57 protein-coding genes and 1 pseudogene (2 of these 58 running past the window's edge) are annotated in these 54,885 nt (G+C 68.5%); 32 read left to right on the plus strand and 26 right to left on the minus strand.

The window, feature by feature from the left end:
• From MRBLWH13_RS12180 to MRBLWH13_RS12195, 4 genes are all read right to left on the minus strand, one after another.
• A protein-coding gene (locus MRBLWH13_RS12180) for a hypothetical protein (RefSeq protein WP_341955272.1) crosses the window boundary here: on the minus strand, positions 1-186 show its 5' portion. 177 nt of this gene lie to the left of the window's left edge; 186 of the gene's 363 nt are visible here — the first part of the coding sequence; its start codon is at positions 184-186; its stop codon lies beyond the left edge, outside the window.
• A gap of 90 nt (positions 187-276) precedes the next feature.
• Positions 277-1,089, minus strand: a complete 813-nt coding sequence (locus MRBLWH13_RS12185) for a DUF1206 domain-containing protein (RefSeq protein WP_341955273.1) — start codon at positions 1,087-1,089, stop codon at positions 277-279.
• The gene (locus tag MRBLWH13_RS12190) at positions 1,086-1,769 is read right to left on the minus strand and encodes a phosphatase PAP2 family protein (RefSeq protein WP_341955274.1); all 684 of its coding nucleotides are present in this window, start codon (positions 1,767-1,769) and stop codon (positions 1,086-1,088) included. The genes MRBLWH13_RS12185 and MRBLWH13_RS12190 overlap by 4 nt, the downstream gene beginning before the upstream one ends.
• A gap of 7 nt (positions 1,770-1,776) precedes the next feature.
• On the minus strand, positions 1,777-2,037 hold the full coding sequence (locus tag MRBLWH13_RS12195; RefSeq protein ID WP_341955275.1) for a DUF6458 family protein: 261 nt from the start codon (positions 2,035-2,037) through the stop codon (positions 1,777-1,779).
• A 117-nt stretch (positions 2,038-2,154) separates the two neighbouring features.
• On the opposite strand from MRBLWH13_RS12195, the gene MRBLWH13_RS12200 reads away from it, so the two are divergent.
• From MRBLWH13_RS12200 to MRBLWH13_RS12210, 3 genes are read left to right on the plus strand one after another with little or no spacing between them, the layout of a single operon-like run.
• Positions 2,155-2,817 (plus strand): helix-turn-helix domain-containing protein, encoded by a 663-nt coding sequence (locus MRBLWH13_RS12200; RefSeq protein WP_341955276.1) that lies wholly within the window; start codon positions 2,155-2,157, stop codon positions 2,815-2,817.
• Between the two features lie 50 nt (positions 2,818-2,867).
• Positions 2,868-4,064, plus strand: a complete 1,197-nt coding sequence (gene dinB, locus MRBLWH13_RS12205) for a DNA polymerase IV (protein WP_341955277.1) — start codon at positions 2,868-2,870, stop codon at positions 4,062-4,064.
• A 60-nt stretch (positions 4,065-4,124) separates the two neighbouring features.
• The gene (locus tag MRBLWH13_RS12210; protein ID WP_341955278.1) at positions 4,125-4,406 is read left to right on the plus strand and encodes a hypothetical protein; all 282 of its coding nucleotides are present in this window, start codon (positions 4,125-4,127) and stop codon (positions 4,404-4,406) included.
• Positions 4,407-4,435: 29 nt separating this feature from the next.
• Here the strand turns inward: MRBLWH13_RS12210 and MRBLWH13_RS12215 are convergent, their stop codons facing one another.
• A complete protein-coding gene (locus tag MRBLWH13_RS12215) occupies positions 4,436-4,729 on the minus strand; it encodes a hypothetical protein (protein WP_056313178.1) in 294 nt (97 codons plus the stop codon).
• A gap of 117 nt (positions 4,730-4,846) precedes the next feature.
• Between MRBLWH13_RS12215 and MRBLWH13_RS12220 the strand changes: the two genes are divergently transcribed.
• The 3 genes from MRBLWH13_RS12220 (at position 4,847) to MRBLWH13_RS12230 (ending at position 6,563) form a co-directional block, all read left to right on the plus strand.
• Positions 4,847-5,602 carry a class I SAM-dependent methyltransferase gene (locus tag MRBLWH13_RS12220; RefSeq protein ID WP_341955279.1) on the plus strand — a complete coding sequence of 252 codons (756 nt, stop codon included), beginning with the start codon at positions 4,847-4,849 and terminating at the stop codon, positions 5,600-5,602.
• 121 nt (positions 5,603-5,723) lie between these two features.
• Positions 5,724-5,927, plus strand: coding sequence for a hypothetical protein (locus MRBLWH13_RS12225; RefSeq protein ID WP_056313699.1), 204 nt, complete (start codon positions 5,724-5,726; stop codon positions 5,925-5,927).
• 12 nt (positions 5,928-5,939) lie between these two features.
• Positions 5,940-6,563 (plus strand): cyclodeaminase/cyclohydrolase family protein, encoded by a 624-nt coding sequence (locus MRBLWH13_RS12230; RefSeq protein ID WP_341955280.1) that lies wholly within the window; start codon positions 5,940-5,942, stop codon positions 6,561-6,563.
• 24 nt (positions 6,564-6,587) lie between these two features.
• Here the strand turns inward: MRBLWH13_RS12230 and MRBLWH13_RS12235 are convergent, their stop codons facing one another.
• The 3 genes from MRBLWH13_RS12235 to MRBLWH13_RS12245 form a co-directional block, all read right to left on the minus strand.
• A complete protein-coding gene (locus MRBLWH13_RS12235) occupies positions 6,588-6,914 on the minus strand; it encodes a hypothetical protein (protein WP_341955281.1) in 327 nt (108 codons plus the stop codon).
• Between the two features lie 72 nt (positions 6,915-6,986).
• On the minus strand, positions 6,987-8,024 hold the full coding sequence (locus MRBLWH13_RS12240) for a methionine synthase (protein ID WP_341955282.1): 1,038 nt from the start codon (positions 8,022-8,024) through the stop codon (positions 6,987-6,989).
• 37 nt (positions 8,025-8,061) lie between these two features.
• Positions 8,062-9,090, minus strand: coding sequence for a DUF1852 domain-containing protein (locus MRBLWH13_RS12245; protein WP_341955283.1), 1,029 nt, complete (start codon positions 9,088-9,090; stop codon positions 8,062-8,064).
• Between the two features lie 123 nt (positions 9,091-9,213).
• On the opposite strand from MRBLWH13_RS12245, the gene MRBLWH13_RS12250 reads away from it, so the two are divergent.
• Positions 9,214-10,155, plus strand: coding sequence for a LysR family transcriptional regulator (locus MRBLWH13_RS12250; protein ID WP_341955284.1), 942 nt, complete (start codon positions 9,214-9,216; stop codon positions 10,153-10,155).
• A gap of 110 nt (positions 10,156-10,265) precedes the next feature.
• The gene (locus MRBLWH13_RS12255; protein WP_341955285.1) at positions 10,266-10,646 is read left to right on the plus strand and encodes a hypothetical protein; all 381 of its coding nucleotides are present in this window, start codon (positions 10,266-10,268) and stop codon (positions 10,644-10,646) included.
• Between the two features lie 62 nt (positions 10,647-10,708).
• On the opposite strand, the gene ykgO is transcribed toward MRBLWH13_RS12255, so the two are convergent.
• A complete protein-coding gene (gene ykgO, locus MRBLWH13_RS12260; protein ID WP_036311902.1) occupies positions 10,709-10,831 on the minus strand; it encodes a type B 50S ribosomal protein L36 in 123 nt (40 codons plus the stop codon).
• A gap of 83 nt (positions 10,832-10,914) precedes the next feature.
• Between ykgO and MRBLWH13_RS12265 the strand changes: the two genes are divergently transcribed.
• A complete protein-coding gene (locus MRBLWH13_RS12265; RefSeq protein WP_341955286.1) occupies positions 10,915-11,940 on the plus strand; it encodes a GTP-binding protein in 1,026 nt (341 codons plus the stop codon).
• Positions 11,941-11,958: 18 nt separating this feature from the next.
• Here MRBLWH13_RS12265 and aztA read toward each other — a convergent pair whose 3' ends face one another.
• Positions 11,959-12,612, minus strand: a complete 654-nt coding sequence (aztA, locus tag MRBLWH13_RS12270) for a zinc ABC transporter ATP-binding protein AztA (protein ID WP_341955287.1) — start codon at positions 12,610-12,612, stop codon at positions 11,959-11,961.
• A gap of 76 nt (positions 12,613-12,688) precedes the next feature.
• On the opposite strand from aztA, the gene aztB reads away from it, so the two are divergent.
• Genes aztB through aztD form a run of 4 tightly spaced genes read left to right on the plus strand, consistent with a single transcriptional unit; the run spans position 12,689 to position 16,947 of the window.
• Entirely contained in the window at positions 12,689-13,519 is an 831-nt protein-coding gene (gene aztB, locus MRBLWH13_RS12275) for a zinc ABC transporter permease AztB (RefSeq protein WP_341958303.1), read from the plus strand.
• Positions 13,520-13,554: 35 nt separating this feature from the next.
• Positions 13,555-14,796, plus strand: coding sequence for an ABC transporter (locus MRBLWH13_RS12280; protein WP_341955288.1), 1,242 nt, complete (start codon positions 13,555-13,557; stop codon positions 14,794-14,796).
• A 1-nt stretch (position 14,797) separates the two neighbouring features.
• The gene (aztC, locus tag MRBLWH13_RS12285) at positions 14,798-15,709 is read left to right on the plus strand and encodes a zinc ABC transporter substrate-binding protein AztC (RefSeq protein ID WP_341955289.1); all 912 of its coding nucleotides are present in this window, start codon (positions 14,798-14,800) and stop codon (positions 15,707-15,709) included.
• Positions 15,710-15,738: 29 nt separating this feature from the next.
• Positions 15,739-16,947, plus strand: a complete 1,209-nt coding sequence (gene aztD / locus MRBLWH13_RS12290; protein WP_341955290.1) for a zinc metallochaperone AztD — start codon at positions 15,739-15,741, stop codon at positions 16,945-16,947.
• A 106-nt stretch (positions 16,948-17,053) separates the two neighbouring features.
• On the opposite strand, the gene MRBLWH13_RS12295 is transcribed toward aztD, so the two are convergent.
• A complete protein-coding gene (locus tag MRBLWH13_RS12295; RefSeq protein WP_341955291.1) occupies positions 17,054-17,512 on the minus strand; it encodes a BLUF domain-containing protein in 459 nt (152 codons plus the stop codon).
• Positions 17,509-17,754 (minus strand): hypothetical protein, encoded by a 246-nt coding sequence (locus MRBLWH13_RS12300; protein WP_341955292.1) that lies wholly within the window; start codon positions 17,752-17,754, stop codon positions 17,509-17,511. Before MRBLWH13_RS12300 ends, MRBLWH13_RS12295 begins: the two co-directional genes overlap by 4 nt.
• 130 nt (positions 17,755-17,884) lie before the next feature.
• Between MRBLWH13_RS12300 and MRBLWH13_RS12305 the strand changes: the two genes are divergently transcribed.
• The 10 genes and pseudogenes from MRBLWH13_RS12305 to MRBLWH13_RS12350 all read left to right on the plus strand — a co-directional run bounded on the left by MRBLWH13_RS12305 (position 17,885) and on the right by MRBLWH13_RS12350 (position 28,526).
• On the plus strand, positions 17,885-18,388 hold the full coding sequence (locus MRBLWH13_RS12305) for a hypothetical protein (protein ID WP_341955293.1): 504 nt from the start codon (positions 17,885-17,887) through the stop codon (positions 18,386-18,388).
• A 42-nt stretch (positions 18,389-18,430) separates the two neighbouring features.
• Positions 18,431-18,796, plus strand: a complete 366-nt coding sequence (locus tag MRBLWH13_RS12310) for a cupin domain-containing protein (protein ID WP_341955294.1) — start codon at positions 18,431-18,433, stop codon at positions 18,794-18,796.
• 38 nt (positions 18,797-18,834) lie between these two features.
• Positions 18,835-18,917, plus strand: a pseudogene (locus tag MRBLWH13_RS12315) (NIPSNAP family protein); the annotation flags it as partial.
• Positions 18,918-19,022: 105 nt separating this feature from the next.
• Positions 19,023-19,151, plus strand: coding sequence for a hypothetical protein (locus MRBLWH13_RS12320; RefSeq protein ID WP_341958305.1), 129 nt, complete (start codon positions 19,023-19,025; stop codon positions 19,149-19,151).
• A gap of 252 nt (positions 19,152-19,403) precedes the next feature.
• On the plus strand, positions 19,404-20,771 hold the full coding sequence (locus MRBLWH13_RS12325) for a D-alanyl-D-alanine carboxypeptidase (RefSeq protein WP_341955295.1): 1,368 nt from the start codon (positions 19,404-19,406) through the stop codon (positions 20,769-20,771).
• Between the two features lie 152 nt (positions 20,772-20,923).
• Positions 20,924-22,138, plus strand: a complete 1,215-nt coding sequence (locus tag MRBLWH13_RS12330; protein ID WP_341955296.1) for an ROK family transcriptional regulator — start codon at positions 20,924-20,926, stop codon at positions 22,136-22,138.
• Between the two features lie 144 nt (positions 22,139-22,282).
• Positions 22,283-23,635, plus strand: a complete 1,353-nt coding sequence (locus tag MRBLWH13_RS12335; protein WP_341955297.1) for an extracellular solute-binding protein — start codon at positions 22,283-22,285, stop codon at positions 23,633-23,635.
• A gap of 46 nt (positions 23,636-23,681) precedes the next feature.
• A complete protein-coding gene (locus tag MRBLWH13_RS12340) occupies positions 23,682-24,575 on the plus strand; it encodes a sugar ABC transporter permease (RefSeq protein WP_341958307.1) in 894 nt (297 codons plus the stop codon).
• Positions 24,575-25,462, plus strand: coding sequence for a carbohydrate ABC transporter permease (locus MRBLWH13_RS12345; RefSeq protein WP_341955298.1), 888 nt, complete (start codon positions 24,575-24,577; stop codon positions 25,460-25,462). The genes MRBLWH13_RS12340 and MRBLWH13_RS12345 overlap by 1 nt, the downstream gene beginning before the upstream one ends.
• Before the next feature lie 40 nt (positions 25,463-25,502).
• Positions 25,503-28,526, plus strand: coding sequence for a glycoside hydrolase family 38 C-terminal domain-containing protein (locus tag MRBLWH13_RS12350; protein WP_341955299.1), 3,024 nt, complete (start codon positions 25,503-25,505; stop codon positions 28,524-28,526).
• Between the two features lie 97 nt (positions 28,527-28,623).
• Here the strand turns inward: MRBLWH13_RS12350 and MRBLWH13_RS12355 are convergent, their stop codons facing one another.
• Genes MRBLWH13_RS12355 through MRBLWH13_RS12375 form a run of 5 tightly spaced genes read right to left on the minus strand, consistent with a single transcriptional unit; the run spans position 28,624 to position 33,313 of the window.
• Positions 28,624-29,256: a TetR/AcrR family transcriptional regulator gene (locus MRBLWH13_RS12355; RefSeq protein WP_341955300.1), complete on the minus strand. Its 633-nt coding sequence runs from the start codon at positions 29,254-29,256 to the stop codon at positions 28,624-28,626.
• Between the two features lie 29 nt (positions 29,257-29,285).
• The gene (locus MRBLWH13_RS12360) at positions 29,286-30,290 is read right to left on the minus strand and encodes a glycoside hydrolase family 130 protein (protein ID WP_341955301.1); all 1,005 of its coding nucleotides are present in this window, start codon (positions 30,288-30,290) and stop codon (positions 29,286-29,288) included.
• A 14-nt stretch (positions 30,291-30,304) separates the two neighbouring features.
• Positions 30,305-31,147 (minus strand): carbohydrate ABC transporter permease, encoded by an 843-nt coding sequence (locus MRBLWH13_RS12365; RefSeq protein ID WP_341955302.1) that lies wholly within the window; start codon positions 31,145-31,147, stop codon positions 30,305-30,307.
• Entirely contained in the window at positions 31,144-32,040 is an 897-nt protein-coding gene (locus tag MRBLWH13_RS12370; RefSeq protein ID WP_341955303.1) for a sugar ABC transporter permease, read from the minus strand. The genes MRBLWH13_RS12365 and MRBLWH13_RS12370 overlap by 4 nt, the downstream gene beginning before the upstream one ends.
• A 4-nt stretch (positions 32,041-32,044) precedes the next feature.
• Positions 32,045-33,313 carry an extracellular solute-binding protein gene (locus MRBLWH13_RS12375; RefSeq protein WP_341955304.1) on the minus strand — a complete coding sequence of 423 codons (1,269 nt, stop codon included), beginning with the start codon at positions 33,311-33,313 and terminating at the stop codon, positions 32,045-32,047.
• Positions 33,314-33,523: 210 nt separating this feature from the next.
• On the opposite strand from MRBLWH13_RS12375, the gene MRBLWH13_RS12380 reads away from it, so the two are divergent.
• The 7 genes from MRBLWH13_RS12380 (at position 33,524) to MRBLWH13_RS12410 (ending at position 44,250) form a co-directional block, all read left to right on the plus strand.
• A complete protein-coding gene (locus MRBLWH13_RS12380) occupies positions 33,524-34,717 on the plus strand; it encodes a lipid-transfer protein (protein ID WP_341955305.1) in 1,194 nt (397 codons plus the stop codon).
• A complete protein-coding gene (locus tag MRBLWH13_RS12385) occupies positions 34,714-35,538 on the plus strand; it encodes an SDR family oxidoreductase (protein WP_341955306.1) in 825 nt (274 codons plus the stop codon). The genes MRBLWH13_RS12380 and MRBLWH13_RS12385 overlap by 4 nt, the downstream gene beginning before the upstream one ends.
• Positions 35,539-35,562: 24 nt before the next feature.
• On the plus strand, positions 35,563-36,870 hold the full coding sequence (locus MRBLWH13_RS12390) for an MFS transporter (protein WP_341955307.1): 1,308 nt from the start codon (positions 35,563-35,565) through the stop codon (positions 36,868-36,870).
• Complete coding sequence (locus tag MRBLWH13_RS12395) at positions 36,843-39,359, plus strand: hypothetical protein (RefSeq protein ID WP_341955308.1); 2,517 nt, start codon at positions 36,843-36,845, stop codon at positions 39,357-39,359. The genes MRBLWH13_RS12390 and MRBLWH13_RS12395 overlap by 28 nt, the downstream gene beginning before the upstream one ends.
• Positions 39,356-40,810: a carboxylesterase family protein gene (locus tag MRBLWH13_RS12400; protein ID WP_341955309.1), complete on the plus strand. Its 1,455-nt coding sequence runs from the start codon at positions 39,356-39,358 to the stop codon at positions 40,808-40,810. The genes MRBLWH13_RS12395 and MRBLWH13_RS12400 overlap by 4 nt, the downstream gene beginning before the upstream one ends.
• Positions 40,807-42,273, plus strand: a complete 1,467-nt coding sequence (locus MRBLWH13_RS12405) for an AMP-binding protein (RefSeq protein ID WP_341955310.1) — start codon at positions 40,807-40,809, stop codon at positions 42,271-42,273. The genes MRBLWH13_RS12400 and MRBLWH13_RS12405 overlap by 4 nt, the downstream gene beginning before the upstream one ends.
• 114 nt (positions 42,274-42,387) lie before the next feature.
• Positions 42,388-44,250: a carboxylesterase family protein gene (locus MRBLWH13_RS12410; protein ID WP_341955311.1), complete on the plus strand. Its 1,863-nt coding sequence runs from the start codon at positions 42,388-42,390 to the stop codon at positions 44,248-44,250.
• Between the two features lie 18 nt (positions 44,251-44,268).
• On the opposite strand, the gene MRBLWH13_RS12415 is transcribed toward MRBLWH13_RS12410, so the two are convergent.
• Positions 44,269-45,183: an SDR family NAD(P)-dependent oxidoreductase gene (locus MRBLWH13_RS12415; protein WP_341955312.1), complete on the minus strand. Its 915-nt coding sequence runs from the start codon at positions 45,181-45,183 to the stop codon at positions 44,269-44,271.
• Positions 45,184-45,276: 93 nt separating this feature from the next.
• Between MRBLWH13_RS12415 and MRBLWH13_RS12420 the strand changes: the two genes are divergently transcribed.
• Positions 45,277-45,732, plus strand: a complete 456-nt coding sequence (locus MRBLWH13_RS12420) for a MarR family transcriptional regulator (RefSeq protein ID WP_341955313.1) — start codon at positions 45,277-45,279, stop codon at positions 45,730-45,732.
• Positions 45,733-45,755: 23 nt separating this feature from the next.
• Here MRBLWH13_RS12420 and MRBLWH13_RS12425 read toward each other — a convergent pair whose 3' ends face one another.
• The 5 genes from MRBLWH13_RS12425 to MRBLWH13_RS12445 are packed head-to-tail and all read right to left on the minus strand — an operon-like array spanning position 45,756 to position 51,246.
• Complete coding sequence (locus MRBLWH13_RS12425; RefSeq protein ID WP_341955314.1) at positions 45,756-47,579, minus strand: HAMP domain-containing sensor histidine kinase; 1,824 nt, start codon at positions 47,577-47,579, stop codon at positions 45,756-45,758.
• Between the two features lie 59 nt (positions 47,580-47,638).
• Entirely contained in the window at positions 47,639-48,826 is a 1,188-nt protein-coding gene (locus tag MRBLWH13_RS12430) for an ABC transporter permease (RefSeq protein ID WP_341955315.1), read from the minus strand.
• Positions 48,819-49,598: an ABC transporter ATP-binding protein gene (locus MRBLWH13_RS12435; protein ID WP_341955316.1), complete on the minus strand. Its 780-nt coding sequence runs from the start codon at positions 49,596-49,598 to the stop codon at positions 48,819-48,821. Before MRBLWH13_RS12435 ends, MRBLWH13_RS12430 begins: the two co-directional genes overlap by 8 nt.
• Positions 49,595-50,635 (minus strand): HlyD family efflux transporter periplasmic adaptor subunit, encoded by a 1,041-nt coding sequence (locus MRBLWH13_RS12440; protein ID WP_341955317.1) that lies wholly within the window; start codon positions 50,633-50,635, stop codon positions 49,595-49,597. Before MRBLWH13_RS12440 ends, MRBLWH13_RS12435 begins: the two co-directional genes overlap by 4 nt.
• Entirely contained in the window at positions 50,632-51,246 is a 615-nt protein-coding gene (locus MRBLWH13_RS12445) for a hypothetical protein (RefSeq protein WP_341955318.1), read from the minus strand. The genes MRBLWH13_RS12440 and MRBLWH13_RS12445 overlap by 4 nt, the downstream gene beginning before the upstream one ends.
• Before the next feature lie 115 nt (positions 51,247-51,361).
• On the opposite strand from MRBLWH13_RS12445, the gene MRBLWH13_RS12450 reads away from it, so the two are divergent.
• Positions 51,362-52,045 (plus strand): response regulator transcription factor, encoded by a 684-nt coding sequence (locus tag MRBLWH13_RS12450; protein WP_341955319.1) that lies wholly within the window; start codon positions 51,362-51,364, stop codon positions 52,043-52,045.
• On the opposite strand, the gene MRBLWH13_RS12455 is transcribed toward MRBLWH13_RS12450, so the two are convergent.
• The 3 genes in view from MRBLWH13_RS12455 to MRBLWH13_RS12465 are tightly spaced (at most 17 nt apart) and all read right to left on the minus strand, a layout consistent with a single transcriptional unit that may run on beyond the window.
• The gene (locus tag MRBLWH13_RS12455; RefSeq protein WP_341955320.1) at positions 52,024-53,313 is read right to left on the minus strand and encodes a four-carbon acid sugar kinase family protein; all 1,290 of its coding nucleotides are present in this window, start codon (positions 53,311-53,313) and stop codon (positions 52,024-52,026) included. The two genes, MRBLWH13_RS12450 and MRBLWH13_RS12455, sit on opposite strands and share 22 nt — an antisense overlap.
• A 17-nt stretch (positions 53,314-53,330) precedes the next feature.
• Complete coding sequence (locus tag MRBLWH13_RS12460) at positions 53,331-54,299, minus strand: 4-hydroxythreonine-4-phosphate dehydrogenase PdxA (protein ID WP_341955321.1); 969 nt, start codon at positions 54,297-54,299, stop codon at positions 53,331-53,333.
• Positions 54,296-54,885: the end of a beta-L-arabinofuranosidase domain-containing protein gene (locus MRBLWH13_RS12465; RefSeq protein WP_341955322.1), read on the minus strand. 1,294 nt of this gene lie beyond the right edge of the window; only the last 590 of its 1,884 coding nucleotides appear in the window; its start codon lies off the right edge, out of view; it ends in the stop codon at positions 54,296-54,298. Before MRBLWH13_RS12465 ends, MRBLWH13_RS12460 begins: the two co-directional genes overlap by 4 nt.

Genomic DNA, 54,885 nt, shown 5'->3' on the forward strand with positions numbered 1-54,885 from the left:
GACCAGGAGATCGTTTCCGACGCCGACGACGAGCTCGGCGCAGTCGTCGCGGCCGTTCAGGATGATGGGGATCTCGACCGCGTCCGACTCGCCCTCGCTGGCGATGGCCGCCGCGAGTCTGACGAGCGAGTCCGCGACATCGTCGGTGGTGACCAGTTGCTGACCTGCGTACGAGACGATCTTCATGAGTCGATCATCACCCGATCCGAGGGAATCCGAATCGGGGTTGCACCGGGTGCCCGTCGTTCGATAGTGCGCAGAGTCGGGCCGGGAGGATCACATGCGGGCGTAGCGCGCGCGAGCGAAGCAGAACAGACCGTAGAGCACGAGCCCCGCACCGACGACCCACAGGATGACGGCGCCGAAGGGCAGTCCTGCCAGAGTGCGGAGAGCAGAGTCGAGGCCGCCCGCCGTCTCGGGGTCGTGCGTGAGCGCGGCGATGACGAACAGGGCGCCCGCGACTCCGACGGCGATGCCCTTGGCTATGTAGCCGGCCACACCGAACGCGACGATGCCCGAGCGCGCCGCTCCCCCGGGCGCCGAGAGGTTCTTCATGAACGCCTGAGTGATGCCGCGCACGATGAAGGCGATGCCGATCGCGGCGACGATCAGGCCCACGAGCACCAGCAGCGCGACGCCTGCGGGCGCCGCCAGCAGCCTGGCGCTGAACGACTGCGACGACTCGGATGACTGCGACTGCCCGCCGAGCGCATAGACGAGGGCGGTGGCACCGATCGCGAGGTATGCGGCGGCGGTGCCGAGGAACTTGACCCGATGCCCCCACTTCTTCTTCGAGTCGGGGTCGCGCTCGATCACGGCCTCCGCGATCTGCCAGATCGCGAGCGCCAGCAGCCCGAGCACGATGATCCAGAGCAGGAAGACGCCCGCGGGCGACTGCCGGATCTGCTCCATGGCCCCGCCCTGATCGGCGTTCTCGCCGCCCCCGCCGGTCGCGATCGAGATCGCGATGCCGCCGATGAGCAGATGCAGGATGCCGAGCACGACGTAGCCGATCCGGGCGAGGACGCGGAAGGTCGTGGAGTCCTGCGCCGCGCTGGCGGCCGAGGCCGCGGAGTTTCGGGTGTTCATGGGGTCACGCTGCTTTCGATCGTCTCTTCGCCGGCCGATTCGCCGGCCGATGCCGCTGCGGTTCTCCTGGCATGTCGGGCCCTGGCGGCGTCGACGCAGACCCACACGAAGCAGGCGACGGCGATGCCCTCCAGCAGACCGGCCACGACATCGCTCAGCCAGTGCGCGTGCAGGTACGTGCGGCTCCACATCATCGTGACGACCCAGACCGCTCCCAGCGCCCACACGTACCAGCGGTGGAACGTCAGGGCGAGGATCACCACGACCGTGGTCGCCACGGCGGTGTGCCCCGACGGGAACGACGTCGCCACACTCTCGGCGAGCGAGTCCTCGGGGCGGGTGCGTCCGATCACCGCGGCCATGGTGGCGCCGATCGCGACGACGGCGACCATGGCGATCGCCAGCGTCGCGGCATCCCACCGGCGCGTGCGCCACACCAGCCACGCGATCAACGCGGCGCCGATCACGATCATGCCCAGGGTGCCGCCGACGACGGCGGGCACCCAGGCCACGACGACCCAGACGTCGTTCGTCAGCGACGCCATGAGGTCGTGCCACCAGGCGTCGATCGCGAGCGGCTCGTGTCCGCCCATCGCCACGACGGTGCGGAGCACCACGAAGGCGACGGTCGCCGAGACGCCCGCGATCAGAGCCGAGGTGGATCGGGCGACGTCGATCACGCCCAGGTCAGGCGATCGGGTCGTTGTTGCGGATGCTGCGCCGCGTCACACGCTCGCCGGTGGCCGGGTCGACGGCGGTGCGGTCGATGCTCTCGGTGCGACGACTGCGCATCACGAGAACGAGGCTGATCAGGAACACGACGACGCCCGCGCCCATGAGGATGTAGCCGATGAGGTCGAGATCGACGTAGCCGCCGGTGTCGATGTTGATCGCGAAGACGAGGATCGCTCCGATGACGAAGAGCGCGATTCCGCTGCCGATACCCATGTTGTCCATTCCTCTCCGAGACCGCCCCTGCGGCCTCGCGACGACAACAGTAGGGTCAATCATGGTTGAGTCAATGGCCATGGACACATTCTCCGAAGCGTGGTAGTGATGAAGGCGATGACTGAGCTCGAGCGACGTGCGGGGATCTTCGCGGCCCTCGCCGATCAGACGCGACTGCGGATCGTCGACCTCCTCACCCTCGGAGACCTCTCCTCGTCCGAGATCGGGACGACGCTCGACCTGCGCTCCAACCTGATCGCCCACCACCTCGGTGTGCTCGAATCCGCGGAGATCATCTCGCGCACGCGCTCGGAGTTCGACAAGCGCCGCAGCTACATCGGCCTGCGCCCCGAGGTCTTCGACACCCTCGCACCCACGAGCGTGACGCCCCCTCGCCGGGTGCTCTTCGTCTGCACGGCGAACTCCGCGCGATCACAGCTCGCCGAGGTCATCTGGCGCGACGTGAGCGGCATCGATGCCGCATCCGCCGGAACCCGACCGGCCGCAGTCGTGAACCCCGAGGCCGCGGCCTCCGCCGCCCGTCACGGGCTCGCGATCGACCCGGCTCGGCCTCCCCGTCATGTCGATGACGTACGCAGCGACGGCGATCTCGTCATCACGGTCTGCGACGACGCACACGAGCGACTGCGCATCCGCGACGACCTGCACTGGTCGATCCGGGACCCTGCCCGCATCGGCACGCCCGCCGCATTCGACGCCGCCTTCGACACCCTGCTCCAGCGGATCCGCGCTCTGTCGTCTCGACTCATCGCCGCCTGAGCAGATGTCCCCGGTGCGTGCGATCATCTGCACGTCGACGGGAGCACGAGATGCGGGGCGAAGCCAGTGTGCTGCACGCCGATCTCGACGCGTTCTACGCCTCGGTCGAACAGCGTGACGCACCCGAGCTGCGGGGCCGACCGGTGATCGTCGGCAGCGGAGTGGTGCTCGCTGCGAGCTATGAGGCCAAGGCCCGCGGGGTGCGCACCGCGATGGGCGGCCGACAGGCGCTCGAGCTCTGCCCGGATGCCGTGGTCGTACCGCCGCGGATGGAGGCGTACTCGGCGGCGAGCAGAGACGTGTTCGCGATCTTCCGCGACACGACCCCTCTGGTCGAAGGCCTCTCGATCGACGAGGCTTTCCTCGAGGTGGGGGGCCTCAGGCACATCGTCGGCACGCCCGAGCAGGTCGCGGTGCGGCTGCGTGAACGAGTGCGCACCGAGGTCGGCCTGGCGATCACCGTGGGGGTCGCTCGCACGAAGTTCCTCGCCAAGGTCGCGAGCGCAGTCGGCAAACCCGACGGGCTGCTCGTGGTCGAACCGAAGCAGGAGGAGGAGTTCCTCCTCCCCCTGCCGGTCGAACGACTGTGGGGCGTCGGCGCGGTGACGGCCGAGAAGCTGCACCGGTACGGCGTGCGCACGGTCGGTCAGCTGGCAGAGCTCGAGGCGGCGACGGCCGAGCGGATGCTGGGCAGGGCAGTCGGCGCCCACCTGCACGCCCGGGCTCGGCTGCGCGATCCTCGCCCCGTCGACACGACCCGGCGTCGAGGATCGATCGGCTCGCAGCGTGCGCTCGGCAGCCGGCCGAGGTCGAGCGAGGAGCTCGACCTCATCCTCACCCAGATCGTCGACCGCCTCGCCAGGCGCCTGCGGGACGGCGAACGGGTCTGCCGCACGGTCGTCCTGCGCCTGCGCTTCGGGGACTTCGCGAAGGCCACGCGGTCGCGCACCCTCGGCTCGCCGACCGACCGCACTGCGATCCTGCTCACGGTCGCGCAGACCCTGCTCGGCGCCGCACAGCCCGAGATCGTCGAGCGGGGCATCACGTTGATCGGCATCTCCCTCTCGCAGCTCGACCGAGCAGACACCGTGCAGCCCGAGCTGCCCATCGACTGGGGCGACGAGCAGCGTCTCGACACGGTGCTCGACACGCTGCGCGATCGCTTCGGCGCGGCATCCGTCTCCCGCGCTGCGCAGCTGGGTCGCGATCCCGGGTGGTCGAGTCCGATCCTCCCTGAGCACGAGTGATCGCGCGGCCGTCCTGGCGACTCTTTGGAAGAACGGGCGCAGGCTCTTAGGGTGGTGTGCATGGCAGGACCAGAGACCATGATGCAGACCGAGATCGTGCTCGACGGGGAGAGCTATCTCCTCGCGCAGGTGCAGGATCTCGGCGACGTGAAACGTCGCATCGAGGAGGCGGTCAAGACCGCAGGCAGGTTCGTCGACTTCGTCGTCGTCGGCAACCGCGAGGTGAGCGTGCTCATCACCCCGCACTCCCGGGTCAGCATCAGAGTGTCGACGGTGCTCTTCGACTCCCGCGACACCGGAGACGTCGACTTCCCGTACGGCGGTTTCTACGACGGACTCTGATCACCGCCGAGGGGTGATCGTGTGACCGTTCAGAGCTGATCGAGCACGAGCTCGCCGCGCGAGTTCAGCTGCTCCATCATGTGCGTCACACGCTTCGGGTCGATCGTCGCGACCGTCGGCTGATCGAACTCCAGCACCAGCGGGATGCTCGGATGCACCCAGATGGTCAGCCTGCCCGACGGCACCTCGGGCTTCGGCAGCCAGGTCATCATGAAGCTCTCGTTGCGGCGCAGCTTCGTCCCGATGACGATCTTGAGGTGCGCCAGAGTCACGTCTTCGATGTCGATCGCCGGGCGTGAGCTGTTGTACTCCAGTGTTCCCATGTGAGAACTGTACGCGGGCTCGGCGACCTTGCCCTCACTCCGCGATCTTTCGCGTGCACGGACACGGCGCGGGGCCATGGACGGAATCCGACTGTTCCGCGATGACAGAATCGAGGGATGACCGATTCGTTCGAGGCGCAGATCGAGGCCGGTTCGACCGCAGACGTCTCCGGCTGGGACTTCTCCTGGCTCGACGGGCGGGCTACCGAGGAGCGACCGCCGTGGGGCTACGCGCGGCTGCTCGGCGAACGTCTGGGCGCGGCATCCGCCTCCCTCGACATCCAGACCGGCGGCGGCGAAGTGCTGTCCGAGGCCCCATCGTTCCCGCCCGTGGCCGTCGCGACCGAGTCCTGGCCGCCGAACGTCGCGCACGCCACCCGGCTGCTGCATGCGCGAGGCGTGGTCGTCGTCGCCGATCAGGACGAGCCACCGCTTCCGTTCGCCGATGCCGCCTTCGATCTGGTCACGAGCCGCCACCCCGCCACGATCTGGTGGGACGAGATCGCGCGAGTGCTCCGCCCCGGCGGCACCTATCTCGCGCAGCACGTGGGGCCGGGGAGCGCGTTCGAGCTGATCGAGTTCTTCCTCGGACCTCAGCCCGAGGCCCGCCGAGGCCGGCACCACGATGATGAGGTCGCCGCGGCCGAAGCCGCAGGGCTGGAGGTCGTCGACCTCCGCACAGCAAGACTGCGGATCGAGATCCACGACGTCGCCGCCGTGGTCTATCTGCTGCGCAAGGTGATCTGGTGGGTTCCCGGCTTCACGGTCGAGACGCACCTCGACCGGCTCCGTGAACTGCACGAGCTGATCCAGGCGGAGGGCCCCTTCATCGCCCACGCGACACGGCATCTGCTCGACGCGCGTCGGCGCTGAGCCGACCTCGGTCTGGCGGGCCATTGCCGGATCAGCCGGCCGCGCAGGGCGGCGCGAACCACAGGACTCTCACGATCTCAACCCCCTGTTCCCACGCCCGGGCATGTCGGAGTCTGTGGGCATGAGCCACCCCGACGACATCAAGCAGCCCCTCGACCATCTGCCTCCGCTCGATGAGCGCGACAAGGCGATCGACATCGACGAGCCGAGCTATCCGACCTCCGAGGCACCGACCGGCCCCGCGCACGCGTCGCCCGAGACCGCTGCAGAGCCCGACAAGCCGAACCGCCACGGCGTCGACAAGCTTCCGCCGACCTCGCGCTGAGTGCTCGGCGATATGGAGCCATCCACCGACATCCCGACGTCGACCCCGCTGGACGACTGGCTCGCGAAGCTCGGTCGGTCCACCGGAGCACCGGGAGGCGGCGCCGCGTCGGCCGTGATGCTCGGCATCGCCGCATCCCTGTTGAGCATGGTCGCCGCCTACACGCCCGACGATCCGCGCGCAGCGGAGTGCGGGCGCCGAGTGGCCCATCTGCGCGACGAGTCGCTTCAGGGCGCAGAGAGCGACGGAATCCTCTCCGCCGAATTCGGTGCCGCGCTCGCCCTCCCCGCCGACGACCCGGATCGCGACGCGCGGGTGCGCGCTGCAGCCGTGCGCGCGGCGGAGTCGGCGGCGAGACTCGGATCATCCGGAATGGCACTGCTGAGTGAGCTGCACATGCTGCGCGAGATCGGGAATCGCAGCCTGTCGGCGGATCTCGCCGCAGCATCCGCCGCGCTCGACGCGGGTCTCTCGGGCTCCTCCGTCAACCTGCGTGCGAACCTCCGGACCGCTCGGGCACACCACGCGTCGGCCGCAGAGCTGGCTGAGCTGGACGTCGACGCCGCGCGGCTGGCGCAGGCGCAGCAGAACGCCGCGCGGATCGCGGAGGAACTGTCGGCGGAGTTCGACGACTGATCCTCCCGCCGGTGTCGTACGAGTCTAGTCGACCTCGTACGGCTCCCCCTCGGGGGCGTGAAGCGGCGGCCCCGAGGGCGATTCGACGCCGCGGGTGAGAACCTGCAGCCGACGGACCAGCTCAGGGTCTTCGAGCTCCGGTCCGCTGTCGATGACGGTCTTCGCCACGATCTGGCTGGCGGGACCGATCAGGAACTTCGCCGTCACGACGGTGCCGTCGTGCTCCCGCACGGGTATCTCGACGATCTCGGCACGCTCCTCATCGCCCAGCGCGCGCCCGTATCCCAGCAGCGCGTCCGCGATGTCGTCACCGGTCAGGAACTCGTCGCCGCCGTACAGGATCGATTGCATAGTGCCGTTCTATGCCTCCTGCGCCGGTTCCCCGCGCCCCTTGCCCACCTGCCCGGTGGATGCTAGCGACGGTCAGAGTGCGGACGCGCCGAGCTCCTCGCGGAGCAGCGTGGCCCCTGCGCTGAGCGCGCGCAGCTTGCCGCGCGCGACGTCACGAGGCAGCGGCGCCAAGCCGCAGTTCGTGCTCGGGATCAGCTGGTCGGCATCGACGAAGCGGAGGGCGTCCCGGAGGGTGTCGGCGACCTCCTCCGGGGTCTCGATCTCGTGGCTGGCGACGTCGATGGCTCCAAGCATGACCTTCTTGCCCCGGATGAGCTCGATGAGGTCCAGCGGGACGTGCGAGCGGTGACTCTCCAGCGAGATGGTGTCGATGCTCGACTGCTGCAGCAACGGGAACGAGGTCTCGTACTGGCGCCATTCCGCGCCGAGGGTCGCCTTCCAGTCGGTGTTCGCCTTGATCCCGTAGCCGTAGCAGATGTGCACCACGGTCTCGGCACGCAGTCCTTCGGCGGCCCTCTCGAGAACCGCGACGCCCCAGTCCTTCACGTCGTCGAAGAAGACGTTGAACGCCGGCTCGTCGAACTGGATGATGTCGACCCCTGCCGCCTCGAGCTCCCGCGCCTCCTGGTTCAGGATCGTCGCGAACTCCCAGGCCAGCTTCTCGCGGCTCTTGTAGTGACGGTCGTACAGGGTGTCGATCATCGTCATCGGGCCGGGCAGGGCCCATTTGATCGGCTGGTCGGTCTGCTGGCGCAGGAACTTGGCGTCCTCGACGAACACGGGCTTCTCGCGGCTCACCGCGCCCACGACCGTCGGCACGCTCGCGTCGTACCGGTCGCGGATCCGGACCGTCTCCCGCTGGTCGAAGTCGACACCGGAGAGATGCTCGATGAACGTCGTGACGAAGTGCTGGCGGCTCTGCTCACCGTCGCTGATGATGTCGAGGCCTGCGTGGCGCTGTTCCTCGACGGTGATGCGCAGAGCATCCTGGACACCCTCGACCAGGGCAGGGCCCTCGAGCTTCCAGGGCGACCAGAGGGTCTCGGGCTGGGCGAGCCAGGAGGGCTTCGGCAGGCTGCCGACGATCGACGTGGGCAGAAGCATGTTCATGGTGTGGAGTTCTCCATCGGTCGGGCGAGAAAGATGGTCAGGCGACGGGTGCGAGGTCGTCGGCAGGCACCCGGTCGTCGGCGGTCGCGCGGTACGCGGCGGCCCACTGCTCGAGAAGGTCTCCGTGCGGCTGCATCAGGTGCTCGTCCGTGAACCTGCCCTGCTCGGCGGCAAGCCGACTGCGCTCGTCGCGGTCGTAGGCGATCTTCGTCACCGAGTAGTCCTGCTGCTCGAGGCTCGGCTGATAGACGCTCCCCGCGGCCGAGTTCGCGTTGTAGACCTCCGGGCGGTAGATCTTCTGGAAGGTCTCCATCGTGCTGATCGTGCCGATGAGCTGGAGGTTCGTGTAGTCGTTCAGCAGATCGCCCCGGAAATAGAAGGCCAGCGGCGCGACGCTGCCGCGCGGCATGAAGTACCGCACCGAGAGACCCATCTTGCCGAAGTACGCATCCGTCAGCGACGAGTCCTTCTGCTCGTACTCGACACCGAGGACCGGGTGGTGGTTGTCGGTGCGACGGTACGTCTTGCTCGTCGAGACGCTGATGCAGATCACCGGCGACAGGGAGAATCGCTCCTGGTAGGCCTCGGAGTCGAGGAAGTGCTGGAAGAGCTTGCCGTGCAGATCACCGAAGTCGTCGGGAAGGGCGAATCGACCCGCGGCTTCGCTGGCGGCCGGCAGTCGCACGCTGAAGTCGTAGTCGCGCACGTACGACGAGAAGTTGTTGCCGACGATCCCGTGGGTGCGTCTTCCGGTCAGACGGTCGACGATCTGGATGTCCAGAACCTCGAGCAGGGGGAACTCCCGGTCCTCGCCCTCCGCCGCGAACTGCACCGCGACCGAGACGATCTCGAGCTCGAGCGTGTAGCGGTCGCCGCCGGGATTGTCCCAGCGGGCCAGGTCGTTGAACCGACGATCGATCATGGTCAGCGCGTTGCGGAGGTTCTGCTGCCGGTGCTCACCGCGCGCCAGGTTGGCGAAGTTCGTGGTTATGCGGGAATCGTGCGACGGCGAGTAGTCCTCGTCGAACCGGGTCGTCGTGATGCGGAACGTGAACTCGTGTGCCATGACGGGCCAATCGGGAGCTGATCGGCCGAACTCGGCCTCGCGAAAAGGGATACCCCCATGGTGCGGCGCGAGCAGCCCCATCGGGTAATGCGCCGCGACTATGCCATGGCATAGTCTGAAGCTATGGCCAAGCGTTCGAGCGGCATCACCCTGCAGCAGCTCACCTATTACATCGAGGTCGCCGCAGAGGGGTCGATCAGCGCGGCGGCCGACCTGCTGTACGTCGCGCAGCCCACCATGTCGGCGGCGATGAAGGATCTCGAGAGCAGAGTGGGTCGCGACCTGCTCCACCGCTCGGCGCGGGGCGTGACGCTCACCACAGACGGCGTGGAGTTCCTCGGATACGCCAGGCAGGTCGTCGAGCAGGTGGCGCTCCTCGAGCAGCGCTATCTCGGCCGTCCGCCGTCGCGACGCCTGCTCGGGGTCTCGACCCAGCACTACTCGTTCGCGGTCGATGCGATGGTCCGGATGGTGAAGGCGACCTCGGCCGCCGAATACGAGTTCTCCCTGCGGGAGACGCGCACCTGGGACATCATCGAAGACGTCCGCACGCTCCGCAGCGAGCTGGGGATCCTGTACCGCAACGACTTCAACCGCAACGTCATCGACAAGCTTCTCCGCGACTCCGGGCTCGCCTTCCGCCCGCTCTTCGTCGCCGAGCCGCACATCTTCATCTCGCGCAAGAACCCCCTGGCCTCGAGGGATCGCGTGACCCTCGACGATCTCGCCGAGGTGCCGCGGCTCACCTTCGACCAGGGAGCGAACAACTCGTTCTACTTCGCCGAGGAGATCCTCTCCACTCTCTCGAGCCCGCAGGAGATCCGGGTCTCCGACCGCGCCACCATCTTCAACCTCATGATCGGCCTCGACGGGTACACCATCTCGACCGGCATCATCAGCGACGACCTCGACCCCGAGATCGTCGCGATCCCTCTCGACGTCGACGAGCGCATCGAGATCGGCTGGATCGGCCACTCCACGATCCCGCTCACCGAGCAGGCGCAGCGCTACCTCGCGGAGCTCCGGACGGTCGTTTCAGGCTTCGGCGTGACACTGCTCGGCTGAGCTCGCGCCGAACGACGGGACCCATGCCTATGAGCATCCGGCGATAGCACTTCGGCGGTCCCGCGCGCAAGAGCCATCGCTGTTCTCGGCCCACATGCCACCATCGGCACATGAGCATTCACCACGATCCTCCTCGCCTCGGCGGAGATGCATCGTGGGATGCCGAGGCTGATCTGATGACGCACATCGTCTCCGGCAGTCAGACGGCTTTCGCCCAGCTGTACGACCTCACGTGCACTCGCGTCTTCGGCCTCATCCTCAGCGTGATCGACGCCAAGGCGGCGGCGGAGGAGATACTCCAGGACACCTACGTGCACGCCTGGTCGCATGCGCGCGAGTTCACGGCATTTCGAGGCAGCGCCTGCGAGTGGATCTCGGAGATCGCCCGCTGGCGCGCGAACGAGCGATTGCTCGCGGCGGACTCCACGGCGACGACGGGCGAGACGGTCGGCGACGGCCTCGACGGCCCGCTCCGACGCCTGTCCGCGTGACCACTGCGGCCGTTCAGACGGCGTAGGCGGCCCTCTGCGCCACCCCTCGGGCGTGTCGCAGCTCAGCCCTGCCGACCCTTGAACCGCGGGTTGAGCTTGTTGATCACGAACACCCTGCCCCGTCGGCGCACGACCTGGGCGCCGGGCTGATTCTTCAGGGACTTGAGCGATGCGCGTACCTTCATGACGATCTCCTTATTGATAATGCTTCTCATTAACAATGTAGGGTGAGAACCAGCATCCAGTCAAAGAGGAGAGCAGGTCGTTCGTGGACAACAGGAATCCCGTCGTCGTCGTCGGAGTGTGCGCACCGGAGCGCCGGTCGTACGCCGAGCGACTGACGCAGGTGATCGACGGACATCTCCTGCCGCTGGTCGAAGGAGGGCCAGCGCGAGGGCAGCAGTCCGTCGAGCTGCACCCCGCCCATCCCTCGATCGCGCGGCGACCCGCGCAGATCGTCGCCGACCTCACGAGCGACCTCGACCTCCCCCACCTCCCCCTGGCGCAGGATCCCGACACCTCCGTCATCTGCGTGATCGACACCGTGCATCTGGAGCACGACCTCCGCGACGGCGCGCCTCTCATCGCCGGCGCCCCTGAGGGCGACGACCGTCGAGACTTCGGCTCCCGCGCCCGCCGGGCGGCCTCCTACGTCGAGGGTGCGACCCTGATCGTCTTCGTGAACTGGGAGTCGACTCCCACGGCCGAGCTCTCGCTGCTCATGGCACTCGCCTCTCACCTCAATCCGACGGCCCGCGTGCGCTTGTCCCGCGATCCTGCCGAGGACCTCCGCGCCCTGCGCGCCTCGCCGCGGCTCGCGCCGCCGCTGCTCGAACGGGCCGGATGGGTCCATTCCCTCAACGACGAACACGACCCTCACATGACCGACCCGAGAGTCACGACAGCGCGCTACGAGCAGCCCCGTCCGTTCCATCCCGCACGGCTGCACACGGCACTCGACGACATTGCGTCAGGCCACCATGGGGAGGTGCTGCGCTCCGCCGGGTTCTGCCGGCTGGCCAGCCGCACCGGCATCCTCGCGCGCTGGGACCAGGTCGGCTCCGCCATCTGGATCGACCCCCTCTCCACCGACCTCGAGACGGCCTCGACCGTGCAGGATCTGGCCCTCACCGGGCTGGATCTCGACCACGCGGGGCTTCGGACCGCTCTCGATGACGCGACCGTCACCGATGACGAGCTCACGGCAGGACCGACCGCATGGCGAGGCTTCTCGGACCCGCTCCCCGCGTGGCCCTCGATCGTGGACCGGGCAGGGCGGAGTGGCGACCAGTGACGCGGCACCCCTGACAGGTCACGCCCCGACGCGCACGCGGCCGTCGAGCAGTGGGATCGCGCAGTCCGCATCACCGATGACGGCGGGGTCGTGCGAGACGCAGACGACCGCAACCCCGCGCGTCGCCTCCTCGCGAAGCACCGCTCGGATTCGACGGGCGCTGGACGCATCGAGCCCGGTGGTCGGCTCGTCGAGCATCAGGAGATCGGCCTCCCTCGCCAGCCCCTGCGCCAGCAGTGCCCTCTGCTGCTGCCCGCCGGAGAGCGCGGAGAACGGTTCGCGGGCCAGCGAGAGGATCTCGAGACGATCCATCGATGTCTCGACGAGCTCGTGCGCGGCGGCATCCATGCGCCGCCACAGCCCGAGGCGACCCCACGCCCCGACGTTGACCACGTCTCTCACCGACACGGGGAGGCCGTCGGGGATGGCGGCTCGCTGCGGCACGAACGCCACGGCTCCGCGCACGGTGCGGCTGCCGGAGGTCATCGCCCTCGTGCCGCCGAGCACCTCGAGAAGAGTCGACTTGCCGGCGCCGTTCGGCCCGGTGATCACGGTGACCGCGCCGGAGGTGATCGCGACGTCGACACCCGCAAGCGCGGCCCGATCACCGTACGAGACATGGACATCGGTGAGATCAGCGGTCGCACGTGGCGAGAAGGCGGGGTCGCGCATCCCTTCATCTTATGAGTTTGATAATCATTCTCAAAAAGCCCTAGGCTCACTGAACGTGACCTCCCATCCCTCCGGCATGCTCGCCCCCTTCGCCCTCGACTTCCTGCAGCGCGGGATGCTCGGCGGCGCTCTCGTCGCAGTGCTCTGCGCCGTCGTCGGCACCTGGGTGGTCATCCGCGGCATGGCGTTCCTCGGCGAGGCGCTGGCACACGGAATGCTCCCGGGCGTCGCCCTCGCCACCGTGCTCTCGCTGCCGGTGCTGGTCGGGGGCGCACTCAGCGCGATCGCGATGAGCCTCGGCATCGGCGCCCTTCAGCGCCGAGCACGCTTGTCGTACGACACGAGCATCGGCCTGCTGTTCGTCTCGATGCTGGCGCTCGGGGTCATCATCATCTCCCACTCCGGCAGCTTCGCCACCGACGCGACGGCGATCCTCTTCGGCGACATCCTCGCCATCAGCCCGGCCGACCTCGCACTTCTCGCCGCCGCCGCGGCCATCGGGCTCATCGCCGCCCTCGTGCTCCACCGCTCGTTCGTGGCCCTGTCGCTCGACGCGCGGATCGCGTCGGTGCTGGGGCTCCGCCCGCAGATCGCGCAGGCCGCGCTCGTCGGACTCGTGACCCTCGCGGTCGTCGCCTCGTACCAGGCCGTCGGATCGATGCTCGTGGTCGGTCTGCTGCTCGCACCGGCCGTCGCCGCAGGGCACTGGACCACCCGCATCCCGACCCGCATGGGGCTCGCGGCGCTCTTCGGCGTCGCCGCGGTCTTCCTCGGCCTGCTCGCGTCGTGGTACGCCGCGACGGCCGCCGGGGCATCGGTCGCTGCCTCCGCCATCCTGCTCGCCTGCCTCTCGTGGGCGGTGCGAGCAGGGACCGACTCACTCGGTTCACGGGCGCGACGCCCCTGAACTCTCCGTCGCGACCCCGCGACCCGGCACGACACATGACACGAAAGGACCCCGTGCGCTCTCGCATCATCCTCTTCGCCCTCACGGGCGCCCTCACCGTCTCTGTGGCCGCCTGCGCCCCAGGAGCCGCAGAACCGGCTTCGAGCGGATCCTCGGATGCCGGTCACGGCGCCGTCGCCGGCGCGGAGGAGGTGGCCGAGCCGCAGCTCGGACTGACGTCGATCGATTCCGACGGCACCGTGCGCCACCTGGACCTGCTCGACGAGAGCGTCACGGACATCGGCGAGGTGTCGGTGCCGGGCGCTCTGACGACCGACGGTCGCTACCTGTTCGCCCAGACCGGCGGCGGCATCGAGATCGTCGACAGCGGGGTGTGGACGTGGGACCACGTCGATCACTTCCACTACTACCGGGCGGATCCGGGCGTGCTCGGCTCGGTGCCCGGCGAGGGAACGGCGGCGGTCGCGACGACCAACCTGTCGACGACCGGCGGCACCGGCATCTCGTTCGCGGGTTCAGGAGATGCCGTCCTGCTCGACACCCAGGCGCTGTCGAAGGGCGAGATCAGCGAGTCGTTCCGCATCGAGCGCGAGCCGCACGAAGGCGTCGTCGTGCCGGTCGGCTCGTTCGCGCTCGTCACCGAGGCGGCCGACGGCGTCGGCGCGAGCGTGCGCGGGTACACGGCCGACGGCGAGGAGACGGGTCTTGAAGAGCCCTGCGTCGCTCCTGCCGGCACCATCACGACACGGGTCGGCGCGGTCATCGGATGCCAGGACGGCGCCCTGCTCGCGCACGTCGACGGCGACGAGCTGCAGGTCGAGCGCATCCCCTACCCTGCCGGCACGACCGCCGCGCCCGCGCAGTCGTTCGACAACCGCGAGGGACGCCCCACCGTCGCCGCTCTCGCCGGTTCCGAGGGGATCTGGATGCTCGACACCCGCGCGAGATCGTGGACCCTCCTCCCCTCCCCCGCTCCGCTCGTGCATGTGACCGCGGTCGACGACGAAGACGGGCATGTGCTCGCACTCGCCCAGGACGGCCGCGTGCTCGTGCTGAACGGCGACGACGGATCCGTGCTCGCCGAGACGGCGCCGCTCGTGGCCGAATCCCTGTCTTCCGGCGCGGCACCGACGCTCATCGCCGACCAGCACCGCGCCTACCTGAGCGCGCCCGCCGAGCACCGCCTCTACGAGATCGACTACGCGGATGCCGCGCGCATCGCCCGCACGTTCGAGACCGCCACCGAACCGGCGTTCGTCGCCGAGACAGGACGCTGACATGCGCGCCCCACGGATCTTCGCGACGCTCGCCGTGAGCACACTCGCCGCGACCGGCCTCAGCGCCTGCTCGGCGACGGAGGACTCCCGCCCGACCATCGTCGTATCGACGAACATCCTCGGTGACGTCGTCGAAGAACTGGTCGGAGAGCAGGCGCAGGTCGTGACGCTCATGAAGCCCAACGCAGACCCGCACTCGTTCGAGATCTCGGCACAGCAGGCAGCCACTCTGCGCAGCGCCGACCTGCTGGTGTCGAACGGTCTCGGCCTCGAGGAGGGTCTGCAGCAGCACCTCGACGCGGCCGACACCCTTCCCGCGTTCGTGGCCGGCGATGCGATCGAGGTGCTCGACTACAGCGAGGGCGATGCCGCCGGGATGCCCGACTCGCATTTCTGGACCGACCCCGAGCGCATGATCGACGTGGTCGACGCCATCGAGCCCGTGCTCGCAGAGATCGACGGTATCGATGCCGAAGCGCTCGACACGACCGTCGATGAGTACCGCGCCGAGCTCCAGGCGCTGGACGCGGAGATGACCGAGGCGTTCTCGACGATTCCCGATGAGCGCCGAGCGCTCGTCACCAACCACCACGTCTTCGGCTACCTCGCCGAGCGCTTCGACTTCGACATCATCGGGGCGGTGATCCCCGGCGGCACGACGCTCGCCGCCCCCTCGGCATCCGATCTGGCCGACCTCGTCGACGCGATCGAAGAGACCGGAGTGCCCGCGATCTTCGCCGAATCGTCGTCACCCGACCGTCTGGTGCAGGCGCTCGCGAGCGAGGCGAACGTGCAGGTCGAGGTCATCGAGCTGTTCACCGAGTCGCTCACCGGGCCCGATGAGGGCGCCCCCGACTACCTGACCATGATGCGCATCAACACCGAGCGCATCACCACCGGTCTCACCTCCTGAGACCTCACCACAGAGAAAGAGGAATGCACATGCGAACCTCCCCCTTCCGGCGTGCGCTGATCAGCGCCGCGGCACTCGGTGCCGTCGTGACCCTGGCGTCCTGCGCCGGCGGCTCGACCGCACCGGCATCCACCTCAGACGGCAGCGCGTCCGACACGGCGGCGGGCCCCCGCGTCGCGGTCGCCTATGAGGGCGGCATCCTCGTGCTCGACGGCGAGACCCTCGACACCGTGGCCGACTTCGAGTCCGAGCCGTTCACGCGTCTCAACGCCGCCGGCGACGGACGGCATGTCATGGTCACGATGAGCGAGGGCTTCCAGGTGCTCGACACGGCGGCCGGAACGACCGACGAGCCCGAGCTCACCGACACGGTGTTCGAGGCCGACACCCCCGGACACGTCGTGCGTCACGCCGACAAGACCGTGCTCTACGCCGACGGCACGAGCGACACGACGATCTTCGACACGGCAGACCTCGCGAGCGCCGACGGCCTGCCCGAGATCGAGACCATCCCGGGCGTCGAGGCGCACCACGGCGTCTCGGTCGTGCTCGAAGACGGCACGTTCCTGACCACCGTCGGCAACGCCGACGGGCGCAACGGCATCGTGGCGAAGGATGCCGAGGGCACCGAGATCGTGTCGTCCGACCAGTGCCCCGGCGTGCACGGCGAGGGCACCGCGAAGGACGAGGCCGTGGTCTTCGGGTGCGAGAACGGCGCGCTGATCTACCAGGACGGCGAGATCACCAAGGTCGACGCCCCCGACCAGCCCTACGGACGCATGGGAAACGCGTACGTCAGCGAGACCAGCCCGATCATCGTCGGCGACTACAAGAACGACGTCGACGCCGAGGGGTACCTGCTCAGCGCCGTGACCTTGATCGACACCGAGGCCAAGACGCTCGAGGTCGTCGACCTGCCTGCAGGCGTCGAGTACACCTTCCGAGACATCGTCCGCGGACCGGAGGACCTCGCCTACATCCTCAGCAGCGACGGCGCGATCCACGTGCTCGACCCGAAGACCGGCGAGATCACCGTCAGCTTCCCCGTCGTCGAGGCGTGGGAGGGGCCGGCCGAGTGGCAGGACGCCCACCCCGCGATCGTCGTCGCCGGCAATGTCGCCTACGTCACCGAGCCCGCCTCGAACAGCGTGCACGCCGTCGACCTGACCACGGGTGAGGTGCTCGCCAGCACCGAGCTCGACGTGACGCCGAACGAGATCGCCCCCGCCGCGGGCTGAGGCCACGCGCGATGAGAGGGGCCGGGGCTATCGCTCCGGCCCCTCTTGCGCGGAGTTCGCGTGCTGCTGATCCCGTCGTGGTGATCGTGTGCGGAGCCGTTCCTTCTCAGCTCTCGGCCGGTTGCCGTCCGGCCGACTCCCGCACTCGGAACCACAGCGTCAGCTCCATGATCGCCCGACCGATCATGTCGTGATCCCCCATGCGCAGGTCGTCGAAGGAGTCGCGATATCCCGATGCCATCCCGGGCTCCGCCGCGACCAGGGACTGATATCCCATGGTCCACTCGTCGAACCGCCGCTCATGCAGTGGCTCTTCGATCAGCACTCGGACGTCCCGATGACGCGGGTCCCGATCGATCTTGCCCATCAGCTCTTCGACCTCGGATCGAGGGCCCTCGAGGATCTGAACGAACTCACCGCCGCGGTAGAGCAGCATCCCGGTGATGTCCCGAGCGGTGTTCCCCGCACGGCTCACCTCCAGCAGTCGAGCCAGCTCCTGCTCGTCGAACGGATGCGTGGCGCTGCTGCAGTACACGAGCGAGACGAGGGGGTTCGCTGCGGTCATCCGACATCCCCCGCGCGAGTCCCGGTGCCGCCGGCGTCCGCCTCGGCCGTGACAGCAGCCATAGCCCCGTGGTGATCCGCATGGTCGCCGAGAGAGCGCGAGGCTGCGTCGAAAGCGCGCCAGAGGCCGTCAGCCTGACGGTCGATGTAGCCGAGGAACGATCCGTCCCGACTGCCGACGTAGAACCCGTCGGCGACGCTCGCCCACAGGGGACGGACGGCTGGCGGCGATTGATCACCCATGTCATCAGCGTACATTCGGGAATGCCGGCGTGCTCGGATCATCAGCGGAGTGATCGATCGGGGCGCGCAGCGTGAGACCGGGGCTCTCCACCGTTTCACGACGCCGGACCTTCTGCGCGAGACTGTGCTCATGCGCACCACGCGATTCGCACCACTTCTGGCACTGCCTCTCGTCCTCGCCGCTCTGGCCGGATGCTCCCCGAGTGCTCCCACCGACGTCGAGCCGCCGAAGTTCGATCAGAGCATGAACGAGGTGAGAGACACGGCGAATGACGTCGTCGACAAGCTCGTCGACGCGTTCCCCGCGGGCGAGCGCTACGCGGAGGCCGACGCGAACGCGTACGCATGCTCCGGAGAAGACGACGGCATCGGGCACTGGCTGTGGGCGCTCGGCATCCCCAGCACCGACATCACGGGAACCATCACGGCCCTGCAGGCCGAGTACGGCGATGCGGTGACGTCCACGGGCACCTCCTCACAGGACGTCGAGTACTCCGACGGCACGACCTGGCCGGTGACGGGCGGGCACACGCTCATCGAAGACGAGACCGGCTCGTATCTCTTGAGCTACCCGATGTCGGCGGAGGGCGTGGTCACGCTGCGAATCGAGACGGCCTGCGGCGTCCTCCGCTGATGTCGAGGCACCTCGACATCCGCACGCAGCTACCCTGGACACATGGCAGACGATGTTCGCAACGTGCTCGACGCTCTCTCGACGATCGATGAGCACTGGCACCCGCATCGGCTGACGAGCGTCAACGACTACGACGTCAAGGTGGTCAAGCTGCAGGGCGAGTTCGTCTGGCACACTCACCCCGACACCGACGAGCTGTTCATGGTGGTGAGCGGTCAGCTGACGATCCAGCTCCGCGATCGGGACGTGGTCTTGAATCCGAACGACGTGTTCGTCGTTCCTCGGGGCGTCGAGCACTGTCCGAAGGCGGACGACGAGGTCCACGCGATCCTGTTCGAGCCGAAGGGCACCGTCAACACCGGCGGCGCCGGCGGCGACCTGACCTCGGAGCTTCACGAGCTCGGCTGACGCGCGCACCGGCCGCGCGCTCTGACAGGATGAACGGCATGATCACCGTTCACCTGCGCTACGAGATCGATCCGGACAAGCTCGACGACTTCACCGAGTACGGCCGCGCGTGGATCCGGCTGGTGGCGAAGCACGGCGGAACCCACCACGGCTACTTCATGCCGAGCGAAGGCGACAGCGTGAGGCGTTCGCGCTGTTCACATTCCCATCGCTGGCCGACTACGAGGTGTACCGCACGGCCTCGAAATCTGACCCCGAGTGCATCGAGGCCTTCGAGCTGGCGCGCAGAACCCAGTGCATCCGTCGTTACGAACGACGATTCCTCAGCCCCGTCTTCTCGGCGGACGCCGACTGAGCTGACTCCGGGTCACGCTGTCCCGGATCGACCGAGACTGCTCAGCACGGCGTGATTCAGCCGAGCATCAAGGAGTGAGAGTCCTCGACCGGCGTGCGGCGAACGAGACTGACGCCGACTGGCTCGCGGTCGGGGTCATCGAGGCCGCACGCGTGTCCCCCGAACGGCCGATACCGGAGGCCGCACGCATCCGCGAGGATGGTCTTTTCTGTGGATTGCGAGCGACAGGTGGGGCGCGATGAGGGGCTCTCGATGACGACACCCGGTCAGCCGGTGGATGGGCTGACCGATTTCGCGGAGCTCATGGCGCACGAGCAGGAATTCAACGGCGATCAGGTCGACCCGGCGGTGCGCACAAGACGCCGGCGACGGGGGCTCCTCATCACCGCCGTCTGCCTCGTCCTGATGCTGGCCGTCACCGGAGGCTACATCGGGTGGGCTCTCACGGCGCCGGTGGATCCGCCGACGGCGACCACTCGCGCACCGGAGGTTCCCGTGGGCGACGCCGTTGCGATGGCCGCACCCCCGGTCGCGGCATCCGCGATCAGCATCGCCGGCGCCGACGCCTATCTGGGTGCGACCGCGAGCGGGACCTGGTCGGCGACAGGCACGGGCGAGCCGTTCCCGATCGCGAGCATCACCAAGCTCATCACCGCCCTCGTCATCCTCGATGCGTCGCCGCTCGCCTCGGCGGATGATCCAGGGCCGACGATCACGTTCGGCAAGGCCGACCACGATCTCTACGACGTGTACTACGTGCAGGGCGCGACCATCGCTCCGATGCCCACCGGCACCTCGATGTCGTTGCATGATGCTCTGGCCGCCATGCTCATCCCCTCCGCGAGCAACTATGCCGAGGCCCTGTCCTCGCGGGTCTTCGGATCGCAGGACGCGTTCCTCCGCGCGACGCGGGACTGGCTCGCGGCCCACGGACTGGCGGGCACGACGGTCGCAGAGCCGACGGGCATCAGTCCGCGCAACACGAGCACGCCCGCCGACCTGCTGGCCATCGCGAAACTCGCCGCCGCGAATCCCGCGATCGCCCAGATCGTCGCGACGTCGTCGATCACGATCCCCGGGGCGGGTGCGTTGCACAACACCAACGGACTGCTCGGCACCTCCGGGATCACAGGGCTCAAGACCGGCAACCTGGGCGAAGGCACGCACAGCCTGCTGTACACGGCGACGCTCGACGTGGGCGCGGGAGCCCCGCTCTCGGTCACCGGCGTCGTCCTCGGCGGCGCGTCGCGCGAGTCGGTCAACACAACGGTGGTCGCCGCACTCGAAAGCATCCGCTCCGGTTTCCACCAGGTGCCCGTCGCGTCCGCCGGCCAGGAGGTCGGATCCATCTCGACGCCCTGGGGATCCACCGCCACTCTCGTCATCGCCGAGACCGCGTCGATCTTCACGTGGTCGGACACGCCGATCGAGATGACGATGGACATCGACACACCGCCGACGTACCGCGACGGCACGGTCGTGGGAGGCGTTACCTGGACGGCCGGGCCGAACACCGTCACCGCGCCCGTGAAGATCCTGGGGAGCGTCGAGCCGCCGACCGAATGGTGGAGGCTCACACATCCGTCCGAGCTCGGGTCGTTCTGGGGCGCCGGGGACTGAGGCGGCTCGAACGCGGGAAGTCTGCGGGAGCGCGCTCGTGCACGGCATCCCGTTCTAGGCTGAACGTGCGGACCCGGGTTTGACCGTCACGGCATTGCGCGGCGATCATGTGGTTCACGCGCCGACAGGGGCGCACGGGCGAGGAGCGGATTATGCAGCGTGGGTCGAACCTCCCTGCTGTGGGCATCTACAACCAGGCGCTCGTCTTCGACCTGATCCGCCGGTCCGAGGAAGGGCTCAGCCGCAGTGAGCTCGCCGAACGCACGGGGTTGTCGACGCAGACGCTCAGCAATGTCACTCGCCGACTCGCCAACGAGGGGCTGATCGAGGAGACCGGAAAGGTCATCTCAGGTCCCGGCAAACCGCGGACGCTGCTCGCACTGCGGTCGGACTCTCGCTACGCGGTCGGCGTGCATCTCGACCCGGCCGTCGACACCGTCGTGGTCGTGGATGCAGCCGGTACGGTCGTCGCGCGGACCGAGCAGACGCCGGGAGGCGCCGATTCGTCGCCGGATGAGCTCGTGGACCGTCTCGGCGACAGCGTCCGATCGCTCATCGACCAGGCGCACGTTCCGCTCGAGCGCGTGCTCGGGATCGGAGTGGCGGCCCCGGGCCCGTTCGACCGCGACGCGGGTCGCCTGCTCAATCCGCCGCTTCTCCCCGCCTGGCACAACGTTCCGATGCGCACCGAGCTCGAAAGGGTCAGCGGTTTGCCGACGCTGCTCGAGAAGGACGTGGTGGCGACCGTCGTCGGGGAGCAGTGGTTCGACGCGGGGCAAGAGCTCGCCGATGCGATGTTCCTCTATTACGGCGCCGGACTCGGCCTCGGGCTCTCCGTCTCGGGGGCGCCGGTGCACGGCCGGACGGGCAACGCCGGCAACATCGCGCACATCGTCGTCGACGCGGAGGGTCCGCTCTGCACCTGCGGATCGCGGGGCTGCATCGGAGTGATCATGGAACCGCGCATGCTCCTGGCCCAGGCGGATCGCACGATTCCGTCGAGCGGCACGACAGACGCACGGATGCAGCTCGAGCTGCTGTCGTCGTTGGCTGCCGCCGGAGACAACGGAGTGCTCGCAGCCCTGGAGCGCGCGGGGAGGCACCTCGCGACGGCGATCGTCGAGGTGAACAACCTCCTCGATCTCGGCATCGTCGTGCTGGGGGGGCCCGCGTGGTCGCGGCTCGGCGATCGGCTCTTCCCGGTGCTGGACCACTGGGTGCGCTCCACGGCGGTCAGCACGTCCACAGAGCCCGTGCATCTGCGCCGATCGCAGATCGGAGCGGACTCCGCCGCCGTCGGAGCCGCCTGCCTCGTGCTCGACGATGCGCTCACGGCACGGGCATCGCGGCTCATGATCAGCAACTGAACGCGGGAGAGCCGTAGCCTCCGAACGGCATAGCGTTCCGTGACGGAACTGTTACGCAGCCCTATCGACCTATTTATCCCATTGGATAGGATTATCCACCGAAGGGCCTCAACAGCGAGGTCCGCATGCAAAGGAGCAAAGCAGATGCGAACGAAGCCCCTCGCCGCCATCGGCGCGATCATGGTCGGCGCGGTCGTCCTCTCGGGATGCAGTGGGTCCGGGGACGCGGAGACGTCCGACACCGGAGACCGCACCATCACCGTCGCGTATCAGAAGACGTCCGCATTCCACCAGCTCGACGATCTCCTCCAGAAGGTGAAGCCCGAGTTCGAGGCGGCGAACCCCGGTGTGACGGTCAAGCTCCAGCCGATCGAATCCGAGGACGAGTACTTCACGAAGCTCGCCCTGATGAACGGCTCGCCCGACACGGCACCCGACGTGATCTACGAGGACACCTTCCAGCTGCGCTCCGACGCCGCTGCCGGTTATCTGCTCCCGATCGACGACTACCTCGCCGACTGGGACGACTGGGACCAGTTCTACGACGCGGCGAAGGAGGCAGGGCTGGGCGGAGACGGCAACACCTACGGCATCTCGATGGGCACCGACACCCGCGCGATCTACTACAACAAGGAGATCTTCGCCGCAGCAGGACTCCCCACGGACTGGCAGCCCGAGTCGTGGCAGGACATCATCGATGCCGCCGAGACCGTGAAGGCGTACGACGCCGACCTGATTCCGCTGAACATCTACGGCAGCAAGAGCGCCGGGGAGCAGACGTCGATGCAGGGCCTCGAGATGTTGCTCTACGGCACCGAATCCACGCTGTACGACGCCGACTCCGACAAGTGGGCGGTGGGGTCCGAGGGACTCACCGACGCCTTCGGCTTCTACAGCACGCTCTACGAGAACGACCTGGCGACTCCCCTCGATCTCGCCCTCGACTCGACCATCGGCAGCCGCGTCTCCACGGAGCTCCTCCCCGAGGGAAAGCTCGCCATGGCCATCGACGGCTCCTGGCTTCCCGGCGGCTGGATCAGCGGCGAGAGCGCCTGGGACGGCTGGGAGGACACGATCGGTCTCGCCAAGATGCCGACGCAGGACGGCGGCGACCCCGGCTACACCTCGATGTCCGGCGGCTGGACGCTGGCGGTCGGTGCTCAGACGAAGCACCCGCAGACGTCGTTCGACTTCATCGCGATGGCGTTGAACCAGGAGAACTCCCTCAAGTACGACACCGAGAACAGTCAGATCGCCGTCCGCGAGGACGTCGCGACCGACGACGCCTACCTCTCGTACAACCCGACCTTCGCGTTCTTCTCGGACCTCGTGCAGTACACGCACTTCCGTCCGACGACGCCGGACTACTCGCAGATCACCAGCGCGCTCCAGCAGGCCACCGAATCGGTGATCACCGGAGAAGCGACCCCGGAGGACGCGGCCAAGACCTACGACGATGCGCTCACGCAGATCGTCGGCACGGACAAGGTCGAGTAGGACTCCCGCAGTGACCTCTGCATCCGCAACGCGTCGCCCGGCCCCGGTGCCCACCGGGGCCGGGCGGCGCGCCCCGCTCCGCGACCTGGCGCGCTCCGTCCCGCTGCTGCCCGCCGTGGTGCTGCTGGTCGTGTTCCTGCTCGGGCCGATCATCTACGCCATCTGGGGATCGTTGACCAACCGCGCCCTCACGGGCTATCGGGCGGCACAGCCCGAGTACGTCGGACTCGACAACTACGTCTCGCTGTTCACCGACCCGAACTTCTGGACCGCGCTGGTCCTCACGGTCGTCTTCGTGCTGTTCTCCGCGATCATCGGTCAGAACGTGCTGGGCCTCGGTGTCGCCGCCCTCATGCGCATCGGCTCCAAGTCGGTCAACAGCGTGGTCGGCGCGCTCATCGTCGTCGCCTGGGTGATGCCCGAGATCGTCGCCGCCTTCGCCCTCTACGCCTACTTCTCGAAGGACGGCACGCTCAACGCGCTGCTGGAGGCCGTCGGCATCCCTGCGGTGAGCTGGCTCATCGAGTACCCGATGTTCGCCGTCATCCTCGCCAACGTCTGGCGTGGCACGGCCTTCTCGATGCTCGTCTACGGCGCAGCCCTCAACGAGGTACCGCCCGAGGTGATGGAGGCCGCACAGCTCGACGGCGCGAACGGCGCCCAGCGCTTCTTCCTCGTCACCATCCCGATGATCCGCCGTTCGATCTCGACGAATCTGATGCTCACCACCCTCCAGACACTCGGGACATTCGGCCTCATCTGGGTGATGACCAAGGGAGGACCGGGCGTCTCGAGCTCGACCCTCCCCGTCCTCGCCTACCAGGAGGCCTTCCAGTACTCCCAGATCGGATACGGCACGGCGATCGCTGCGGTGACCCTCGTGCTCGGAGCGATCTTCGCCGTCTTCTATATCCGCATCCTCAAGCCGGAGGTCGACTGATGACCGCCACTGAAGCACTCGTCCGCCCCTCCGTCAGCCGCCGCCCGCTGATCTCCGTCGCGTCGCCTGTGAAGCGCCGCTCCGCGTGGCTCGCCAACACCGTCCTGATCGTGGTCGGTGTCGTGTTCCTCGTGCCGATCGCGTGGATCGTGTTCTCGGCGGTGTCTCCGTCGGCGACGGTGTCGATCTCGGTGCCGGAGCGTCTCACCTTCGACAACTTCGTCTCGGTGTTCGACTGGTCCATGACCCTGCTGCCGCTGTGGAACTCGACGCTGATCTCGTTCGGCACCGCCCTCATCACCGTCGTCGTCGGCGTGCTCGCCGCGTACCCGCTCTCGCGGCACAACTCCCGCTTCCAGCGCGGCTTCATGTACTCGGTCCTGTTCGGCTCGTGCCTGCCGATCACGGCCATGATGGTGCCCGTCTATGCGCTCTTCGTGCAGTTGAAGATGCTCGATTCGCAGGTCAGCGTCATCCTGTTCATGGCCGCCACATCGCTGCCCATGGCGATCTGGATGCTGAAGAACTTCATGGACTCCGTACCGGTCTCCCTCGAAGAGGCCGCGTGGGTCGACGGCGCCTCCTCCATGCGGGCGCTGTGGACCATCGTGCTGCCGCTCATGCGCCCCGGTATCAGCGTCGTCTTCATCTTCGTGTTCACACAGGCCTGGGGGAACTTCTTCGTTCCGTTCGTCCTGCTGTTCAGCTCGGAGAAGATGCCGGCGGCCGTCGCGATCTTCACCTTCTTCGGCAACCACGGTGCCGTCGCCTACGGGCAGCTCGCCGCGTTCGCCGCCCTGTACTCCGTGCCGATCCTCGTCCTGTACCTGCTCGTGCAGCGTCTGTCCGGCAGCAGCTTCGCGCTGGCCGGCGGCGTCAAGGGCTGATCTCCGCGTCTCGCACACCCCGATCCAGAAAGCACCACACATGCACGACCGCACAGCGCTCATCGAGATGCGCATCGACCGATTCATCCGCGAGCGCCTTCGTCCGGCGCGTCATCGACTGTCCCACCCTCTCGAGGTCCGCGCGTGGGAGGTGCCGGGTGAGCCGGTGCCCTTCACGGATGCCGTCCAGGCGGACTACACCCCCACGGCGGTGGGCTCTGCGTGGGGTCGCCCCTGGGGCACGACGTGGTTCCGTGTGAGCGGGCAGGTCCCCGGCGAATGGCGCACGGTATCCGGCGATCTTCCCGAGAACACTCGGGCAGAGCTCCTCGTGGATCTCGGCTTCACAGCCGGGCAGAGCGGTTTCCAGGCCGAGGCTCTCGTCTGGGGCCTCGACGGGAGGCCGATCAAGGGCATCTCCCCGTTCAACAATGCGGTCGCTGCGGCGGTGCAGTCGGACGGGCGCATCGACGTGCTCCTCGAGGCGGCCTCGAATCCCGATGTGGGCAGCATCTTCACGTTCGACCCGACCGCGCTCGGCGACCCCGAGACCGCGGGTGCCGATCCGATCTACGTGCTCCGCGTCGTCGACGTCGCCCTGCGCGACCTGACCGTCGAGGCGCTGCTCGACGACACCGTGGTCCTGCGCGGACTCCTCGCCGAGCTCGATGCCTCCTCGCCGCGGCGGGCGGAGATCGTGCAGGCGCTGGATCGGATGATCGACCTCGTCGACCCGCATGATGTCGCGGGCACCGCAGCAGAGGGGCGAGAGGCGCTCCGAGAGGTCCTGGCGAGCCCCGCCCACGCCAGCGCGCACGTGCTGCATGCCGTCGGGCACGCGCACATCGATTCGGCCTGGCTGTGGCCTGTGCGCGAGACGGCTCGCAAGGTGTCACGCACGTTCTCGAACGTGCTCTCCCTGATGGACGAGAACCCCGATGTCGTGTTCGCCAGCTCCTCGGCGCAGCAGTTCGCCTGGATCAAGGAGCGCTACCCCGAGATCTGGGAACGTCTGGTCGAGCGTGTGCGCGAAGGCCGCTTCGTTCCGGTCGGCGGCATGTGGGTCGAGTCGGACACGAACATGGTCGGCGCCGAAGCGCTCGCCCGTCAGCTCATCGAGGGCAAGGGCTTCTTCCTCCGGGAGTTCGGGATCGACACCCCCGAGGTCTGGCTGCCCGACTCGTTCGGATACAGCGGCGCTCTCCCCCAGATCATCAAGGCCTCGGGTTCGAAGTGGTTCCTCACGCAGAAGATCTCGTGGAACGAGACGAACCGGATGCCGCATCACACCTTCCTCTGGGAGGGTCTCGACGGCACACGGGTGTTCACGCACTTCCCCCCGGTCGACAAGTACAACTCGGATGCCTCGCAGGCCGATCTCGCGCACGCGCAACGGAACTTCCAGGACAAGGGCAGAGCCCGTGTCTCGCTGCTGCCGTACGGATACGGCGACGGCGGAGGCGGTCCGACCCGTGAGATGGCTGCGCAGGTCGAGCGCGCAGGGTCGCTGGAAGGGTCGCCGATCGCCCGGCATTCCACGCCGCAGGCGTTCTTCGAGCAGGCCGAGTCCGAGTACCCGTCCCCCGAGGTGTGGAGCGGCGAGCTGTACCTCGAGTTCCACCGCGGCACGTACACGAGTCAGCTGCGCACCAAGCAGGGCAACCGTCGCAGTGAGCACCTGCTTCGCGAGGCAGAGCTCTGGGCGGCGACGGCATCCGTCCGCACCGGACGCGCATACCCGGCCGAGCAGCTCACACGCCTCTGGCAGCTCGTCCTCCTGCAGCAGTTCCATGACATCCTGCCGGGAACGTCGATCGCCTGGGTGCACCAGGATGCCGAGCGCAACTACGCGGCGATCGCCGTCGAGCTCGAGCAGATCATCGCGGACTCGCTGCGTGCTCTGGTGGGCGAGGGGACTCGCAGCCTCGTGGCCAACGCGGCCCCGCACGGGCACGCCTCGGTCGGCGCGCTGGCGGTCGGAGAGGCGGATGCGCTCGCGCCGGTCGTGCCGATCGCGGCAGACGGCGGGTTCGTGCTCGACAACGGGCTCGTGCGCGCGACGGTCGACGCTCGGGGCGTGCTGACGTCGATCATCGACCTGCGGAGCGGCCGCGAGGTCGTGCCGGCCGGTCAGAGCGCGGGAGTCTTCCAGCTGCATCGGGACACCCCGACGCAGTGGGACGCCTGGGACATCGACGAGCACTATCGCCGCAACGTCACGGACCTCCTCGAGGTCGACGACATCCAGATCGTCGACGGCGCCCTGATGATCTCACGCTCGTTCGGCGCATCGACGCTGGTGCAGAGCATCCGTCTCGATGAAGGGTCGCGAACCCTCAAGGTGACGGTCGATGTCGATTGGCACGAGCGGCAGAAGCTGCTGAAGCTCAGCGTCCCCGTCGATGTGCACACCGACCACGCCGCCTCGGAGATCCAGTTCGGGCACATCGTGCGCCCGACCCACACCAACACCTCGTGGGATGCTGCACGTTTCGAGACCGTGGCGCACCGGTGGGTCCGGGTGGGAGAGAGCGACTTCGGCGTCGCGGTCACCAACGACTCCACCTACGGGCACGACATCACCCGACACCCGCGTGAGTCGGGCGGCACGTATTCGACCGTGCGGCTCTCGCTCGTCAGGTCGGCGCTGTTCCCCGACCCTCAGCAGGACCAGGGCCGGCACCATCTGGAGGTGGGCATCGTCGTCGGCGGCGAGCTCGTCGACGCGATCGCCGAGGGATATCGCACGAACCTCGCAGAGCGCCGTATCGAGGGCGCCGACGAGGTGAGTCCTCTCGTCTCGATCGACCACCCCGGCGTGGTGGTGGAGGCTGTCAAGCTCGCCGAAGACGGCAGCGGCGACGTCATCGTCCGGCTGTACGAAGCTCTCGGGCGTCGGGCTGACGCCACCCTCACCGTGGGGTTCCCGAGCAGCGACGCCAGTGAGGTGGACCTGCTCGAGCGCGAGATCGAACGGGCTGCATTCGCGGGTCAGGATGCCGACGGCATCCGCCTGACGCTGCGTCCGTTCCAGTTGGCGACGGTGCGGCTCCCTCGCGCCTGAGCAGGTGGAGGGGCGCCGACCGTTCGGAGCCCCTCCGCCGCCGGCCGGCTGCGTGATCCGGGCGACCTGCTGCGTCGGACGTCTCAGGGCCGCGCGGTCACGATGTCGGTGCGGACCGACCCTCTCGATCCTCGCCGAGCATGGAGCGCGCGATGCGTCGCCAGGCCGGGAGATGCGGGTCCGTGGCGGGATCGCGCGGGGCGAACGCGTAGGTCAGAGCGACTCCGCGCATCGCGTTGTGCAGGAGCGAGATGAGGTCCGCGAAGCCGTCGTGCGACGCGTTGCGCTCTCCGAAGAGTCGCACGATGCGCGCACGGTTGCGCTGACCGAGCGCCTTCTCCGCTGGTCGCAGCGCTGCCGCGAGGTCGGGATTGTGCTCAGCGTTGACCCACAGCTGCAGCGCTGCCCGGAACAGGGGCGTGTGGAATGTCGACCACATGACGGCGATCGCCTCGTCGAGATCGTCGACGGGGAGGACCTCGTCGTCGAGCTCGAGCCCGCCCTCGCGACGGTCGGCGAGGTACTGCACCGCGGCGACGAGAAGAGTGTCGCGCGAGGGGAACTGATGGAGCATGCTCCCGCGCGAGACACCGGCGACCTCCTGGATGCGAGTGGTGGTGGTCGCCACGTACCCCTCCCCGGCCAGGCAGGTCACCGCGGCCGTCAGGATGCGCTCGCGTGTGTCCCATGCCCTTTTCTGGACCGGAATGGCTGGGATGTGAGACGACATGCGAGAAAGCCTAACCGTGCCGAAGTCCGTCAGGTGATCGGCCTCTCCGATGTCACCCGCTCAGGTTCCCGCAGCGCACGGCCCCACGCCTCGGCCGGATCGTGGATCGCGACCGCCAGGGTCGTGTCGGACTGCCCGTAGTACGCGAACCACCGACCCTGGAACTTCACGAGCCCCTCGACGAACGTGACGTTCGAGACGAGGCCGTTCTTGTCCTCGAAGCTCTCCGGACGCAGCCACGGGTCCTGCATCTTGGCGATGACCTTCGTCGGCTCGTCCGGATCGATCGCGATCTGCCCGCAGCGATAGTCGACTCCGGATGTGCCGTCGTCGTTCATGGTGACCGTCGCCCCGTTGGTCAGCATCACGAGCAGGCCGTTGTCGGTGACGACAGGCGATGTGCCGATCTCGACGAGCGTGCCGTCCCAGGCACCGGGGGTCGGCGAGTACATCGGCTCGGTGTCGGGGGTGCCGGGTCTCCAGTGGATGAGGTCGTCGCTGGTCGCCCAGTAGATCGCTCCTTCGCCGAAGTACATCCACCACTTCCCGTGCATCTTCTGAGGCACGATCACACCCGCCTTCGACCAGTCGCGGTCCCGGGGGAACGTGGTCTTGAAGGTGTCGAAGCCGTCGAAGAGCGGTCCGTGACGCGTCCAGTCGCGCAAATCGGTCGAGGTCGCCAGACACAGTTGTGCGCTGTGACGGTTCCAGCCGGTGTAGGTGAGGTAGTAGGTGCCATCGATCAGGGCGATGCGGGGATCCTCACATCCGTAGCGCTCGTAGTCCTCGGCGGGAGAGAGGATCGGTGCGTCTTCTCGGGTGAAGTTCACGCCGTCACTCGAACGTGCGAGACCGATATGGGAGATGATGTCCTCCGCGTGCGCCCGGTAGAGCAGCACGACCTGGTCGCCGTCCACAAAGGCTGCGGGGTTGTAGAGGTTGCCCGATTCCCAGCTGTCGCCGCGCGGGCGCAGGATGGGATTGCCCTCGTAGGGCGTGAACGGTCCGAGCGGGAAGGATGCTCCGGTGAACATGGTGCCCTTTCCGACTAGCCTTTGACGGCTGCGCCGAGGTCTGTGGCTCTGAAGAAGCGCTGGAAGAAGATGAACAGGATGACGACGGGGAACGCCAGCGCCGTCGCGCCGGCGAGGATCGCCCCGTTCGGGTTGGCGGTGGACTGCGCGGCATTGGAGATGTAGTGCGCGAGCGAGACGGCGAGTGGCTGCAGCGCCGCATCCTTCGTGATCAGGAGCGGCCAGAGGAACTCGTTCCACGGGCCGATGAACGTCACGAGGATGACCGTGACCAGGGCGGGTCTGACCAGTGGGAGGGCTATGGAGAAGAGCAGTCGCAGCTCCCCCGCGCCGTCGATGCGGGCGGCCTCGAAGATCTCGGCCGGCAGCGCGCGGAAGAACTGCGCGAAGACGAACACCGCGGTCGTGTTGATGATGAACGGGAGCACCATCCCGAGGTACGAGTCGCCGAGCCCGTAGTTGCGGGTGATCTGAATGTAGAGCGGGATCATCAGCAGCTGGAACGGCACCATCTGGACGAGCAGCATCAGCACCCAGATCATGCCGCGACCGCGAAAATCGAGGCGCGCGATCGCATAGCCGGTGAGCACCCCGAACACCACCGTGCCCAGCAGCACCGCCGCCGTGATGATGACGGAATTGAGGAGCGAGCCGACCAGATCGATGCGCGAGTCGAACGCGATGAAGTTGTCGAGGGTCCATCCGCTGGTCGGCAGGAGGGAGGTCGGGGAGTTGGTCGGATTCTCCTGGAAGGCTCCGACGAGCATGAAGTAGAAGGGGAAGGCGAAGCCGATGGCCGCGCCGGCGAGCAGGATCGTACTCACCACACGGGGGGCTGTCTTGGTGCGTGTCATCATCGCTCCTTGGTCGCGCGCTGGGCGGCCAGCGCCAGCAGGCCGACGAGGATCACGAGGATCATGCCGATCGCTGAGGCAGTGTCGGGGTTCTGCTGTTGGATGCCCAGCTGGTAGATGAGCAGCGCCGGCGTGGTCGAGGCGCCGTCGGGGCCGCCGCCGTTGGTGAGCAGGTACGGCTCGGTGAAGAGGTTGGCGCCGGTGATGATCGAGAGGATCAGCACGAGCGTGGTGGCGTTGCGCACCCCGGGAACCGTCACGTGCCGGAAGCGTGTGACGATGCCGGCACCGTCGGTCTCGGCTGATTCGTACAGCTCCTTCGGCACGTTCTGCAGCGCGGCGAGGTAGAGCAGGATGTAGAAGCCCATCTGTTTCCAGGTGACGTACAGCGCGATCATCGGCATCGCCAGTCCGCTGTTCACCAGCCAGGAGGGGTCGGGGGCGAAGGGACCGAGGATCGTGTTGACCAGTCCATTGCCCGAGAAGAGGAGCATCCAGACGCCGACGAGCGAGACGCTGGCCGTGAGGTACGGGACGTAGAAGGCCACCCGGTAGGCGGCAGCCCAGCGGATGCCGCTGTTCAGCGCCGCAGCCAGCACGAGCGAGAGCACGGCGGTCAACGGCACGTTGATGACGAGGAAGACGAGCGTGTTGCGCAGCGCATCGAGAACTCGCGGATCCGCGAGCACCGTGACGAAGTTGTCGATGCCGACGAACGGCCGTTCGACCTCGACGCCGGGGGCGGTGAAATAGTAGTCGTGGAAGGCGATGTACACCGCGAACCCGAGGGGGTAGGCGAAGATCGCGATCACGAAGATGAGGTAGGGCAGCGCGAAGAGGCCGCCGATCGGCTGCGCACCCAGCCACCGTGTGCGCAGCCGCCGGTTGTGAGTCATCAGGTCACTCGGCCACGAGGTCGTCGATCTTGGCCGCAGCGTTCTTCAGGAAGTCGTCGACGGACTGCTTGCCGAAGATCACCGCGGAGGAGTACTCGTCTCGGAACGTCTGCCACGCCTCCACCGAGTTCGGGATGCTGGGCACACCGCGGGTCGCCTCGGACTGCTCGGCGAAGTAGACCGATTCGGGGTGCGCGTCGAAGTACTCGGGGTAGGTGTCCATCAGCGCCGTGCGCATGGGCATCTGGCCGGTCAGCTCCAGGAGGCTTCCGTCGCTCTCCTCACTGGTGGAGAACTTCAGGAACTCCCACGCGGTGCGCTGGTTCTCGCAGGCGGTGAACATCGACACCCCCTTCGAGTCGGCGAACGAGATCGGACCCTCGCGACCGTCGCTCGTCGGCACGGGCATGAAGCCCACGTCCACGGTCCCCCCGTAGGTCGGGATGGCCCAGGGGCCGCCGATCTGCATCGCGGTGGTGCCGACGACCATCGGGTTGTCGGTCGACGTCTCCGTGGGCGCCAGCTTCTCGTCGTACATGGTCTTCCAGAACTCGGCCACCGTATGCCCGGCCTCCGAATCGAAGGTCGAGGCGCCATCCTCGACGAGCATTGTGCCGTCGGTCTCCGCCAGGTACAGCGGGTAGAAGTCACCCCACGCCCAGTAGAACTCGCTGGTCGGCTTGGGCCAGATCGCGCTCTGCACGCCGGAGTCGACGATCTTGCGTGCTCCCTCCAGGAATGCCTCGTGCGTCTGCATCTGCGGGTCGTCCGGATCGATGCCCGCCTGGGCGAACAGCGCCTTGTTGTACATCACGACGATGGGGTTGGACTTCCACGGGAGCTGGTAGAAGCTGCCGTCTATGGCGTACGACTCCACGTCGCCGCTGCGCTTCTCGATGTGGTCGTCGCCGCCCTCGAGGGCGCTCAGATTGACGAGACCGCCCTGCTTGACCCAATCCGACACCGCAGCGGGCGAGATGTTGTAGACGAGGCACGGAGCGGTGCCACCGGTGATGGCGGCGGTGATCGCCTCCTCCGACGTGGATCCCGCAGGCAGGGGCTGCGCGGTGACCTTCTCGTCGGGATGCTCGGCATTCCAGGCCTCGACCATGGACTCGCCCCAGGCCAGCTCCTGCTCGTTGTTCGACAGCCAGATGTCGATGGGGCCGGTGGCGGCTGCCTGCTCGGTGCCGGCGGGGCTTCCTCCTGCAGCGCAGCCCGTCGCGACGAGCACCATCGCACTGATCACGGCGAGCGATCGGATCCTCTTCATGGGTGTCCTCCTTGACACGTGGGGGTGGCGACACGCGGGCTTCGGCGGGTCGGTCCGACCTCAGAGTGACGGACTCACACGGATTAGTCAAGCATGACTAATTCGCGGACGGCATGCGCGACCGCACTGCCTGGACATTAAACAGTCAGACTTGACTAATTTAGGCGAGGCGGTCATAGTGAGGTCGTCGGAACACGAAGAGGAGTTCACGTGGCCTTTGGAAATCAGGTCGTTGTCGCTGGAGTGGGCATGGTGCCGTTCACCAAGCCGTCAGCGGGGGCGTCATACGACACGATGGGCTCGGACGCGACCGTCCTGGCGCTCTCGGACGCCGGCATCGACTACTCGCTGATCCAGCAGGCGTATGTCGGGTGGGTGTACGGCGACTCGACGGCCGGCCAGGTGGCGCTCTACCGCGTCGGGCTGTCGGGGATCCCGATCGTCAACGTGAACAACAACTGCGCGACCGGATCGACCGCCCTCTTCCTCGCCCGCCAGGCCGTCGAGAGCGGCGCGGTCGACTGCGCACTCGCGCTCGGCTTCGAGCAGATGACCCCGGGCGCCCTCCGGGAGACCTTTCACGATCGCACGTCTCCGATGACCGCGCTGAGCGACGCGCTTCCCCCAGGCTCGGAAGCCGACGGCGTCGTCGCCAGGCTCTTCGGCGGCGCGGGCCTCGAGCACATGGAGCGATACGGAACGTCCGCGTCGACGTTCGCCAAGATCGCCGTCAAGGCTCGATCCCACGCCGCGAACAACCCGTACGCCGTGTTCCGGTCACCACTGACCGTCGAGGAGGTGCTGGCATCCGCCCCGGTATCCGATCCCCTGACACGCCTGATGAGCTGTCCGCCGACGTGCGGAGCGGCGGCCGCTGTCGTGTGCACGCCGGAGTTCGCCGCCGCGCACGGGCTGTCGGCGGCCGTGACGATCCGCGCTCAGGCCATGACAACCGACAGGGCGGAGACCTTCACCTCGGGCGACCGCCGCGAGCTGGTCGGCGCCGGCATGACTCGACAGGCAGCCCGCCAGGTCTACGAGCAGGCCGGTGTCGAACCGACCGACATCCCCGTGGTCGAGCTGCATGACTGCTTCGCCACCAACGAGCTGATCTCCTATGAGGCACTCGGCCTGACGCCGGAAGGCACGGGCGCGGCCTTCGTCGACGACGGCGACAACACCTACGGCGGCCGGGTCGTCACCAATCCGTCCGGTGGCCTGCTGTCGAAGGGACACCCTCTCGGCGCGACCGGCCTCGCACAGTGCGCGGAACTGGTCTGGCAACTGCGCGGAACAGCCGGCGCGCGCCAGGTCGAGGGCGCTCGCCTCGCACTGCAGCACAACATCGGCCTGGGCGGCGCTGCCGTCGTGACACTTTACGAACGACAGGGGACACACCGATGAAGCTGCAGGACAGAACCGCGATCGTCACCGGGGGCGGGCGCGGCATCGGGCGCGAGATCGCTCTCGGCCTCGCCCGAGAAGGCGCCCGAGTGGTCGTGAACGACCTCGACGCAGGACCGGCCGACGAGACCGTAGCCCTCATCCAGGCCCTCGGCGGCGCCGCCGCCGCGAGCGTCGGCTCGATCACCGACGCCGACGCTCCCGATCGCATCGTCGACACCGCGGTCTCGCACTTCGGCGGCCTCGACATCATCGTGAACAACGCCGGATACACCTGGGACTCCGTCATCCAGAAGACGGGTGACGACCAGTGGGAGGAGATGGTCGCCCTGCATCTCACCGCTCCGTTCCGTCTGCTGCGCGCCGCTCAGCCCGTGTTCGCCGCGGCGGCGAAGGCCGAGCTCGCAGAGACAGGGGGCGCGCGCTGCCGCAAGGTCGTCAACGTCTCCTCGGTGTCCGCTCTGTCGGGGAATCCGGGCCAGGTCGCCTACAGCTCGGCCAAGGCGGGGATCAGTGGACTCACGCATACCCTTGCGCGCGAATGGGGCCGGTACAACGTCACGGTCAACGCTGTGGCGTTCGGACTCATCGCCACCCGCCTCACGACACCCGCAGACGACGACGTCGAGATCGACGTCGCCGGCTCGGCTGTCCGTGTGGGCGTGAACCGTGCCGTACTCGACCGAGCCAAGGAGAGCATTCCCCTCGGCCGCGTCGGCACACCCGTCGACGCCGCCGGCGCCGTGCTGTTGCTCTGCCTGCCCGAGTCCGACTACGTCACCGGTGAGACCCTCGTCTGCGGTGGCGGCTGGCGCGGCTGAACGGATCGGATCGAGATGAACCCCATGAATGTCCCCCCGCCCACCACCGTCGATGGCGACGGACCGAAGGCCCCGCCCATCGCGACCGTGACCACGCCCTTCGGACGCGTGATGGTGGCGATGATCTCGTCCTACATGGGAGGCGTCATCGCACTCTCCGTGCCGGTCTCCGTGCTGCTCACGCTCAAGCTCGTCGAGATGGTCGGCCAGGACGGCGTGCCGCTGGCGCTCGGCGTGATCACCGGATGCGGTGCAGCGACCGGCTTCTTCGTCAACCCGATCGCGGGGCGCATCAGCGACCGCACGCAGTTGCGCTTCGGTCGCCGCCGCACCTGGATCCTCGCCGGCGGCCTGGCGGGAGCCTGCGCCCTGTCGGCGATCTGGCTGACGACCGAGGTGTGGCAGATCGTCGTGCTCTGGTGCCTCGTCGAGATCTTCATCGGCTTCCAGATGTCGGTAACCGGCGCGCTCATGGTCGATCAGGTTCCTGCCGCCAAACGCGGCTCGATCTCCGGTGTGCTCGGGCTGATCGTCGCGACCGGCCCCCTGCTCGGCCTCGCCATCATCACCCCGCTCAGCGGAGCCGCGCAGTGGATCGCGATCGCCGCCCTCGCCGCGATCGGCGCGGCCATCGCGATCCTCCTGCTACGCGAGAGCCCGCTGGCGAACGCGCCCTCCCCCATCACCGCACGCCAGCTGCTGTCGTCCTTCTGGGTCAGCCCCCGTCGTCACCCGGCGTTCGCGTACGCCTGGATGGTGAAGCTGTTCGTCGGGGCGGTCGGTGCCGCCGGTGCGTACAACGGCGTCTTCCTGCTGCAGCGGATCGGAACGTCGACGGAGGAGCTCGCCGCCACGATCCTCGGCATCTCCTTCATCTTCGTCGGAGTGGGCGGCACGGCCTGCCTGCTGGCCGGCATCGTCTCCGACCGCCTCCGCCGCCAGAAGCCGTTCGTCATGATGGGCGGCGTCCTGGGCGCAGGCGGACTCGTCGTGCTCGCCTTCGCCGACGCCCTCCCTGCTGTCTATCTGTCGACCGCGATCAGCGCCGTCGGCGCAGGCATCTTCCTCTCGGTCGACACCGCACTGAGCTCCCGCATGCTCCCGCGCGCCGAGGACATCGGAAAAGACCTGGGCGTCATGAGCTTGGCGGGCACGATCCCCGCCTCGGCCATCCCCTTCATCGCGCCGCTCCTGCTCGCCATCGGCGGATTCACACTGCTCTACCTGCTGCTCGCAGTGCTCGGCCTGATCGGCGGCCTGCTGGTGCTGCGACTACCTGAACTCGGAAAAGAAGGAGACCCGCGATGGGCGCAACTCACGGTGACACGATGACCCTGGTGATCGGCGGGTGGGAGCTGCGCGACACCGCCGAGGGCGCGGGCGATGCGCTGGTGCTCTCGACCGGCGACTCGCAGGAATGGCTTCCCGCCGTCGTCCCTGGAGGCGTGCACCCCACGCTCATCGCGGCGGGTCGTCTGCCCGATCCGTTGGCGGAGGACAACCTCTCTCAGCATCGATGGATCGAGAACCGCGAGTGGTGGTACCGCGCACGCTTCGACGCCGAGGCGGGTGACGTCAGGATCACGGCCGACGGACTGGACACCGTCGCCGAGCTCTTCATCGACGGGCGATCGATCGGCCGTCACGCCAACCAGTTCCGTCCCGCGGAGTTCGACGTGACGCTCGACACGGGAGGCGAGCATGTGATGCTCATCCGCTTCTCGCGCCCTCTGCCCCACAGCCCGGAAGCAGAGGAGAACGGGAACAAGGGGGCCGCGAAGGTGGCGGCCGGCCTGCGCAAGGCGACCTTCTCGTGGGGGTGGGACTTCGGTCCCCGGCTGCCGTCCATCGGACTCTCCGGTGACGTCGCGGTGGAACGCGCCGCTCGCCCCCGGCTCGCCGCGCCCCACGCGCACACCTCGTTCCTGGCGTCCGACCACTCGCAGGCGCGCGTGGCCGTGACCGTCGATGTCGAGAACCTCGGCGCCGCCAGCCAGACGCCACTCACGGTCGACGCGGTCTTGACCTCTCCCGGCGGCACCGCCCATGTGCGGTCCGTCGCGGTCCTCGACGGGGTCGCTTCGATCGAGCTGGTCGTCGACGACCCCGACCTGTGGTGGACGCACGACCTGGGCCGACCCGCCCTGCATGACCTGCGCGTCGACCTGCGCAGCGCCGACGGCATCGTCGACACGCATACCTCCCGCGTCGGCATCCGCACGATCGACCTGTCACGTCCGATCGATCCCGTCGACGGCGGACGACTCTTCCAGTTCGTCCTGAACGGCGTGCCGGCGTTCGTCCGCGGCGCGAACTGGGTGCCCCCGAGCCCCCTGGTCGGTGTCGTCGACGCGCCCCTGCGGCGCGAGCTCGTGCAGCGCGCCGCCGAGGGCGGGATGTCGATGCTGCGCGTATGGGGAGGCGGCATCTACGAGCACGACGTCTTCTACGACGCGTGCGACGAGCTCGGCATCCTCATCTGGCAGGACTTCATGTTCGCGTGCGTCGCCTACCCGGGCGATGACCCCGCCTTCGCCGCGGAGGTCGAGATCGAGGCGCGCCATCAGATCCGACGCCTGCGCAGCCGGGCGTGCCTGGCGCTGTGGTGCGGCAACAACGAGACCGAAGCCCTCGCGGCCATCTTCGAGCACGACTCCGGCACCTCGGCCGGCGAGTGGGGGCGCCACCTCTTCCACACCGTGCTCCCCCGGGCCCTCGACGGGCTCGACGACGTCACCGCCTACTGGCCGGGAAGCCCCTGGGGCGAGACCACGGACGAGCTCAACGGCTTCCGCGACGGCGACCGGCACTCCTGGGAGGTCTGGCACGGACGCGACGGGGGCCCGTTCTTCACCGAGCTCGCCGACCGCGGCGACCACCCAGGCGACGTCCGTCACTGGCGCCGCTATGCCACCGACACGGGCCGTTTCATCACCGAGTTCGGCATCCTCTCGGCTCCGAACCGCGAGACATTCGACCGGTGGATGCCGGGAGCCCGGCTGCACGACGACGTCTTCGACACCCACCTGACCGATCGCCCCGGCGACAAGATCGAGCAGATCATGGAGATCGCCACAGGTCTGCCCGAGGATCTCGAGCAGTACATCGATTCGAGTCAGACCGTGCAGGCCGAGGCGATGCTGTTCGCGGTCGAGCACTTCCGGCGCCGCCAGCCCCGCACGGCAGGCACACTGGTGTGGCAGCTGAACGACTGCTGGCCGGGTATGACCTGGTCGCTTCTCGATGTCGACGGCACGCCCAAGGCCGCGTACTACGCGATGGCTCGCGCCAGCGCTCCCCTGGCGGTCAGCATCGCGGAGGACGGCCGAGGAGGAGTGGAGATCTGGCTCGTCAACAACACCCGTCGACGCCAGCAGGTGCCCATCGATGTCGAGATCGGAACGTTCGACGGGGAGGAACGCGCGCGGCACCGCGTCGTCGGACAGGCAGAGGCCGGCACGTCGGTTCTCGTCTGGTCGACGACCGCGGCGGCCGACGAGCGACACTACGTCTGGGCGTCGAGTCCCGACGATGCGTTCCCCGTCGCCCGCAAGCACTTCGTCGATCCGGGCGCTCTGCAGATCCATCGGCCGACGCTTTCCTGGAGCGTCGACGGCCCCTACCTCGACCTCGTCTCGACGGGCTACAGCTACGGCATCCGCATCTCGCATCCCGAGCCGTCGACGCGCCTCAGCGACAACTGGTTCGACATGCGCGACGGAGATCGGCGACGGATTCTCGTGCGCAACGTCGACCCGGCCTTGCTGCACGTCGCCCCGAGCCGGTTGCATGGACTCGAGCACCGGAAGGCGGACGCATGAGCGAGGCGACGGCCACCACGACCCGCATCAGCACGGGGCACCTACAGGGGCGACGCCAGGGAGGCGTCGACAGCTACCTGGGCATCCCTTACGCCGCGCCGCCGGTCGGAGAGCGGCGATTCCGCGAGGCCGCTCCGGCCGAACCCTGGGAGGGGGTGCGCGACGCGACGACGATGGGTCCCACCGCTCCCCAGAACGAGCTGTCGCCGTGGTCGGCTCGGTATCTGCCGAACATCGTCGCGCTGGGTGACGAGTATCTGAACCTCAACGTGTGGGCCCCCGCCGACGCGGTGGACTGCCCGGTGATGGTGTGGATCCACGGCGGATCCCTCCGTCACGGCTCCAATGCCCTCGACGGATACGACGGCACGGCGTTCGCCCGCGACGGTGTGGTGCTCGTGAGCATCAACTACCGCCTCGCCTTCGAAGGCTTCTCGGTGATCGAGGGTGCTCCGCTCAATGCGGGATACAGCGACGTGGTCGCCGCCCTGCGCTGGGTGCAGACCGAGATCGCCGCGTTCGGCGGCGACCCTGAGTCGGTGACGATCTTCGGCGAGTCGGCGGGCGCGGTCATCGTCAGCAACCTGATGGTCGGCGCTCACGCCGGCAGCCTCTTCCACCAGGTGATCATTCAGAGCGGGATGCCTGCTGCGGCGAAGCCCGGCGAGTCGGCGGGAGCGACGCGCGCCCTGAGTCGTGTGCTGGGCATCCGCGCCACACGGGATGCGTTCGCCGCCGTGCCTGTGGAGCGCATGCTCACGGCGGATCGCGAGACCAAGGACCACCCGGACCCGCGCATCAAGGAGGCCGGCTGGAACGCGACGATCGGCGGCGCCTTCGTCGAGAACGATCCGATGGACGCCGCCATGACGGACGTGGCCGACGGGGTGCGGGTGCTGGCCGGATGGACCTCGGAGGAGCACACCTTCTTCCGTCTCGACACCCCCGTCGGGCGCATCCTCTTCGCCCTGGCATGCGCGAAGTTCGGTGCCGGCCCGCGGGTGGTCAAGGCCTACCGCCGCGCCTACCCCACAGCGACACGTGCCGAGCTGATGGTCATCATGACCATCGACAGGATCCTCCGTCTGCCGATGAACAAGATCGCGGACGGGCGTCGCCGACGCGGAGCGCGCACCTGGTTCTACGAGTTCGACTGGGGCAGCCCCGTCGACGGCCTCGGCGCCACGCACGCGGTCGAGCTGCCGTTCGTCTTCGACACGCTCGACTCACCGGACTGGAAGAACTTCATCGGCACCGAGGCTCCGCAGCGTCTGGCAGACGAGGTGCACGCCGCATGGGTGCGGTTCGCGAAGACCGGCGACCCCGGCTGGCGGGAATGGGATGCCGACCGACCGACCATGGTCTTCGGTGCTGAGCGCTCAGAGCTGGTCGACCGCCGGCGCGATGCGCAGCTCGCCGCCTGGCGCGAACGTGAGGGCGATCGACCATGAGCGACCGCGAGCCGGAGTTCGACGCGGACGCCCCCTTCGTGGAGGTGCTGCGGCGGTGGGCCGAGCATGACCCCGACCGGCCTGCCGTGTCCGATGCCGCACGCACGCTCACCCGAGCGCAGCTCGAGGCCGACAGCGACGCGCTCGCGGACGCGTTTGCCGAGCACGGCGTGCGCCCCGGCTCTTTCGTGACGATCACGCTGCCGAACGAGGTGGCGTTCTTCACCGCCGTCATCGCGGCGTGGAAAGTCGGTGCGACACCGCAGCCGGTGTCGTCGCGCAGCCCCGATGCCGAGCTGAAGCGGGTGATCGAGCTGGCCAAGCCCGCGCTGGTCGTGGGACGCCGTGTGGACGGCATTCCGAGCATCACTCTTCCCCTCGAGAGCGGCCGCGAGCGCAGCAGCGACGATCGCCACGAGGCCGTCGCTGCCTCCTGGAAGGCGCCGCTGTCAGGCGGCAGTACGGGCGCACCGAAGCTGATCGTCTCGACCCTGCCGGCGCGCTACGGCAGCCTCGCCCCGTTCGCGCCCCTCGTGCGGATGAGGTCGGAGGGGATCAGCGTCATCCCGACACCGCTGTCGCACAACATGGGGCTGCTCTTCGGGACGCTCACGCTGATCACCGGAGGAGAGGTCGTCATCCTGCCGCGCTTCACACCGGAGTCGTTCGTCCGGGTCGTCGACGAGCGACGGGCGACCTGGGCGATCACCGTCCCGACCATGCTGCACCGCACGGAGCGTCTGCTGCGCGAGGGCGATCGCGCCGATCTGTCGAGCCTGGAGGCCGTGGCCGTCGGCGCCTCGGCATGTCCGCAGCGACTGAAGGAGTTCTGGGCGGATCGTCTCGGCCCGGACCGGATGATCGAGTTCTACTCGACGACCGAGAACCAGGTGATCGTCCTCGCCGACGGGCACACCTGGCGCTCGCACCCGGGATCGGTCGGCCACGTCGTGCTCGGCGAGCTCGAGGTGCGCGACGGCACCGGCGCCCCGGTCGCGGACGGGACGGTCGGTGAGCTGTGGATGCGGCGCGGCGCCGATGAGCCGATCCCCTACCGATATCTCGGCGCCCGACCGCGACGTGATGACGACGGGTGGGACTCGGTCGGCGACCTCGGCAGCATCCGCGACGGGCATGTGTACCTCGCCGATCGAGTCTCCGACATGATCATCGTCGGCGGAAGCAACGTCTACCCCGCCGAGGTCGAAGCCGCGCTCGAGGAGCATCCGATGGTGCAGTCGAGCTGCGTCGTCGGTCGCCCGGACGATGAATACGGCAGCCGCCTGCATGCAATCGTCCAGGCGTCGTCCCCCCTGACCGCGGACGAGCTGATCGCACACCTGCGTGAGCGATTGACGCCGTACAAGATCCCCCGCACCTACACCTGGACGACCGACGCCATTCGCGACGATGCAGGAAAGGTGCGCCGCAGCGCCTGGCGGGAGAAGATCCTCGCCGGGTGAGGCGCCGGGCACGACGGACGGAGATGTCGACGCGGGCAGGATATTAGTCAGACTTGACTAATATCCTGCCCGCGTCCAGTCTGGAAGCATCCATCCCTCACCACCGGAGGTCTCATGTTCGCTGAGGACGCACCACCGCTCACAGCCGAGAAGCCGCGGGCGAGAACGCGCACCGTGGTGGGTCGGTCGATCGCCATCGCCGTGCTCGTCGCGATCTGGGGCGTGTTCGCCTGGTTGAACGACTCCCCCTGGTGGGGCTGGCTGCTCGCCGCCGTGCCCGTCGCGGTGACCGCGAACATACTGCTGGTGCCTCCGACGCGCCCTCGCTGGCTGCGCATCACGGCGTGGACGCTCGGGGCAGCACTCACCGTGGCAGCGGCGATCACCACCGAGCCACCGGTCCGCCCCCTCACGGCGGCCGAGGGTGGCGTCCCATCGGCATCGCCCGTCGAGACGACGGAGGGCCCCGTTTCCGGCGTCATCGACGGCAGCAGGGGCGTCGAGGTCTTCGCGGGCATTCCGTATGCGAAGCCACCGGTCGGCGACCTGCGGTGGCGTGCACCGCAACGCCCCGAGATGCGCGAGGACATGTTCCACGCCGACCACTTCTCGGACATCGCGATGCAGGACGGCTCGGACTTCACCACGCGCGCGCTCACCAAGGTGATCCCTTTCCCACTGCGGCCCGGGTTGCGCAGCACCTCACCCATGAGTGAGGACGCCCTGACCCTGAACATCTGGCGCAGCACGCGACCCAGCGCGGAGCAGCGTCCGATCCTCGTCTACATCCACGGCGGCGGGTTCCGAGGCGGCTCCAGCGCCGTTCCGCTCTACGACGGCGCGAACCTCGCGTCTCACGGCGATGCGATCATCGTCACCATCAACTACCGCCTCGGCGTCTTCGGCTACCTCTCGCACCCCGACCTCGCGGCCGAATCCCCCGACGCAGCCTCGGGGAACTTCGGCACGCTCGACCAGCTGGCGGCTTTGCGCTGGATCGACGACAACGCCGCATCCTTCGGCGGGGACAACACCCGCGTGACGATCGCCGGCGAATCGGCGGGCGGCGAGGCGGTCTGCATCCTGGGGGCGACACCGCTCGCCGCCGGACTCGTCGACGGGATCATCGGCGAGAGCGGCGCGTGCATGGGAACCACCGGCGATACCGAGACCGGCGACCAGGGCGACACGCGCGAGGTCGCGGAAAGGGCAGGAGAACGCCTTTCCGATCAGCTCGACATGAGCATCGCGGAGATGCGGAAGCTGCCGGCCGAGGCGCTGCAGCGCGCAGCGGCGGATCTGGCAGAGCACTGGCGGCCCTCCGTCGACGGTCACGTGCTCGAGCGTTCACCCGCGGAGATCTACGCGCGGGGCGAGCAACTGGACGTCCCGCTTCTGCTCGGCAGCAACGCCGACGAGGCGTCGCTCGGGCTCGCGACGCCGTTCGGCGTGTCTCTGGAGGACTTCCGGCGCTCAGCGCACGAGACGTACGGCGAAGACGCCGAGGAGTTCCTGCGACTGTACCCGGCGACGGAGGAGAACGCGCCGGAGGTGAAGGCGCAGGCCGACACCGACCGCGTCATGACGGCGGCGATGTACGAGTGGGCGGAGCTGCACAGCACGCAGGCGTCATCCTCGACGTACCTCTATTTCTTCTCCCACGTTCCCCCCGATCCGCGACTCGAGCACTTCGGCGCCTATCACGGCGCCGAAGTGATGTATGCCTACGAAAATCTCGAGGCGGGCGGCGGCGCACGATTCGACGCCGACGACTACATGCTGCGCGACCAGATGAGCAGCTACTGGTTGAACTTCGTCAAGACCGGCGATCCGAACGGCGACTCGCTCCCCGCATGGCCTCGGTTCGACGATGCTCCCGATCAGGTGATGGAGTTCGACCGCGGCAGCCGGGTCGCGCCGCGCCCGCAGCCGGAGCAGGTCGACTTCTGGATGCAGTACACCGGCCCCGTCGCATAGCGACCAGGGGCCGGTACGTCACCCCCACGGCAGGATGGGAGCGTCGAGGATGCCTTCGATCTCGGCCCACAGCGCTGAACCGATCGCCTCGTCGGAGCTGCTGGGCACCGGCTCGGCGAGATGCGGGGAACCCGTCGCGACGTGCCGGGGGCCGACGTAGGGACGCGCGCCCGGAGTGGTCATCGCGACGGCGGCGATGGCCGCCTGCGCGGCGGATTCCTTGCCCTGCACGACCCTCGAGAAGATCGGTGCGACCACGGGCGCCACGAGACGCACGGTCCGCGACCGCTGATGCAGCGGCGGCCTGTCCGGGGTGAGAGCGTCTATGGCTCCCCCCGGATGCGACACGACGGACCGGATGCGCGAGCCCGCGGCGGCGAGGCGGCGGTCGAGCTCGAATCCCAGGATCTCGGCGGCGTGCTTCGACATCACGTACGCGACACGAGGGCGGTAGGACGTGTGCGCACGCCAGTTCTCGAGATCGAAGGGGATCCTCCTCGTGAGCATGCTGCCTGTGCTGACGACACGCGCCGAGGGTGCCTGCGCGAGAGCAGGCAGCACGAGGCGCAAGAGCTCCATGTGCGCGACGACGTTCACGTCGACGGTGGATTCGACCCCGAAGGCACCGGTGGTGAAGGTCGGCGACGCGGCGATGACCCCCGCGTTCATCACCAGTCCGTCGAGAGCGCCCCCGGTGCCGATGAGGTGCCCGGCCGAGCGAACCGATTCCCGATCGGAGAGATCGAGCTCGACGTGCCGGTGCCTGCCGGGTTCAGGCAGCAGATCGATGGCGGTCTGCGCTCTGCGCGTGGAACGCGCGGCGACGATGATGCGTGCGCCGCGTCGAGCGAGTCCTTCCGCGATGAAGTAGCCGATGCCGCCGCTGGCCCCCGTGACGAGGATCGTGCGTCCGTCGAGTCGAGACAGGTCCATAGGAGAGGTTCTCGTTTCCGTGTTTTTAGTTCGAGACTTGAAGCTTTCCCTCGATGGTACAAGACTTGAAGTGAAAAGGATTACGCTGAACGAATGGCCTCTTCGCGAGAACAGCAGCTGTCGCAGGCGCTCTTCGCCGTCTACGACGTCGTCGCACGCACCGACGAAGCGCTTGCCCCCGCTCTGCGGCAGTATGAGATCACCGCGACGACTGCCCATCTGCTCTGGACGATCGACCCCGACGAGCCGGCCCCGCCGATGCGAACGGTAGCCCAACGGACGCACTGCAGCCCCCAGAACGTGACGTTCATGTGCCAGCAGCTCGAGGCCAGGGGGCTGGTCGAGCGTCGGACGTCTCCGACAGACAAGCGACAGCGCGTGGTCGAACTCACCGCACGCGGTCGATCGGCACGCGAATCGATCATCGCGCTCGTCTCCTCCGACTCGCCTCTCGCCGACCAGCCGCGTGCGGCTCTCGACACGATCATCGAGCTCCTGATGCCGCACTCCCGGCCGGCGCCTCAGGACCCCTCACGCGCCGACGAGTAGCGACCGCCGACCGACGGCACCGTCTACCGACCGCGCGAGACGTCCGCAGGCAGCGACAGCTCGAACCGACTACCCTCGCCGAGCACGCTCTGCGCGTCGAGCGATCCGCCCAGCGCTTCGGCGAGGCCGCGGGCGATCGAGAGCCCGAGTCCGGTGCTCTCTCCCGCACGAACGCGAGACGGCTCGCCGCGCCACAGCCGGTCGAAGACGTGCGGCAGATCCGCCGCCGCGATGCCCTCGCCGTCATCGACCACGGCGATGCGCACCCGCGCATCCGACACCTTCGCCTCGAGGCCGACATGACCGCCGGTCGGAGTGTGCCGCAGCGCGTTCGCCATCAGGTTGCCGAGAATCTGCCGCAGCCGGGTGGGGTCAGTCTCGAGCGGGAGCACCCGCGGGGTCGCGACGGTCAGCGAGACCCCGGCAGTGGCTGCGCGCGCACGGTGCGCGTCGACGACCTCCCGTGCGATCTGCGCCGCGTCGCACGCCGTTCGCTCGAGGAGCAGGTCACCCGACTCGGCGAGCGCGAGAAGCTGCAGGTCGCCCGTGATCCTCTCCATCCGACGCGCCTCGTCCAGCACAAGCCGGCGCAGTTCCGCGTCGTCGAGACCGAGTCCGTCTTCCGCAGCCTCGACCCAGCCTCGGATGTTGGTGAGCGGGCTGCGCAGCTCGTGGGCGATGTCGCCGAGCAGTCTTCTGCGCGATGCTTCGTGCCCGGCGATCTCGGCGGACATGCGATCGAAAGCGGCACCGACGTCGGCGAGATCGTCTCGGGCATGCAGGCCGGTGCGGGCGTCGCGATCGCCCGCCCTGAAGCGGTCGGCGGCGGTCTCGAGTCGACGCGCGCTGCGCACGGTGGGGCCGATGATGAGCGCTGCGGCCGCCGAGAGGAGGGCCAGGAGGGCCCCCACGACCACGGCGACGCGCGCGATCGACCCCGGGCTCGCGTCGAGGGGCCCGCGCACGTTGCCGCGCTGATCGGTGAGCACCAGGTTCACGGGAGGCGCCGTCGTCTCCTCGGACTGCGCGACACGTGCCTTCAGGAGGCACTCGTCGGCGGTATCGGTGATGACCCCTTCGGCGCTCGGGGTGCCGCGCAGAGTCAGGTACTCCGGCGCGTTCGACGGGGACAGGTCGAGATCGACGCCGGCGACAGGGGGCTCGTCGGCAGCGAGCAGACAGGAGTTTGCGAGGTCGCGGACCTCGTCGAGCGCTCTTCTCTCGCTCGGCAGCGGGCTGTTCAGGGCGTCGCGGCCGCAATCGGGGGCCTCGTCGTATCCGGTGACAATAGGCCGACCGCTCTCCCACACCGCCGTGCGCACGACCGCGTCACCCAGGCACTCCACGACGGCGCTCGCCTGCCGCGCGAGCTGCTCGCGCTGCGTCTCATCGAGGATGAACGGTCCGCTGATGCCTTCCCGCAGACGCGACTCGAGCGTGACGGGGTCGGCGATGATCTCCAGCGGGTCCAGCAGCCGTGTGGCGGCCTGCGGACGAGGCAGCTCGGGCTCCGTATCGGCGATGACCTCTCCCGTGCCGTCGACCAGCGCGATGCGGCGCCCGGTCTCGTGACTGAGCCGAAGAAGGATGGGACCGACGTCGTCCCAGTCGGTGTGGCGCCCCGCCCAGACGACGAGCGCGTCGATGATCTGCTCGTCGCGGACGAAGTCGACCTCGGAGGCGCTCTGGTCGTAGCGGTACTCCGTGGTCTGCGCGAGCCAGACGGTTCCCCCCACCGAGGCGAGCACGAGCAGCAGGCCCGCCGTCAGATAACGCAGGAGCAGCCGGGGCACGCGTCGCGCGCCCTCTCCCGTTCGTCTCGTCGTGGCGCGCATCTCGTCTGTCATGCTCTCATCGCCCCCTCCCTCCGCGCGCATCCGCCGCCCGGCGTCGGGGCTCCGCCCGCTCACGTCGCCGCGAGCGCCGCGGTCGGCGATTGCCGCGCGGCACGCACCGACGGGGCGAGTCCGGCAACAGCGCCCGTCCCGAGCGCGGCGGCCATGCCCGACAGCACCGTCGCCACCGGGATCACCAGGGGCCATCCCTGCAGACCGCTCCAGGCCGCGGTGCCCAGAAGACCGAGCAGGACTCCGGAGGCTCCACCCAGCGCGCAGAGCACGATCGCCTCCACGAGGAACTGGGCCCGGATCTGCCCTCGGTGCGCGCCCAGCGCTCGGCGCAGTCCGATCTCGCGGCGCCTCTCGAGCACGGAGACGAACATGGTGTTGGCGATGCCGATGCCGCCGATCACGAGAGCCACGGCGGCGAGCGCGAGGAACAGCCCGTCGAAGCTGGAGCGGGCCGCCTCCTTCGCGGCGAGCACGGCGGAGGGCTGACTCACCTGCACGAGTCCGGCCGCCCCCGGCGAGAGCGTGGCCGCGATCACAGGACGCAGCGCGTCGATCGACGCCTCGAGACCGGTGACGTAGGCGACGGTGGGCACACCGTCGAAGCCCAGCCAACGCCGCGCGGCAGCATCTTCGACGAGGACCGCCGACTGCAGGTCTGCCGAAAGCGGGGTCTCCGCCAGCACCCCGACGACAGTGAACGCGACACCCCCGAGGTCGATCGTCACCGGCCTGTCCGGAAGCTGAGACAGGCCGAGTCGTTCGGCGGCGTCGATGCCGAGCACCGCGGTCGGCAGGTCGCTGCCGTCGAGCCAGCGACCGGAGGTCATCTCCGCGCGCACCACGCCCGCGAGATCACCGCCCACCGCGAGCGTGGTGATGCCACTCTCGGGGTAGGCGCGGAGTTCGTTGCTGCGCACGGGGGAATGCGTGTTGCCGACCGATGCGGCTCCGGTGACGGTGCCGATGCGCTCCAGCATGCCCACGGCCTCGGCCAGCAGCGGCACCGGATCACCGTCGGCGTCTGACCGTGGATCCGCGCGCAACAGGTCGGCGCCGAGCGCGGTGAGCCGCTCCTCGAGAGCGGCCTGAGATGACGCGGGCACCGCCGTGACGGTCACCAGCGTGGCGATGCCGATGGCCACTCCGATCGCCGAGAGCACGGCGCGGAGGGGGCGCGTGCGGAGCCCGACGGTGCCGACCCCGAACAGATCACGGATGTCGAGGCGGGGGCGACGCTCACGCATTCGCCACCTCCTCGGCTTCGATACGAGTGTCCATGTCGGTGTCCGTTTCCGTGTCCGTGTCCGTGTCCGTGTCCGTGTCCGTGTCCGTGTCCGTGTCCGTGTCCGTGTCCGTGATGATCCGTCCGTCGCGCAGCTCGATGCGCCGCGGCAGTCGTGCGGCGAGCTCTACGTCGTGTGTGATGACCACGACCGTGGTGCCCTCGTCGTGCAGTTGCTCGAGAAGAGCGAGCACGCGTTCGCCGTTCGCCGTATCGAGAGCGCCGGTCGGTTCGTCCGCGAGGACGACGAGTGGGTCGGTCACGATCGCGCGGGCGATGGCGACCCGCTGCCGTTCACCGCCGGAGAGATCCTGTGCCGCGTGCCCGATGCGATGACCGAGTCCGACGCGCTCCAGAGCCGCCCGCGCGAGCCCGCGGCGCTCACGCCGAGGGACTCCGTTATAGAGCAATGCGGTCGCGACGTTCTGCTCGGCGGTGACGCCGTCGGTCAGGTGGAAACCCTGGAACACGAACCCGATCGTCTTGCCCCGCAGGGTCGAGAGCTGCCGATCCGTGAGATCGCGGGTGTCGACTCTTCCGATCCGCACGGAGCCCTCGGTCGGGCGGTCGAGAGTGCCGAGGACGTTGAGCAACGTCGACTTGCCGGCGCCGGAGCGCCCGACGATCGCGGTGAGCTCCCCCGCGGCGATCTGCAGGGAGACGTCATCGAGGGCCGCGACACCGCCGGGGTGGATGCGGCTGACGTGGTCGAGTTCGAGCGCAGGCGTGGTCACTTCGCCGTCACCACCGTCATGCCGGCGTCGATTCCCGCGCCGCTCACCTCGACGAGGTCATCGGCGATGAGACCGATCTCGACGCCGTGGAGTGCACCCTTCTCGTCCTGCAGCGCATAGCCACCCTCCGCGAGGGCCACGAGCGAGGCGACCGGGACGATCAGCACGTCTTCCACGCTCCTGGTCACGACACGGACCGTCACGGCTGCGGCATCGATGCCGTCGACCGCCGCTTGATCATCGATCGAGACCACCGCCTGGACCTTGGAGTCGGTTCCTTCCCCCGTCGTCGTCACCGAGACGAGGGAGCCCTCGACGGTACGCCCGTCGGGCAGTTCGATCATCGCTCTCGCGCCCGCCCCGACGGCTCCGGCATCCTGAGCAGGTACCGATGCCTCGACGATCCTCGCCGTGGCCGTGACCGTGAACGGCTGGCCTGCGGCTCCATCGCCCGGTCGTGCCGACACAGCGGCGATGCGGCTCGGTGCGCTCAGGACGATCACGTCGGCGGGGCCGAGGGCACCGGTTCGTTCCAGATCGAGTGACTCCTGCCAATCGCGCACGGCCTCGGCGAACTGCGGTCCCGTCGTGAATGTCGCCGGGTCGCTCCGACGAAGGTGTCCGAGCTCCATGAGGTTCGCGGCGATCATGCTGACATCCGCGCCTTTCAGCCCGGAGCCGTCGACAGCACGGTAGAGCGGCACATCGCCGATCAGCACCGGCACCGCACGCTCGTTCGCGCGCAATGCCACGGAGCCGCGGTCGAGCTGCGCGCCGACAGCGGGCAGCTCGGTGATGATGCCGTCGGCCTTCACCGTCACCGGCGCCGCGGTGCCGAAGCCCACGGTGCCGTCGAGGCGGGCGGACTGCGACAGCACGCCGCGCTCGACGACGACCGTGGCCGGGGCGAGCTCGTCCTCGACCGGGGCCGGCTCAGCCGGGCGAAGGAAGAACGCAGCTCCCCCGCCGCCCACGGCCAGGGTCAGGCAGAGAACGAGCGCGCCGACGAGCATGGCGCGACGCCGAGAACGTGTCACGGGGTGCCCCCCTCGGATGCCGCCGCCTCGCAGGTCTCGCCATGCTGCATCCCCAGCGAGATCGAGGTGGAGTCGTTGCTCTCGCCGCCGAGCTCGATGCCGATGCGACCGAAGGCATCGCCCTCGCCGATCTCGACCTCTCGCACGCCGTGCTCGCGCAGGCAGTCGACGATGCGCTGCGCGAACTGCTGAGCGTCGGGGTTCTTCACGTCCAGTTCCCACGGGGGCAGCGGCGCCAGGCGCACGCAGGTGGCCTCCGCCTCCGCGGCCTTCTCGGGGTCGCCCACTGCTGCGCCGCTGCTGCCGCCTCCGCTCAGCTGACCGCTCTGCGGCGGAGAGGTGCGGTCGGCGACGCAGCGATCGCGCGGCTGCCACGCGGCCAGCTCCTCCTCATCCGTCATGTCGAGGCGCAGTCGGACCGGCTCACCATATTCCGTGAAGAGCGGATCGGCGCTCTCGGTAGACGACGGGGCCCCCGTCTCCAGGGTGGCGAGCTGCGGATCGCCGTCTGCCCCTCGCCCGGATGAGGGAGTGGAGCATGCGGCGAGCATCGCCAGCAGTGCGAGGCCGCCCGCGGCGGCGGCCAGTGATCGGTGGGTGGTGCGGAACACGATTCCTCCTGATGTCGAGTGCAGCTAGCATCCACATTCGGCCTCGAATGTGAGGGAGTTGTGAAGGATCGGTCCGGAGGCCGACCGCACTTCGACGCGTGCGTAGGATCGAATCGTGACCCGGGTCTTGATCGTCGAGGACGATGTGCGGCAGTCCGAGCTCGTGCGCCGCTACCTGGAACGCGAGGGGCATGACGTGACCGTGCTCGCCGACGGCGCCGATGCTCTCGACGCCGTTCGACGCTCTGCGCCCGACCTGCTCGTGCTCGATGTGATGCTTCCGGGCGCCGACGGCCTCACGGTCTGCCGAACGCTGCGCGAGGAGCAGTACGAACTCCCGATCCTCCTGCTCACCGCGCGCTCCACCGAGAACGACCTCCTCATCGGGCTCGAGCTCGGCGCCGACGACTACCTCGCGAAGCCCTACAGTCCGCGCGAACTCGTCGCCAGGGTCCGTGCACTTCTGAGACGGACTCGCCGCACGACGCCGGCCTCCGCAACGATCACCGTCGGCGACTTGCAGATCGAGCCGGAGCGACGACAGGCCACGATCGCAGAACGGCCATTGGATCTCACCCGCGCCGAGTTCGACCTCCTCGAGGAGTTCGCCATGCACCCGGGTATCGTCCTCAGTCGCGCTCGTCTCCTCGATCGACTCCACGGCACCGACCGCTGGATCAGCGGTCGCACGATCGACACGCACGTGAAGAACCTCCGCGCCAAGATCGAGGACGACCCGCAGCACCCCGCTCGCCTCGTCACCGTGTACGGCGTCGGCTACACGCTGCGCTCGGTCTGAGCGCGCACTCGCTCGGTCCAGGCGACGGCATCCACCAGTATCTCCGGATCTCCCATGTTGCCCGGGACGATGACGCAGTCGAGGAACCCGTCGACCGAGGCGCGCGAAGGGTCGAGGCCGGAGCGGGACACACGCCAGACGCTGACCCCCGGGCGCACCTGGCCGAGCACACGGGCCTCACGCGCGCCCAGGCTGCGGCCGATCACATCGGCGGAGGTGATGCCCCCCTTGGTGACGACGGTGGTCACCTCGTGGTCGACGAGACACCGCGCCGCGGTGACGAGCGCCTGCATCACGGCTGCCCCGTGATCGAGACCTCCGTGGTCATCCCGCCGCTCCCTCTCGGTCGCGAGGAATCGCACGCTCCCCGGACGCCGCCGCTCGATCTCCTCGGCTGCTGCCCGCTCGCCCTCGGCGTGCGGGTCGCGCACGGCACGCGCCGAGTCGATGACGGTGGGTGCGCCGACGAGTGCGGCCAGGCGCGCGACCTGCTCTCCCGCGCCGCCGGTGTGCGAGCCGCAGACCACGAGCGTCGATCCTTCTTTCCGGAGGGTCGACGGGTCAAGCCTTCCGACGCTGACGACCCCGGCGAGCCGAGCGGCCAGCGGTGCCGCAGAGCGGACGATCACCGATCTGCGGTTCCAGGCGCCTTCGACACCCGCGGCGATCGCGGCGATGTCCTCGTCCGTCTCGGCATCCGGCAGCACGACCGAACCCGCCGGAGCGTCGAGGATCGCACGCCGCGTGCCGCCCTCTCGCACGACGTCGAGCGGAACACGCACGCACACGACATCACTCCGAGATCGCTCTCGGATGAAGGCGACGAGGTCGCTGGTTCCGAACCCGAAGACAGGATCGCGGGCGTACTCCGTCTCGTCGATCGGAACCAGCGCCTCGCGCACGCGGAGGTGGTGCACCCCAGCACGGGTGACCCTTCCTCCCTCGGGGAACGCCGGTGCGAACACCATCACCGCGTCGTCTCCGCCGATCTCCCTGGACTCGGCGACGACGTGTCCTCGAAGCGTCGAGTCTCCGCGGAGGACGATGTGGATGCGGACGTCGAGCCGCGCGGCCGTGTCTTCGACATGAGCGCGGATCTCGCGCACGAGAGCCACCGCATCGTCCTCGCTCAGCGCTCTGCTGTTCGTCTGGATGTAGACGCTGTCCGCCTCGCGCAGCGCCTCCGTCAATGCCTGCGCGTCGATGTGCAGGAGAACGGTGACATCAGTCGCGGCCTGCGTGCCGGTGGGGTCGTCATCGAGCACCACGACGCACTGCCTCATCGTCACCACGCCCCGGCGACGAGCTTTCGCGCCAGGTGGTAGGCATTGCGCGTGGAGGTCATACTGGCGGTCCCCGTGCCGACGATGTCGAAGGCCGTCCCGTGCGCGGGGGTGCAGATGGGAAGTACCAGCCCCGCTTCGAGCGTGACTCCCCCGTCGAACGCGGCCGTCTTCAGCGCGATCTGCCCCTGGTCGTGATACATCGTCACGATGCCGTCGAAGGTGCCGTCGAACCCTCTCCGGAACAGGGTGTCGCACGGGAACGGACCCACGACGTCGACGCCCGTCTCCGCGGCGAGCGCGACTCCCGGAGCGATCGCGGTGACCTCCTCGTCGCCGAACAGCCCGTGTTCGCCGGCGTGCGGGTTGAGCGCGCAGACGGCCAGGCGAGGCGACGAAACGCCGGCCGCGACGAGCAGCCGATGCAGCAGCAGGGCCGACTCGCGCACAGATTGCGGGGTCACCAGGTCTGCCACCTCACGCAGTGCGACGTGCGACGTCACGCGAGATGTCCAGAAAGTGGTGCTCACGTTCACTTCGGACACCGCTGCGGCGGCGCCGAGACGATTCTCGAACCACCGCATCTCGTCGGGCTCGGTCATGCCCGCCAGATGAAGCGATGTCTTGTTCAACGGGCCGAAAACGAGTCCGGCGACCTCGCCCGCCTCATGCAGCGCGAGGGCCTTCTGCAATCCGTCGAGCGCCCAGCGTCCGGCCTCGGCTCCGACCTCGCCGCGCGCCCGCGGCCAGGGGTGGTCGATCTCGATCAGCCGGATATGGGCGGGATCCAGCAGGCCGTCCACATCCGTGTCGATTCCGGCGTCCGCGATCCCTGCGGCCAGCTCCTCGCGCGAGGAGATGACGGCGACGTCCTCCGCGGTCTCGGCACGCAGCTCGACGAGCATTCTGACGAGCAGCTCGGGGCCCACACCGGCAGGGTCGCCCGCGGTGAGGGCGATGGCCGTCGTCATCGCCCGAACTCCGCCGGCATCTTCGCCCCGACCACGGGGACCACGGTGGGGAACTCGGCGATGCGGATCGTGGCACTGCCATAGGGAACGAGCGGCACGAGGTTGATCCATCGAGCCGCGACCGGGCTGTCCGGCGGGTTCCCCGCATTCGCTCCATCACGCTGCCACTCCGCCAGGTCCCGAACGCCCGCGGCCTGGATGGACACCGGGATACCGTCCCGCCCGAACGGCACGTCCGGCACGTCGGAGCGCAGGACTGACCACTGCTCCAACGGCACCGTGGCGTCCGGGTAGAGCGCGAAGTTCCAGCTGCGTCGAGGGAAGACCTCCCACTCCCCCATCCCCTTGGCATCGGGAACCGGGTACCAGTTCTCGCCACCCGTCGCGACCATGACGAGAGGTCCGAGACGCACGCCGACCGCCTGACGCTCGCGCTTGACGCGGCGGGGCCGCATGGGCAGCGTGAGTGCGACCTCATCTCCGGCGCTCCACCGACGGGAGACGAGGATGTACCCCGAAGGATCCGCCTCGACGGAGATTTCCGCCCCGTTCACGGTCAGCGTTGCATCCGACGCCCACTCCGGGA

Origin of the sequence: Microbacterium sp. LWH13-1.2, from assembly GCF_038397735.1 — a bacterium.
In the GTDB taxonomy this organism is placed as follows: domain Bacteria; phylum Actinomycetota; class Actinomycetes; order Actinomycetales; family Microbacteriaceae; genus Microbacterium.

What these genes read in the sequence shown, in the direction of transcription:
- MRBLWH13_RS12370 (WP_341955303.1), bottom strand. Translation starts at nt 32,040, where the DNA reads ATGACTCACAACCGGCGGCTGCGCACACGGTGGCTGGGTGCGCAGCCG.
- MRBLWH13_RS12305 (WP_341955293.1), top strand. Translation starts at nt 17,885, where the DNA reads ATGCGCACCACGCGATTCGCACCACTTCTGGCACTGCCTCTCGTCCTC.
- MRBLWH13_RS12240 (WP_341955282.1), bottom strand. Translation starts at nt 8,024, where the DNA reads ATGAACATGCTTCTGCCCACGTCGATCGTCGGCAGCCTGCCGAAGCCC.
- MRBLWH13_RS12460 (WP_341955321.1), bottom strand. Translation starts at nt 54,299, where the DNA reads ATGACGACGGCCATCGCCCTCACCGCGGGCGACCCTGCCGGTGTGGGC.
- MRBLWH13_RS12350 (WP_341955299.1), top strand. Translation starts at nt 25,503, where the DNA reads ATGCACGACCGCACAGCGCTCATCGAGATGCGCATCGACCGATTCATC.
- aztA (WP_341955287.1), bottom strand. Translation starts at nt 12,612, where the DNA reads ATGCGCGACCCCGCCTTCTCGCCACGTGCGACCGCTGATCTCACCGAT.
- MRBLWH13_RS12200 (WP_341955276.1), top strand. Translation starts at nt 2,155, where the DNA reads ATGACTGAGCTCGAGCGACGTGCGGGGATCTTCGCGGCCCTCGCCGAT.
- MRBLWH13_RS12355 (WP_341955300.1), bottom strand. Translation starts at nt 29,256, where the DNA reads ATGTCGTCTCACATCCCAGCCATTCCGGTCCAGAAAAGGGCATGGGAC.
- MRBLWH13_RS12295 (WP_341955291.1), bottom strand. Translation starts at nt 17,512, where the DNA reads ATGACCGCAGCGAACCCCCTCGTCTCGCTCGTGTACTGCAGCAGCGCC.
- MRBLWH13_RS12235 (WP_341955281.1), bottom strand. Translation starts at nt 6,914, where the DNA reads ATGCAATCGATCCTGTACGGCGGCGACGAGTTCCTGACCGGTGACGAC.
- MRBLWH13_RS12345 (WP_341955298.1), top strand. Translation starts at nt 24,575, where the DNA reads ATGACCGCCACTGAAGCACTCGTCCGCCCCTCCGTCAGCCGCCGCCCG.
- MRBLWH13_RS12365 (WP_341955302.1), bottom strand. Translation starts at nt 31,147, where the DNA reads ATGATGACACGCACCAAGACAGCCCCCCGTGTGGTGAGTACGATCCTG.
- MRBLWH13_RS12415 (WP_341955312.1), bottom strand. Translation starts at nt 45,183, where the DNA reads ATGGACCTGTCTCGACTCGACGGACGCACGATCCTCGTCACGGGGGCC.
- MRBLWH13_RS12375 (WP_341955304.1), bottom strand. Translation starts at nt 33,313, where the DNA reads ATGAAGAGGATCCGATCGCTCGCCGTGATCAGTGCGATGGTGCTCGTC.
- MRBLWH13_RS12220 (WP_341955279.1), top strand. Translation starts at nt 4,847, where the DNA reads ATGACCGATTCGTTCGAGGCGCAGATCGAGGCCGGTTCGACCGCAGAC.
- MRBLWH13_RS12390 (WP_341955307.1), top strand. Translation starts at nt 35,563, where the DNA reads ATGAATGTCCCCCCGCCCACCACCGTCGATGGCGACGGACCGAAGGCC.
- aztD (WP_341955290.1), top strand. Translation starts at nt 15,739, where the DNA reads ATGCGAACCTCCCCCTTCCGGCGTGCGCTGATCAGCGCCGCGGCACTC.
- MRBLWH13_RS12210 (WP_341955278.1), top strand. Translation starts at nt 4,125, where the DNA reads ATGGCAGGACCAGAGACCATGATGCAGACCGAGATCGTGCTCGACGGG.
- MRBLWH13_RS12215 (WP_056313178.1), bottom strand. Translation starts at nt 4,729, where the DNA reads ATGGGAACACTGGAGTACAACAGCTCACGCCCGGCGATCGACATCGAA.
- MRBLWH13_RS12405 (WP_341955310.1), top strand. Translation starts at nt 40,807, where the DNA reads ATGAGCGACCGCGAGCCGGAGTTCGACGCGGACGCCCCCTTCGTGGAG.
- MRBLWH13_RS12230 (WP_341955280.1), top strand. Translation starts at nt 5,940, where the DNA reads ATGGAGCCATCCACCGACATCCCGACGTCGACCCCGCTGGACGACTGG.
- MRBLWH13_RS12335 (WP_341955297.1), top strand. Translation starts at nt 22,283, where the DNA reads ATGCGAACGAAGCCCCTCGCCGCCATCGGCGCGATCATGGTCGGCGCG.
- ykgO (WP_036311902.1), bottom strand. Translation starts at nt 10,831, where the DNA reads ATGAAGGTACGCGCATCGCTCAAGTCCCTGAAGAATCAGCCCGGCGCC.
- MRBLWH13_RS12410 (WP_341955311.1), top strand. Translation starts at nt 42,388, where the DNA reads ATGTTCGCTGAGGACGCACCACCGCTCACAGCCGAGAAGCCGCGGGCG.
- dinB (WP_341955277.1), top strand. Translation starts at nt 2,868, where the DNA reads ATGCGGGGCGAAGCCAGTGTGCTGCACGCCGATCTCGACGCGTTCTAC.
- MRBLWH13_RS12395 (WP_341955308.1), top strand. Translation starts at nt 36,843, where the DNA reads ATGGGCGCAACTCACGGTGACACGATGACCCTGGTGATCGGCGGGTGG.
- MRBLWH13_RS12250 (WP_341955284.1), top strand. Translation starts at nt 9,214, where the DNA reads ATGGCCAAGCGTTCGAGCGGCATCACCCTGCAGCAGCTCACCTATTAC.
- MRBLWH13_RS12420 (WP_341955313.1), top strand. Translation starts at nt 45,277, where the DNA reads ATGGCCTCTTCGCGAGAACAGCAGCTGTCGCAGGCGCTCTTCGCCGTC.
- MRBLWH13_RS12325 (WP_341955295.1), top strand. Translation starts at nt 19,404, where the DNA reads ATGACGACACCCGGTCAGCCGGTGGATGGGCTGACCGATTTCGCGGAG.
- MRBLWH13_RS12360 (WP_341955301.1), bottom strand. Translation starts at nt 30,290, where the DNA reads ATGTTCACCGGAGCATCCTTCCCGCTCGGACCGTTCACGCCCTACGAG.
- MRBLWH13_RS12300 (WP_341955292.1), bottom strand. Translation starts at nt 17,754, where the DNA reads ATGGGTGATCAATCGCCGCCAGCCGTCCGTCCCCTGTGGGCGAGCGTC.
- MRBLWH13_RS12400 (WP_341955309.1), top strand. Translation starts at nt 39,356, where the DNA reads ATGAGCGAGGCGACGGCCACCACGACCCGCATCAGCACGGGGCACCTA.
- MRBLWH13_RS12185 (WP_341955273.1), bottom strand. Translation starts at nt 1,089, where the DNA reads ATGAACACCCGAAACTCCGCGGCCTCGGCCGCCAGCGCGGCGCAGGAC.
- MRBLWH13_RS12195 (WP_341955275.1), bottom strand. Translation starts at nt 2,037, where the DNA reads ATGGGTATCGGCAGCGGAATCGCGCTCTTCGTCATCGGAGCGATCCTC.
- MRBLWH13_RS12425 (WP_341955314.1), bottom strand. Translation starts at nt 47,579, where the DNA reads ATGACAGACGAGATGCGCGCCACGACGAGACGAACGGGAGAGGGCGCG.
- aztB (WP_341958303.1), top strand. Translation starts at nt 12,689, where the DNA reads ATGCTCGCCCCCTTCGCCCTCGACTTCCTGCAGCGCGGGATGCTCGGC.
- aztC (WP_341955289.1), top strand. Translation starts at nt 14,798, where the DNA reads ATGCGCGCCCCACGGATCTTCGCGACGCTCGCCGTGAGCACACTCGCC.
- MRBLWH13_RS12245 (WP_341955283.1), bottom strand. Translation starts at nt 9,090, where the DNA reads ATGGCACACGAGTTCACGTTCCGCATCACGACGACCCGGTTCGACGAG.
- MRBLWH13_RS12330 (WP_341955296.1), top strand. Translation starts at nt 20,924, where the DNA reads ATGCAGCGTGGGTCGAACCTCCCTGCTGTGGGCATCTACAACCAGGCG.
- MRBLWH13_RS12225 (WP_056313699.1), top strand. Translation starts at nt 5,724, where the DNA reads ATGAGCCACCCCGACGACATCAAGCAGCCCCTCGACCATCTGCCTCCG.
- MRBLWH13_RS12430 (WP_341955315.1), bottom strand. Translation starts at nt 48,826, where the DNA reads ATGCGTGAGCGTCGCCCCCGCCTCGACATCCGTGATCTGTTCGGGGTC.
- MRBLWH13_RS12255 (WP_341955285.1), top strand. Translation starts at nt 10,266, where the DNA reads ATGAGCATTCACCACGATCCTCCTCGCCTCGGCGGAGATGCATCGTGG.
- MRBLWH13_RS12310 (WP_341955294.1), top strand. Translation starts at nt 18,431, where the DNA reads ATGGCAGACGATGTTCGCAACGTGCTCGACGCTCTCTCGACGATCGAT.
- MRBLWH13_RS12385 (WP_341955306.1), top strand. Translation starts at nt 34,714, where the DNA reads ATGAAGCTGCAGGACAGAACCGCGATCGTCACCGGGGGCGGGCGCGGC.
- MRBLWH13_RS12280 (WP_341955288.1), top strand. Translation starts at nt 13,555, where the DNA reads ATGACACGAAAGGACCCCGTGCGCTCTCGCATCATCCTCTTCGCCCTC.